Source organism: Streptomyces sp. enrichment culture, assembly GCF_964273145.1.
GTDB lineage: Bacteria > Actinomycetota > Actinomycetes > Streptomycetales > Streptomycetaceae > Streptomyces.
Genome location: NZ_OZ186873.1, coordinates 4,587,315 through 4,644,985 on the forward strand (window position 1 = coordinate 4,587,315; position 57,671 = coordinate 4,644,985).

Genomic DNA, 57,671 nt, shown 5'->3' on the forward strand with positions numbered 1-57,671 from the left:
CCAGTGGTGACGGCCGGTGCCGACGAGCCGCAGCCGGCGGGCCGCGACCCGGGCGACGCGCGCCCACTCCTCCCCGGGGGCGTTCAGCGCCTCCCGACCAGGGCCACCCCGAGGTCCGCCGTGGAGCGGAAGTGGCGGTGGAAGGCGGTCGGCGAGACACCGGCGGCGCGCGTGACCTCGCGCAGGCCCGGACCGCTCAGGCTCTGCTCCTCCAGCAGCACCGGTGCCGCGTCCAGGGAGGCCCGCCGGGTCCTCCGCTTCTGGGCCCGCCGGACGCCGAGGGTGTGACTCATGCCATGCAGCCGACGACCGTTCCCCGGGATGGAGAAGTCGTCACGGGCATTGGTCCGGGTACTCGGTGAGCAAATGTGACTACAGTCGTTCACCGAACTGGGGGTTCCCGGCCGTGCTCTTCCTCGTCGCAGCGTTCCTGCTCCTCGGCGTGGTACTGGGCACCGTGGCCCACGCGCCGCTCCCCTTCTCCGTCGCCGCCGGCGTCGTCATCGCCCTCTGGCTCGGCGTCTTCGCACTGCGCGAGCGGCACGGCCGCCGCCGGGGCACGTCCGCCCGCTGACCGCCCCCGCGCACGAGGCCCCCTCCGACCGTCAGGAGCCGAGCACCGTGAACCCCACCGCACCGGCCCGCCGCCCGACCGGCCTGCGCGACGCCGACGGCATGGCCGTGGCCTCCTTCGTCCTGGGCCTGCTCGGCCTGCTCGTCTTCAACGTCGTCCTCGGGCCCCTCGCCCTCGCCCTGGCCTGCGCGGCCCTGCGGCGCGGCACCGCCCGCCGCGGCCGTGCGCGCCTCGGGCTCGCCCTGGGCGCCGCGGACCTGCTGGTCCTGGCCGTGTTCATGCGAGCGGACCACACGCTGTCGTGGGGCTTCTGAGGCCGCCCCGGGCCCGCGGGCCGCGCCCGCCCCGGCCGGAACGCGTCCCGGCCGCCGCCCCGGCCAACCGCGGCCTGAGCCCCGCCGGGGGCGCCCCGTAGAATCGGCGTCACCATGGCTTACCTCGACCACGCCGCGACCACCCCGATGCTTCCCGAGGCAGTCGAGGCACTCACCGCGCACCTGGGCGTCACCGGCAACGCCTCCTCCCTCCACGCATCCGGCCGCCGCGCCCGCCGTACGGTCGAGGAGGCCCGCGAGACCCTCGCCGAAGCCCTCGGCGCCCGCCCCAGCGAGGTCGTCTTCACCTCCGGCGGCACCGAGGCCGACAACCTCGCCGTCAAGGGCCTGTACTGGGCCCGCCGCGACGCCGACCCGGCCCGCACCCGCGTCCTGGCCGGCCCCGTCGAGCACCACGCCGTCCTGGACGCCGTCCACTGGCTCGGCGAGCACGAGGGCGCCACCGTCGAGTACCTCCCGGTGGACCGCTACGGCCGCGTCCACCCCGAGGCACTGCGCGAGGCCATCGCCCGCAACCCCGACGACGTCGCCCTGGCCACCGTCATGTGGGCGAACAACGAGATCGGCACGGTCATGCCGGTCCGTGAACTGGCCGACGTGGCAGCCGAGTTCGGCGTCCCGCTGCACGCCGACGCCGTCCAGGCCGTCGGTCAGCTCCCGGTCGGCTTCGCCGCCTCCGGGCTCGCCGCGATGACGGTGTCCGGCCACAAGATCGGCGGTCCGTACGGGATCGGCGCGCTGGTCCTGGGCCGCGAGTACAGCCCCGTCCCCGTCCTGCACGGCGGCGGCCAGGAACGCCACGTCCGCTCCGGCACCCTCGACGTACCGGCCATCGCCTCCTTCGCGGTCGCCGGCCGGCTCGCCGTCGAGCAGCGCGAGTGGTTCGCCCGCGAGATCGGCGCCCTGCGCGACGACCTGATCACCGCGGTCCGCACCGCCGTCCCCGACGCGATCCTCGGCGGCGACCCGTCCCCCGAGGGCCGCCTCCCGGCCAACGCCCACTTCACCTTCCCCGGCTGCGAGGGCGACTCGCTGCTCCTCCTCCTCGACGCCCAGGGCATCGAGTGCTCCACCGGCTCCGCCTGCACCGCGGGCGTCGCCCAGCCCAGCCACGTCCTGCTGGCCACCGGCACCGACCCCGACCTGGCCCGCGGCACCCTCCGCTTCTCCCTGGGCCACACCTCCACCGAGGCCGACGTCGAGGCGGTCGCCAAGGCCATCGGACCGGCGGTGGAACGGGCCCGGGCCGCGGGCCTGACGTAAGGGCACCCACCGCGTCCCCACCGCGTCCACGGCCGACGCCCCCGAGGCCCCCGTACCGCTTCGGCGCCGCCGCCTGCGACGCCCTCCCCGGTCCGCGCCCCGCCCCGGCGGGCCCGCCTCACGCGGGCGCCGTACGCGCCCGCCGCACCAGCCGCAGATACCGGTCCCAGTCCCAGTGCGGGCCCGGATCGGTGTGGTCCGTGCCCGGCACCTCCACGTGGCCGATGATGTGCTCGCGGTCCACCGGGATGCCGTACCGCGCGCAGATCCCGGCCGTCAGCCGCGCCGACGCCTCGTACATCGCGGCGGTGAAGTCCTGCGGCCGGTCGACGAACCCCTCGTGCTCGATGCCGATGCTGCGCTCGTTGTAGGCGCGGTTGCCCGCGTGGTAGGCCACGTCCAGCTCGCGGATCATCTGCGTGACGCGGCCGTCCTGACCGACGATGTAGTGCGTGGCCGCCTGGTGCGCCGGGTCCTGGAACGCCCTCACCGCGCTCGCGAAGCTGCCCTGGGTGACATGGACGACCACCATGTCTATGCCGAAGTCCGCGGGCCGGTCCGCGCGCCGCCAGTTCGCCTCCGACGCCGCCACCCAGCGGGCACCGCCGTAGTCGACCTCGCCCTCCGTGCGCGGCTTGTCGACGCCGGGCGCCCGCCACCACAGGCGGCCCAGCTCGTCCCGCGCCAGCACCGCCGCCCCCACGGCCGCCGCCGCCCCGCCGACGATCAGGGCCCGCCGGCCCATGCGCCGGTCCCCGTCCTTCGCTGCCTGTCTCGCGCCCATGTAGCCGTGAACGCCTACCCGGCGGCCCCGGTTCCCGCGCCCCCGTACCCTGGAGGGGTTATGACTGACACCCCGCAGCGCACCCGCCCCCTCCGCGTCCTGGCCGCCATGTCCGGCGGAGTCGACTCAGCCGTCGCCGCCGCCCGCGCGGCCGAGGCGGGCCACGACGTGACCGGCGTCCACCTCGCGCTCTCCGCGAACCCGCAGTCGTTCCGCACGGGCGCGCGCGGCTGCTGCACCATCGAGGACTCGCGCGACGCCCGCCGCGCCGCGGACGTCATCGGCATCCCGTTCTACGTGTGGGACCTCGCCGACCGCTTCCGCGAGGACGTCGTCGAGGACTTCGTCGCCGAGTACGAGGCCGGCCGCACCCCGAACCCGTGCCTGCGCTGCAACGAGAAGATCAAGTTCGCCGCGCTGCTGGACAAGGCCCTCGCCCTCGGCTTCGACGCCGTCTGCACCGGCCACTACGCCAAGGTGATCGTGAACGAGGACGGCACGCGCGAACTGCACCGCGCCTCCGACCTGGCCAAGGACCAGTCCTACGTCCTCGGCGTACTGGACGACCGCCAGCTCGCGCACGCGATGTTCCCCCTCGGCGACACGGTCACCACCAAGGAGGAGATCCGCGCGGAGGCCGAGCGGCGGGGCCTGGCGGTCGCGAAGAAGCCCGACTCCCACGACATCTGCTTCATCGCCGACGGCGACACCCAGGGCTTCCTGGCCAGGCGGCTGGGCAGGGCCGAGGGCGACATCGTCGACGAGGCCGGCAACAAGCTCGGCACCCACGAGGGCGCGTACGGCTTCACCATCGGCCAGCGCAAGGGCCTGCGGATCGGCACCCCCGCCCCCGACGGCAAGCCCCGCTACGTCCTCGACATCTCCCCGGTGACCAACACCGTCACGGTCGGCCCGGCCGCCGCCCTGGACGTCACCGCCCTGACCGCGATCAGGCCGCGCTGGTGCGGCGCGGCCCCCACCGGCCCCGGCACCTACACCGCCCAGCTGCGCGCCCACGGCGACGAGACCGAGGTGAGCGCCGAGGTCGTCGACGGCGAGCTGCGCGTGCGCTTCACCGAGCCGGTCCGCGGCGTGGCCCCCGGCCAGGCGATCGTGCTGTACGACGGCACGCGCGTGGTGGGCTCGGCGACGATCGCCTCCACCGCCCGCGCTACGGCCGGCGCGGCCTGAACCGGCCCCGCCGGTTCCCCGGCCGGCCCTCGGGCTCGCGCGTGTCCGGCGGCCGCCACGCGCGTGCCGCGGCCGGGGGAGGGCGGCCGTCAGCCGGCCAGGAACTCCGCCAGCACCGGCGCCAGCACCCCCGGCTCCACCATGTGGGTCTGCCGCTCCACCGGGCGGTACGTGCCCTCCCCGACGGCCTCCGCGATCGTCCGGGCCGCCTCGCCGAACCACGCCGGGCTCGCGTCGCCCGCCAGGGCCAGCACCGGTGCGGTGACCGAGGCGAGCCGGGACAGGGGCGGGCGCCCGTCGCCCAGCACGGCGTCGTCCTGCGCGAGGCTCGGCGCGAGGATCTCCAGGCTCGCCCACATGGGGGACTGACGGGCGCCCCGGATGACCTCCTCGCCCAGCCCGGTGAAGCGGAGGAACGACTCGACCGCGTCCCCGCGACGGCCCTGCGACAGCGCTTCCTCCAGCGCCCGCGAGTACTCCGCGCGCCTCCTCGCGCCCGCGTCGTCCATGGCGTACGGCACCTCGTAGACCGCGACCCGGCGCACCGGCAGCCCGTCCGCCGCCGCCCGCAGGGCCAGCGCGCCGCCCGACGAGACGCCGTACAGCGACGCCTCGCCGCCCTCCGCCTCGATCAGCGCCGCCAGGTCCTCGACCTCGCGCTCCACCGCGTACGGCGGCGTGTCGCCGCTCCCGCCGCGGCCCCGGCGGTCGTAGACGACCACGCCGAAGCGCCCCGAGAGTTCGGCGGCCAGCGGTGCCAGCGTGGCCCCCGTCGACAGCGCGCCGCTCACGAGGACCACCACGGGGCCCCGCCCGGTGCGCTCGTAGGCGATCGGTGTGCCGTCACGTGAAAGAGTCTGCTTCTCCATGTCTGTGCAGACTGCCCTACGCGGCGTGTTCAGGGGCTCACGACACATCCACGTCGTAGAAGCACAGGTGGTCCTTGATCTCCGCGACGTCCGGCTCCGGGTCCGGTACGCCCACACCGCGTCCGGCGCGCCCGGCAGCGACCAGTACGACGCGGTGCCCTTGTAGGGGCAGCGCGTGCGCGTCCCGGACGGCGTCAGCAGGTCCACGCGCACGTCCCCGGCCGGGATGTAGTAGCGGTCGGGACAGCCCGTCTCCCGCAGGAGCAGCGGCCGGTCGCTCTCGGCCAGCACCTCCTCGCCGTGCACCACGCGCACGTGCCGGTCGCTCCGCTCGATGGTGATGTGGTGCCCTCCGGTCACGATCGACCCTCCTTGGGTAGCCGAGTCCTCCGGTACAGCGCACGCTGAAGCGGAGTTCTTCCCGCCCGGCCGGGGCCGTCCCGCCCGGCGCGCACCCGCAGGAGGAGGTCCCATGGGAGCCGTGCACCCGGCCAGGAACCGCAGCCGCCTCGCCCACCAGGTCCGCTACGCCCTGCGCCACCCCGGACGCGTTCCCGCCCACGCCCGGCGGGCCGTGCGCGACGCCCTGCTGCGGCTGCGCCACCGCGGCGACCACATCGCCTACTACCGGGCCGTGATGGCCTCCGACACGGCCCGCGGCGCCGAGGCGGCCGTGGGGCACAACCCCTCGCGCGAGCAGTGGGCGCGGATCGGGCGGATGCAGTTCGACTACCTGGTGGGGCACGGGCTGGAGCCGCACCACCGGATGCTGGAGATCGGCTGCGGCAACCTGCGCGCCGGGCGCCTGTTCATCGACCACCTCGACACCGGCCACTACTACGGCATCGACATCTCGCCGCACATCCTGCTCGCCGCCCAGGACACCCTCGTACGGGAAGGGCTCCAGGCCAAGCTGCCCTACCTGGTGCTCGCCGACGACCTCACCTTCGCCTTCCTGCCCGAGGGGCACTTCGACGTCGTGCACGCGCACAGCGTCTTCTCCCACTCGCCCCTGCACGTCATCGAGGAGTGCTTCGCGCACGTCGGCCGGATCCTCGCACCCGGCGGCTTCTTCGACTTCACGTTCGACCGAACGGAGGGGGAGGAGCACCAGGTGCTGCACGAGGACTTCTACTACCGGACGCAGACCCTGGTCGACCTGGCCGCGCGGCACGGCCTGGCGGCCCGCCTCATGGACGACTGGGAGCGGCTGCCGCACCGCCAGTCGAAGATCCGGGTGACCGCCCTGCCGGAGCCTGCCCGTACGGTGGGGGGATGAACATCTGCGTCTTCCTCTCCGCCGCCGACCTCGACGAGCGCTACACCCGTCCCGCCAGGGAGTTCGCCGAGCTCATGGGCAAGGGCGGGCACACCCTGGTGTGGGGCGGTTCGGACGTCGGGCTGATGAAGGTGGTCGCCGACGGCGTCGAGGAGGCGGGCGGGCGGCTCCTGGGCGTCTCGGTGGAGTTCCTGTCGGACCGGGCCCGCGAGGGCGTCGAGGAGATGGTGATCGCCCGCGACCTCGCCGAGCGCAAGCGGCTGCTGCTGGAGAAGGCCGACGCCGTGGTGATCATGGTGGGTGGCACCGGCACGCTGGACGAGGCGACCGAGATCCTGGAGCTGAAGAAGCACGGGCACACCGACAAGCCGGTCGTGCTGCTGAACACCGCGGGCTTCTACGACGGGCTCAAGGAGCAGTTCCGCCGCATGGAGGACGAGGGCTTCCTGCCGCGCCCGCTGACCGAGCTGGTGTTCTTCGCCGAGGAGCCGGTGGGCGCGCTGGCCTACCTGGAGGAGGCGCTGGGCATCGGGTGAGCCGGTGATGCGAGCATGGCGGACATGGCTACACATGTGATCACCGGAGCGGGTTCCGGCATCGGCGCGGCCGTGGCCCGCCGCCTGCACGCACGCGGCGACGACCTGGTGCTGCACGCGCGCGACGCGGCCCGCGCCAAGGAGCTCGCCGCCGCGTTCCCCGGTGCGAAGACGCTGGTGGGCGACCTCGCCGACCCCGACAAGCTGTCCTGGGCCCTGTCGCACCAGACGCTGCCGGACCGGGTGGACTCCCTGCTCCACATCGCGGGCGTGGTCGACCTCGGCCCGGTCGGCGAGCTGACCACGAAGACCTGGCGCCGCCAGATCGACGTCAACCTGATCGCCCCCGCCGAGCTGACCCGCCTCTTCCTGCCCCAGCTCCGGGTCGCCCAGGGCCACGTGGTCTTCGTCAACTCCGGCTCCGGGCTCCACGCGCACGCCGAGTGGGCCGCGTACGCCGCCTCCAAGCACGGCCTGAAGGCGCTGGCCGACGCCCTGCGCCAGGAGGAGCACGCCAACGGCGTCCGCGTGACGTCCGTCTACCCGGGCCGCACCGCCAGCCCCATGCAGGCCAAGGTGCACCAGCAGGAGGGCAAGGAGTACGACCCGGCCAGGTGGATCGACCCCGAGTCGGTGGCCACCACCGTGGTGATGGCCCTGGACCTGCCCAGGGACGCGGAGGTCAACGACCTGACCGTGCGCCCGGGGCGGTGACCGGCACCGGCCGCCACGCCCTCGGGCGGACCGCCCGGTGAACCCTCCCCGGAAGGGTTACGTACTCTTCCGGGGTGAGCGAAAACAGCCAGTTCAGGTTCGGTCCCGCCACCGGCGTCGGATCCATGCCGGGCACGGACGCGCGTGAGGCGGTCAAGACCGCCACCGGCACCTTCGAGGACTTCCCGTTCCTGCCCGAGCTGCCCGCCCGCGGGCCCGGCGCCGACATGATCGGCCGCACCGCCGGGATGCTCGTCGAGCTGTACGCGCGCGTGGAGCCCAGCGGCTGGCGGCTCGGCGACCGGCCCGGCCGGGACACCCGGCGGGCCCGCTCCTGGCTCCGCGAGGACCTCGACGCGCTGGAGGAGTACACGCAGGGCTACGAGGGACCGCTGAAGGTGCAGGTCGTCGGTCCCTGGACGCTGGCCGCCGCGCTGGAGCTGCGCAACGGCGAGGCCGCCCTCTCCGACGCCGGTGCCTGCCGCGACCTGGCCGCCTCCCTCGCCGAGGGACTGCGCCTGCACCTGGCGCAGGTGCGCGGCCGGGTCCCGGGGGCCCAGGTCGTGCTCCAGCTCGACGAGCCGTCCCTCACCGCCGTCCTGCACGGCCGGGTGAGGACCGCCAGCGGCTACCGCACCCACCGCGCCGTCGACCGGCAGGTCGTCGAGTCCACCCTCCGCGACGTCGTCGGCGTGCACGACGGCGGCCCGGTCGTGGTCCACTCCTGCGCCCCGGACGTCCCGTTCGCCCTGCTGCGCCGGGCGGGCGCGGCGGGCGTCTCCTTCGACTTCTCCCTCCTGACCGAGCGTGACGACGAGGCGATCGGCGAGGCGGTGGAGGGCGGCATCCGGCTGCTGGCCGGTGTCGTGCCGGGCACGGACGGCCCATTGTCGGACCCTGCGGGTAGCGTCATGGGGGTCAGGACGCTGTGGCGCAGGCTGGGACTGCATCCGGGGCTTCTCGCCCGGGCGGTCACCCTCACGCCGGCGTGCGGACTCGCGGGCGCGTCCCCCGAGTACGCGCGCCGGGCGCTCGCCCACTGCGTCCGGGCGGCGAGATCCCTCGCGGACAACCCAGAGTAACGGGAGGACGACACGGTGGCCGGCGACAAGCAGGCGGAGACGACGAACGTGCCCGCCGAGGCGCGCGAGAAGCACGTGCGGCTCGCTGAGCAGATCGAGGAGCACCGCTTCCGGTACTACGTGAAGGACGCCCCCGTCGTCAGCGACGCGGAGTTCGACCGGCTGCTGCGTTCCCTGGAGGCCCTGGAGGAGGAGTACCCCGAGCTGCGCACGCCCGACTCGCCGACCCAGAAGGTCTCCGGCTCCTACGAGACGGAGTTCACGGCGGTCGAGCACCGGCAGCGGATGCTCTCCCTGGACAACACCTTCAACGACGACGAGCTCGCCGCCTGGGCCGAGCGCATCGCCAGGGAACTGGGCGACCAGACCTACCACTTCCTGTGCGAGCTGAAGGTCGACGGCCTCGCCGTCAACCTCACCTACGAGCGCGGCCGCCTCACCCGCGCGGCGACCCGCGGCGACGGCCGCACCGGCGAGGACATCACGCCCAACGTCCGCACCATCGCCGAGATCCCGGAGCGCCTGAAGGGGGAGGAGGTCCCCGACCTCGTGGAGGTCCGCGGCGAGGTCTACTTCCCGATGGAGAAGTTCGAGGAGCTCAACCGCCGCCTGGTCGAGGCCGGCGACAAGCCCTTCGCCAACCCGCGCAACGCCGCGGCCGGTTCGCTGCGCCAGAAGGACCCGCGCGTCACCGCCACCCGCCCGCTGCACATGGTCGTCCACGGCATCGGCGCCCTGGAGGGCTTCACGGGTCCGGCCCGCCTGTCCCAGGCCTACGACCTGCTGAGGACCTGGGGCCTGCCCACCTCCCGGCACAACAAGGTGGTCGACGGCCTCGGCGGCGTCCGGGAGTTCATCGCGTACTACGGCGAGCACCGGCACTCCGTCGAGCACGAGATCGACGGGGCCGTCATCAAGCTGGACGAGATCCCGCTCCAGGGACGCCTGGGCTCCACCTCGCGCGCGCCGCGCTGGGCGATCGCCTACAAGTACGCACCGGAGGAGGTCAACACCAAGCTCGTCAACATCCGCGTGGGCGTCGGCCGTACGGGCCGGGTCACGCCGTTCGCCCAGGTCGAGCCGGTCACCGTCGCGGGCTCGGAGGTCGAGTTCGCCACGCTGCACAACCAGGACGTGGTCAAGGCCAAGGGCGTCCTCATCGGCGACACGGTGGTACTGCGCAAGGCCGGTGACGTCATCCCGGAGATCCTCGGCCCGGTGGCCGACCTGCGCGACGGCAGCGAGCGGGAGTTCGTGATGCCGAGCGAGTGCCCCGAGTGCGGCACGCCGCTGCGGCCCATGAAGGAGGGCGACGTCGACCTGCGCTGCCCCAACGCCCGCACCTGCCCCGCCCAGCTGCGCGAGCGCCTGTTCTACCTGGCCGGCCGCAAGGCGCTGGACATCGAGCACTTCGGCTACGTGGCCGCCGCGGCCCTCACCAAGCCGCTGGAGCCCGCGGAGCCGCCGCTGAAGGACGAGGGCGATCTGTTCGACCTCACCGTCGAGCAGCTGCTGCCCATCAAGGCCTACGTCCTCGACCAGGACAGCGGCCTGCCCAAGCGGGACCCCAGGACGGGCGAGGAGAAGATCGCCACCGTCTTTGCCAACCAGGAGGGCAAGCCCAGGAAGAACGCGCTGGCGATGCTGGAGAACATCGCCGCCGCCAAGCAGCGCCCGCTGGCCCGGATCCTCACCGGCCTGTCGATCCGTCACGTCGGCCCGGTCGCCGCCGAGGCGCTGGCCCGCGAGTTCCGCTCCATCGACCGTATCCAGCAGGCCGACGAGGAGGAGCTGGCCAACACCGACGGGGTCGGGCCCGTCATCGCCGCCTCCCTCAAGGAGTGGTTCGCCGAGGAGTGGCACCAGGAGATCCTGCGCAAGTGGAAGGCCGCCGGCGTCCGCATGGAGGAGGAGAGTTCGGGGGAGGACGAAGGACCCCGCCCCCTGGAAGGGCTCACCGTCGTCGTCACCGGCACCCTGGAGCGCTTCACCCGGGACGGTGCCAAGGAGGCTCTGCAGGACAGGGGGGCGAAGGTGACCGGTTCGGTGTCGAAGAAGACCTCGTTCGTCGTGGTGGGGGACAACCCCGGCTCGAAATACGACAAGGCCGTGCAGCTGAAGGTTCCGGTCCTGAACGAGGACGGTTTCCGGACCCTGCTCGAACAAGGGCCCGAGGCCGCGGCGGAAGTAGCACTTCCGTCCGGGGAATAGCGGTTGAAGGCCACTCGATCGGTGCATATCAGATGCATACGGGTGGCCGGGGCGCATTCGGGCGACCGTCGACGACCGCTGCCCGTGGAAGCCTTCCGCGGCCTACTGTTGAGGTGTGCGCCCGCCGTGCCCAGCTGCGGTCGGGGCATCCCCGTGCTCCACGGGAGCGGGGGGGAAGGGTTTTCCAACGTGGCGCCGTTGATGGTGGTCGCGGCGGGGGTCGCGTGGCGTGGGCACCGCCGGCTGTGAGAGGGACGGGAATGGAACCGACCGAGAGCGCCGCCCCGGGCTCCCGGCTGCGCCGGTACCGCAGGGCGAGCGCCTGGCGGGTCAACCGGTGGGCCGGGTGGTCCTCGGAGCGCGGCGGCGCCGAGAGGCGCGCCGCCCCGCCGCACGCTCCGGGAGGGGACCGTGGCGCGGGACCGTACACCGCGGGCCGCCGAACCGGCGGGCCGCGCCCGGCGGACGGCCGGCAGCCCGGACCGCACGCCGCGGCCGGCGGCGCCGCCCCGGCTGCCGCCGAACGCGGCCACTCCCTCTCCGGCGCCGACGCCGACGCCGAACGGCACCTGTCCTGGCCCGCGTTGCCCGCGGCCGTCGTCGCGGCGGCCGGATTCGTCCTGGGCGCCGGGTTCTACCGGGCGTTCGGCGGCGGCCACGCCCTCTTCCCGTCCGGCACCACCGGCTGGTCCCTGGCCGTGCTCACCGGGATCATCGTCGGCCACCTCGTCATGCTCGGCCGGGCCCGCTGGTGGGGCGGCACCGGCTCCGGCGCCGCCCTCACCCTCGCCGTCCTGCTGCTGTACGGCTGGATCCCGGCCGGCATGGTCAGCCTCACCGTCGTCGTGCTCGTCGGCGCCGCCCGCCGCGGCCGCTGGCGGCAGGGCGTGCTGCACGGCGCGGTGGACGTCCTCGGCATCGGCGCCGGCGCCCTGCTGCTGGGAGCCTCCGGCTCCGTGCCGTCCGTCGAGGCCCCCTGGGACCCCGCCACCTGGACGCTCTACACCGCGCCCGAGGTGGTGGGCGTCGCCGTCGCCTACCTCACCGTCACCCGCGTCCTGCTGTGGTACCTGAACACACCGCGCGGCGGCCTGCCCACCATCGCCCGCACCGCCCTGCTCAGACAGGGCCTGCTCGCCGCCGCCCTGCTCGGCATCGCTCCGCTGATCTGCGTGGTCGCGTTCGCGCAGCCGCTGCTGCTGCCGCTGTTCTCCATCCCGCTGATCGCCCTGGACTCCACCCTGTGGATCGCCCGCGCCCGCGCCGAGGAGCAACTGCGCGACCCGCTGACCGCACTGCCCAACCGGCAGTGGCTGCTGGAGCGGATCTGGACCGCGCTGGACGACGCCGAACGCATCGACGCCCGCGCCGCCCTGGTCCTGATCGACCTCGACCGTTTCCGGTCGGTCAACGACACCCTGGGGCATCTGGCCGGTGACCGGCTGCTGCTGCAGACCGCCGACCGGCTGCGGCTGGCGCTGCCGCGCGGAGCGGAGGTCGCGCGGCTGGGCGGCGACGAGTTCGCCGTCTTACTGCCCGTCGCCGACTCCACGACGTCCGTGACCCGCCTCGCCCGCGGCCTGATCGCGGCCCTCGGCTCCCCGCTCGACCTGGACGGCCTCACCCTGGTGCTGGAGGCCAGCGCCGGCGTCGCCGTCTTCCCCGACCACGCGCTGGACGCCGAGGGATTGCTGCGCCGCGCGGACGTGGCGATGTACCAGGCGAAGCGGGACCGCACCGGCGTCGAGGTCTACGAGTCCAAGCGGGACTCCAACACCCCGGACCGGCTGGGCCTGCTGGGCGACCTGCGCCGGGCGCTGGACGCCCGCGAGGTCGAGCTGCACTACCAGCCCAAGGTCCGCTTCGACGGCCAGGTCGCCGGCCTGGAGGCCCTGGTGCGATGGGTGCACCCCGAGCGGGGCAAGGTGCCGCCGGACGAGTTCATAGCGATCGCCGAGTCCTCCGGGCTGATGCCGCACCTCACCGAGTACGTGCTGGAGACGGCGCTCGGACAGGTCGCCGCATGGCGCTCCCAGGGCCTGTTCGTGCCGGTCGCGGTCAACGTCTCCCCGCGCGACGTCCACACCCCCGGCTTCGCCGGCTCGGTCGCCGCCCGGCTGGCCCGCCACGGCGTCCCCGCCGGGGCACTGCAACTGGAGATAACCGAGCACGTCCTGCTGGAGGACCCCCAGCGCGCCGCCGACACCCTCGCCGGACTCACCGGCCACGGCGTGAAGATGTCGCTGGACGACTTCGGCACCGGCTACTCCTCCCTCGTCCACCTGCGCCGCCTCCCCGTCAGCGAGCTCAAGATCGACCGCTCGTTCGTGGCCCGGCTGGCCGTCGACACCGAGGACGCCGAGATCGTGCGCTGCACGGTCGACCTGGCCCACTCGCTCGGCCTGCTCGTCGTCGCCGAGGGTGTCGAGGACGACGAGACCTGGGAGCGCCTGCGCGACCTGGGCTGCGACGCCGTCCAGGGCTGGCTGGTGGCCGCCGCGATGCCGCCCGAGGAGACCACCGCCTGGCTGCGCGCCCGCGGCTCCCGCGGCTGGCAGCGCCCCGCCGCCGCCCTCCCGGCCGCCGCGGCGGACGACCCTGGACGGGTCGGGTGACACCCCCCGGCGGCACCGTCGCCTGACACCGCCCGGCGCCACCGCCGCCCGGCACCGCCCGGTGACACCGGTCGGGGCGGGCGCCGCCGGCGGGCCCGGCGGAGGCCGGAGGGGAAACCGTTTCACGGGCACCGGACCCCGCCCCATAGGATTGGTCCCAAACCACTCACACTCACCCCAGAGGAACGCTGCATGCCTGGCATCACGCGCGAGGAGGTCGCCCACCTCGCCCGGCTGGCGCGTCTGGAGCTGAAGCCCGAAGAGCTCGATCACTTCGCGGGACAGCTGGACGACATCATCGGCGCGGTGGCCCGCGTCAGCGAGGTCGCCGACCAAGACGTACCGCCGACCTCGCACCCGCTCCCGCTGACCAATGTCATGCGCCCGGACGAGGTCCGACCGTCGCTCAGCCCCGAGCAGGCGCTCTCCGGCGCCCCGGCCCAGGAGCAGCAGCGTTTCAAGGTGCCGCAGATCCTGGGGGAGGAGTAGCCCGCCATGTCGGACTCCATCATCAAGCTGACCGCGGCCGAGATCGCCGCGAAGATCGCCTCCGGCGAGCTGACGGCCGTCGAGGTCACCGAGGCCCACCTGGCCCGGATCGAGGCCGTCGACGAGAAGGTGCACGCCTTCCTGCACGTCGACCGCGAGGGCGCGCTCGCGCAGGCCCGCGCCGTCGACGCCAAGCGGGAGCGCGGCGAGAAGCTCGGCCCGCTGGCCGGCGTGCCGCTGGCGCTCAAGGACATCTTCACCACCGAGGGCGTGCCCACGACCGTCGGTTCGAAGATCCTCGAAGGCTGGATCCCGCCGTACGACGCCACGGTCACCAAGAAGCTGAAGGCCGCCGACGTCGTCATCCTCGGCAAGACCAACATGGACGAGTTCGCCATGGGGTCGTCGACGGAGAACAGCGCCTACGGCCCGACCGGCAACCCGTGGGACCTCACCAGGATCCCCGGCGGCTCCGGCGGCGGTTCCTCCGCCGCCCTCGCCGCCTTCGAGGCCCCGCTCGCCATCGGCACCGACACCGGCGGCTCCATCCGCCAGCCCGCGGCGGTCACCGGCACGGTCGGCGTGAAGCCGACCTACGGCGGCGTCTCCCGCTACGGCATGGTCGCCTTCTCCTCCTCCCTGGACCAGGGCGGTCCCTGCGCCCGTACGGTCCTGGACGCGGCGCTGCTGCACGAGGTGATCGCCGGCCACGACCCGCTGGACTCCACCTCCATCGACGCCCCGGTCCCGCCGGTCGTCGAGGCCGCCCGCAGCGGCAGCGTGGCGGGCATGCGCGTCGGCGTGGTCAAGCAGTTCCGCGGCGAGGGCTACCAGGCCGGCGTCATGCAGCGCTTCGAGGAGTCCGTCGAGCTGCTCAAGGAGCTGGGCGCCGAGATCGTCGAGCTGGACTGCCCGTCCTTCGACCTCGCCCTGTCGGCGTACTACCTGATCGCCCCCTCGGAGTGCTCCTCCAACCTCGCCCGCTTCGACGGCCTGCGCTACGGGGCGCGCGTCGGCGACGACGGCACGCACTCCGCCGAGGAGGTCACCTCCCTGACCCGCGAGGCCGGTTTCGGCCCCGAGGTCAAGCGCCGCATCATGCTCGGCACGTACGCGCTCAGCTCCGGCTACTACGACGCGTACTACGGCAGCGCCCAGAAGGTCCGCACGCTCATCAAGCAGGACTTCGAGAAGGCGTTCGAGCAGGTCGACGTGATCGTCTCCCCGACGACCCCGACCACCGCCTTCCCGATCGGCGAGCGCGCCGACGACCCGATGGCGATGTACCTCGCCGACCTGTGCACCATCCCGACCAACCTGGCGGGCAACGCGGCCATGTCGCTCCCCTGCGGCCTCGCCCCGGAGGACAACCTCCCGGTCGGCCTGCAGATCATCGCCCCCGCCATGAAGGACGACCGCCTGTACAGGGTGGGTGCCGCCGTCGAGGCCGCCTTCGTGCAAAAGTGGGGCCACCCGCTGCTCGAGGAGGCTCCGTCGCTGTGAGTGCACTGTCCAAGGCCAAGGGCTTCAAGAAGTCCAGGTCCGGTCTCTACGTCTCGATGGCCACCTCGGCCTTCGGCGTGATCGGCGTGGTCAAGCAGATCAAGAAGGCCCGCACCGAGAACGACACCCTGCGGCTGATCGACGCCGTCGTGACCGGCGCCGCGGTCGTCACCAACCTCGCCATCCTCTACCGCGAGCTGAAGAGCTTCGGCGACGACGACGTCCTGCTGGGCTGAGAGGGAATTTCCACCGTGACCACCACGACCGACCTGGTGTCGTACGAGGACGCACTCGCGTCGTACGACCCCGTCATGGGCCTCGAGGTCCATGTCGAACTCGGCACCAAGACCAAGATGTTCTGCGGCTGCTCGACCGCCCTGGGCGCCGAGCCGAACACCCAGACCTGCCCGGTCTGCCTCGGCCTGCCCGGCGCGCTGCCGGTCGTCAACGCGACCGGCGTCGAGTCCGCCATCAAGATCGGCCTCGCGCTCAACTGCGAGATCGCCGAGTGGTGCCGCTTCGCCCGGAAGAACTACTTCTATCCGGACATGCCGAAGAACTTCCAGACCTCCCAGTACGACGAGCCGATCGCCTTCGACGGCTACCTCGACGTGCAGCTGGAGGACGGCGAGACCTTCCGCGTGGAGATCGAGCGCGCCCACATGGAGGAGGACACCGGCAAGTCGACCCACGTCGGCGGCGCCACCGGCCGCATCCACGGCGCGTCGCACTCCCTGCTCGACTACAACCGCGCCGGCATCCCGCTCATCGAGATCGTCACCAAGCCGATCACCGGTGCCGGGGAGCGCGCTCCCGAGGTCGCGCGGGCGTACGTCCGTGAGCTGCGCGAGCTGATCCGTGCGCTCGGCGTGTCCGAGGCCCGCATGGAGATGGGCCAGATGCGCTGCGACGTGAACCTGTCGCTGATGCCGAAGGGCGCCGAGAGGTTCGGCACGCGCTCGGAGACGAAGAACGTGAACTCGCTGCGTTCCGTGGAGCGCGCGGCCCGCTACGAGATCCAGCGGCACGCGGCCGTGCTCTCCTCCGGCGGCACGATCGTCCAGGAGACCCGCCACTTCCACGAGGACACCGGGTCCACGACCTCGGGCCGCGTGAAGGAGGAGGCCGAGGACTACCGGTACTTCCCGGAGCCCGACCTGGTGCCGGTCGCCCCGTCCCGCGAGTGGGTCGAGGAGATCCGCGCCTCCCTGCCCGAGCTGCCGCTGGTGCGCCGCAACCGCCTGCGCGAGGAGTGGGGGATCTCCGGCACCGACATGCAGGCGATCCTCAACGCCGGTGCGCTGGACCTGATCGTCGCCACGATCGACGCCGGGGCCGACGCGGCCTCCGCCCGCAAGTGGTGGATGGGCGAGCTGGCCCGCAGCGCCAACGAGTCCGGCAAGGCCCTGGACGAGCTGTCGATCACGCCGGCGCAGGTCGCCCGCGTCACCGAGCTGGTGGCCCGCGGCGATCTGAACGACAAGCTGGCCCGCCAGGTCATCGAGGGCGTCCTCGCCGGTGAGGGCGGGCCGGACGAGGTCGTGGAGAAGCGCGGCCTGAAGGTCGTCTCCGACGAGGGCGCGCTCACCGCCGCCGTCGACGAGGCCATCGCCGGCAACCCGGCCATCGCGGACAAGATCCGCGGCGGCAAGGTCGCCGCGGCCGGCGCCCTGGTCGGCGCGGTCATGAAGGCGACCCGGGGCCAGGCGGACGCGGCGCGCGTCAAGGAGCTGATCCTTCAGAAGCTGGGCGTCGACGAGGGCTGACCCGGCGCGCTCCACGCCTCCCGAGGGGGCGCACCGGAACCGGTGCGCCCCCTCTTCATGTGAGTAGGCCCACGAACCCGCAAGGGATCGCCTTCCGCTGCGGGAGTGGCGTTCGCGTCACTCATGCGTTCTTTGCGGGCTGTTCACGTCTGCACGCGTGCTTTCGTGTCCTGAACGACTCTCTCCGGTCAAAGATCAACCGCCGGCACATCTGGGAGCACGTTCGTGGCAGCCCTCGTCGGCTGGTGTGTCCGACGCCGCCTCGTCACCCTCCTGCTCCGGCTCCCGGCCCTCGCCGGGGCCACCGCGGCCGCGGCGGCCACCGGCTGGGCGTACTCCGACGACTACGAGGTGCCCGGCACCGAGCCGGGCCGCGCCTCCCGGCTGCTCGCCTCCGGCCTCCCCGGCCTCGGCGCACAGCGACCGTTAAGGGACCTCTCAGACAGCGTCCGTACGGTGCGGGGCATGGGAACGAAGACAGTGGACGGGACCGGGGCCGCGACGCGGGCCGACGAGGACACGGCGGACGGCGCCGAGGAGAGCGCGCGGGCCGCGGCGGAGATCGAGGAGACGGGTACCGGGGAAGCCGGCACCGGGGAACCGAAGGGTGCGGGGGAGGCGGGGGACGACGCCGACGCGGCCGGGAAGCCCGAGGCGGCGGGGCCCTCCGGCGTCGGCCAGGGCGCCGGTGCCGTCGTCTCCGCCGGGCTCGGCGTCGTCTCGCTGACCGGCGGCTGGGTCGGCACCGTGGCCTCCGCGCGCGAGTCGCTGATCGGCCAGTTGGAGACCTCCTCCTCGTCCGACGTCGCCACGATGATCGAGAAGGGCTACGGCGACGCCTGGCACGCCACCGCGCTGTGGGGCGGCCTGTTCGCCCTGGCCGCGCTGATCGTCGGCGTCGTGGTGCTCGTCCGGCCCGCCTTCGGGGCGCCGGGCCGGCCGCAGGCCCCGTGGACCAAGTCGGTCGCCTGGGCGGGTGTCGCCCTCGGCGTCATCGGCCTGCTGCTGGCCGTCCTGAAGTACACCGACGTCCTGCTCGGTCTGCCGTCCACGGGCTGACACACGTCACCGCAGGTCCACAGGGGTCCCGGGACGTCCGCACGTGACACGGCGGACGTCCCGGGACCCCTTCCGCGCCCGCAAAGCCCCTCCGGGACCCCGCGCACCCCCTGATGCCCCCGCGTACGCCCTTGGGGCCCGCCCCAAGACGCGGTCGCCCTCCTCGCCCGGCGTCGCGGACCGCGGCGGGGCTGCGGCGGTGACGCACTCCCTCGGTCCGCTCCCGGCCGGAGCACGCCTCCCCGGGGCGGCGGACCGGGACGTACGCCGAACGGATCGACGGCCGGGTGAGGCACCGTGTCCGACGCGCCGCGGGGACTGTCCGCCCCCGGCCGCAAGCACACCCTGGGCGAACGGAACCGGCTGGAGCCCACCCGGGAGGACGCGGGCGGCGGCGGTCCCGGCCGCGGACCGATGGACCCGGAGCCGGGGAAGGCCGTCGTACGGCCGCCGCACCGGGACGGGGCGCGGCCCGCCGGGGAGCGGGGGCCCCGGCTACGTCACCCTCAGCTCCAGGATCCGGTCGTCCCCCTCCTCCGGGTCGCCCCGGCCGTCCGTGTTGCTGGTCACCAGCCACAGCCGGTCGCCGCCCGCCGCGGCCACCGTGCGCAGCCGGCCGTACTCGCCCTCCAGGAAGGACTGCGGGTCGGCCGCGGCCCCGGTGCCCTCCAGCGGGACGCGCCACAGGCGTTCGCCGCGCAGGCCCGCCATCCACAGGGAACCGCCGGCGTGGGCGACGCCGCTGGGGGAGGCCTCGTCCGTGCTCCACTGCGCCAGCGGGTCACGGAAGGAGTCGTCGCCGGACCGGCCCTCCGCCTCGGGCCAGCCGTAGTTGCCGCCCGGCTCGATCGCGTTCAGCTCGTCCCATGTGTCCTGGCCGAACTCCGAGGCGAACAGGCGCTGTTCGGCGTCCCAGGCCAGGCCCTGCACATTGCGGTGGCCCAGGGAGTACACCGGGGAGTCCGGGAAGGGGTTGCCCGGCGCCGGCTCGCCTTCCGGGGTCAGGCGCAGGATCTTGCCGCCGAGGGAGTCCTCGTCCTGGGACAGGCCCGTGTCGCCGCTCTCGCCCGTACCCACGTACAGCATCCGGTCCGGGCCGAAGGCGATCCGGCCGCCATTGTGGACCACCCCTTTGGGGATGCCCTTGAACACCGTGTCGGGCGCGCCCAGCTGCTCGCCGGACCGCTTCCGCTCGTCGTACCGCATGCGGACGATCCGGTTGTCCGAGGCGGACGTGAAGTACGCGTAGACCATGTGGTCCGAGGCGTAGCCGGGGGAGAGCGCGATGCCGAGCAGACCGCCCTCCCCGGCCGGTGACACCCCCGGCACCTCTCCCAGCTCCGTCTTCTCGCCGGACCGGGCGTCGACCCGCGTGATCGTGCCCGTGTCCCGTGAGGAGACGAGCAGGTCGCCGTCGGGCAGCGGGGCCAGGCCCCAGGGACTCCTCAGGCCCGTGGCGAGCGTGCGGACCACCTTCACGGACCCCTCGGCCGCGGGGGCCGCCCCGGTGTCCGGCCGCGAGGGCGGGGCCTGCGCGGTCGTACGGCCCGGCGAGGCGCCCGCGTCCGGCGCGCCCTCGCCGCCGGAGGAGCAGCCGGCCGTCAGCACCAGCGCGGCGGCGGCCAGCACGGCCGACACGGCTCGACGTTGCACGATCGTGGTCCTTTCGACGCGGCGGGTTCTCCCTGTCATACACCGTTCGCGCCCCACAGGTTCCCGGTCCCCGGACCCGGAATCGCGGGTGCCGGGCCCCCGGGACCGGGCGGCGGCGCGAAGGCTGTGGCGGGCCGGTCGGGCGGGGCGGGTCAGACGGGCCGATCAGGCCGCTCGGACAGGGGCCCGGCGGCCGGCTTGTCTCAGTCCCACGACCCCTGCGCGGCGGGAAGCCCGGCGATCTCCGCCAGGTCCCGCGCCGTCAGCCGCAGCCCCGCCGCCCCCGCGTTCTCCGCCGCCCAGCGCTCCCGCTTGGCGCCCGGCACCGGCACCACGTGCCGCCCCTGGGCCAGCACCCAGGCCAGGGCCACCTGCGCGGGCGTGACCTGCTCGCCGTGCCGGGCCGCGACCCGGCGCAGACCGGCGACGATGGGCTGGTTGGCGGCCATCATCTCGGCCGTGAACCGGGGGTGCCGAGCCCGCACGTCGTCCGGTTCGAAGCCCTCGCCGGGCGTCAGCGTGCCGGTCAGGAAGCCGTTGCCGAGCGGCATCGCGGCGAGGAAGCCGATGCCGCGCGCCTCGCACCACGGCAGCAGGGCCCGCAGCGCCTCCGGCGACCACACCGACAGCTCGGCCTCCACGGCGCTCACCGGGAAGACCTGCTGCACCCGCTCCAGCTGCCGGATCGTCCCGTCGTGCAGCCCCGCCCCCTGCCGCCGCGCCGACCGCGCCCCCACCGCGCACAGGCCCAGCGCCCGCACCTTCCCGGCGCGGACCAGCTCCGCCATGGCGCCCCAGGTCTCCTCGACGGGGACCTCCGGATCGGCGCGGTGCAGCTGGTAGAGGTCGATGACGTCGGTCTGCAGGCGGCGCAGCGAGGCGTCGCAGGCCCGTCTGACGTAGCCGGGGCGACCGTTGGCCACGATGTGCTGGTCCCCGACCAGCAGCCCCACCTTGGTGGAGACGAACGCCTCCGCCCGCCGCTCCTTCAGGACCCGCCCCAGCAGCAGCTCATTGGTGAACGGACCGTACATGTCGGCCGTGTCCAGCAGGGACGACCCCACGTCGAGCGCCCGGTGCACCGTCCTGAGCGACTCGTCGCCCCGCTGCCGCGACGCGCTGTACGCCCAGCTCATCGGCATGCACCCGAGCCCGACGGCCCCCACCGCGAGTGCCGCCGCGCCGATCGTCCTGCGCTCCACCTGGTCGTGACCCTCCCTCGTCAAGGCCACCCAACCTAACCTCTGCGCCGCCACGCCCCTGACATAGCCTCCAGGCCATGACTGCTGACGTGTGGCTGCCCATCCCGCCCGACGAGATCGAGGGGCTCCCCGAGGGCCCCGCCTACCGCTTCTGGGACGGCGCCGAGGACTTCCCCGCGGACCCCGCCGACTGCGTGTTCTACGTCGTGCCCTACATGAGGCCCAGCCCGCTGTGCGTCCGGCCCCTGCCGCGGATGAGCTCCGTCCGGGTCGTCCAGACGCTCTCCGCCGGCATCGACCACGTGGAACCGGGGCTGAAGGACCTGCCCGACGGCATACGCCTGTGCAACGCGCGCGGCGTGCACGAGGCCAGCACCGCGGAACTGGCGCTCACGCTGATCCTGGCGTCGCTGCGCGGCGTCCCCGACTTCGTCCGGGCGCAGGAGCGAGGGGAGTGGCTGGGTGGGTTCCGGCCCGCGCTGGCCGACAGGACCGTCCTCATCGTGGGGTACGGCTCGATCGGCGCGGCCATCGAGGACCGGCTCGCGCCCTTCGAGGTGGCGCGGGTGGCGCGCGTCGCGCGCTCCGCGCGCACCACGGCGCGCGGGCCGGTGCATCCGCTCACCGAGCTGCCCGCCCTGCTCCCGGAGGCGGACGTCGTCGTGCTGTCCACGCCGCTCACCGAGACCACCCGCGGCCTGGCGGACGCGGACTTCCTGGCCCGGATGAAGGACGGCGCGCTGCTCGTCAACGTCGCCCGCGGCCCCGTCGTCGACACCGAGGCGCTCCTGACCGAGCTGGAGAGCCGCCGCATCACCGCCGCCCTCGACGTCACCGACCCCGAGCCGCTACCCCCGGGGCACCCCCTGTGGCAGACGCCGGGCGTGCTGATCAGCCCGCACGTCGGCGGGCCGACGTCCGCCTTCCTGCCGCGCGCGAAACGGCTGCTGACGGACCAATTGCGCCGCTTCGTGAACCAGGAGCCGCTGCGCAACGTGATCCTCACGACGGGCGCGTCCGGCGCGTGACCCGCGTGCCCGGTGCGTGAGCCGCGTGTCCGGTACGGCGACCCCGTGACCGGACGCCGGGCGCACCCGGCGCGGTGAACAAGCGGCGCGTGCGCCGGGCGCATCGACGGGATCCACCCGCCCCGAGTGCCCGGCGCGCCCTTCGCACCAGGGGCGTGGCCGGTTTTCGTACCGTCCGCAATCCTCCGGGTGCGGGGGTTTTCGCATACTCCTTGCTCGTCACGGAGAGTAGAGAACCTATGTCCCTGCGTGACGGCACTGGTGTATCGTCCCGACAGGGGTTGCGCCGCGCACCGTTCGGCGCCGGGGATGGACGTTTCAGACTGCGAGGGGGGCGACGGGCGATGCACGGCCTATGGACGAACGATCCGACGCGGCGGGGCCGCCGGCGGCGACCTCCGCGCACGGCCGCGCGCGGACGCGGCCACCACAGCCACAGCCATCACCAGCGCAGGCCGAGCGGCCGCAGGCGGCACGTCCAAGGGGCGCTGCCGGACCCGCGGGATCCGGCAGCGGCGCGGACCGGGAGGCCCCGGTGAGCTCGCCACCTTCCGCTCCCGCACCCGCCCTCGACGGCGTGCTGCGACCGCAGCAGACGCCGGGCGCCCCGCCGGCCCGGGCCGGCGGCACGTACCTGGGACGGCAGCTCGCCGTCGCCCTGCTCTGCGCGGCGTACGCGATCGGTTCGGCGTTCGGCTGGGGATCCGACCGACTCGCCGTGATCATGGGGGACTTCGGGCTGGCCGCCGTCGCGGGCGCCGCGGCCGTCTCCTGCTTCGTCCACACGCGCAGAAACCGGGTCCGCTTCCGGGCGGCCTGGCTGATGTTCGCCCTCTCCTCGGCGATGACCTGCCTGGGCAACCTGACCTGGGGCTGGTACGAAGTCGTCCTCGCGCGGCCCGTGCCCCACCCGAGCTACGCGGACCTGTTCTTCCTGTGCTTCGCGCCGCCGGCGATCGTGGGGCTGCTGGTGCTCGCCAAGCGGCCGGTGACGAAGGCCGGCTGGATCTGCCTGGCCCTCGACGCCTGGCTGATCGGCGGCTCCCTGCTGACGCTGGCCTGGAGCCTGGCGCTGGAGCAGGCCGCGCGGGCCGACGGATCCAGCGTGGCGCACAGCGCGCTGGCGCTGGCGTACCCCCTGCTCGACATCGCCCTGATCAGCATGGTGCTCGCGCTGCACTTCCGCCGCGCGCCGGTGTACCGCTCCAGGGTCAACACCGCGATCGGCGCCCTCGCCCTGACCGTGATGTGCGACGCCCTGTTCACGTCACCGCTGCTGCACGGCAGCTACCGCTCCGGCCAGTTGCTGGACGCCGGCTGGTTCGCCGGCTCCCTGCTGCTCGCCTACGCCCCCTGGGCCCCGCCGGGCCGCGGACGGCCACCGCACGAGGAAGCGCCCGACGGGCACGCGGGCGGGGTGCGCGGGCACCTGCCCGGACAGCGCGCCGCGGGACACCCGCCCGCGCCCGCGCCGGGCGGCGACCACAGCCGCTATCCGGCCGCCCGGCCCATCGCCGGGTCGCTGGCCGCGCTCACGCCGTACCTCGCCGCCGCGGTCTGCACGCTGGGGATCCTCTACAACGTCCTCAACGGCCGCAGCGTCGACCGCGTGGTGCTGCTGATCGGCGGCACGGTCGTCCTCGCCCTCGTCGCGCGCCAGGGCATCATGCTGCTCGACAACATCACCCTCACCCAGGAGCTGGCACAGAAGGAGAACCACTTCCGCTCCCTGGTGCAGGGCTCCAGCGACGTCATCATGATCGCCGCGCCCAACGGCATCCTCCGGTACGTCTCCCCGGCCGCCGCCGGCGTCTACGGCCGCCCCGCGGAGGAACTGGTCGGCACGGAACTGGCCGGGCTCATCCACCCGGACGACCTGGGCTGCGTGGTGCACGAGGTGCGCCGGTTCCTCGCCGCCGACCCGGTCGAGGAACCCACCACCCGCATCGAGTGCCGCTTCCGCTCCGGCGACGGCGGCTGGCTCAACGTCGAGTCGACCGTCAACCGCCACCACGGCGGTCTGATCTTCAACAGCCGGGACGTGACCGAGAGAGTGCGCCTGCAGGCGCAGCTCCAGCACAACGCCGAGCACGACCCGCTCACCGACCTGCCCAACCGCGCCCTGTTCACCAAACGCGTCCAGCAGGCCCTCTCCGGCCGCCGCGCCTCGGACCGGGGCGCCGCCCTGCGCGGCACGGCCGTGCTCTTCATCGACCTGGACGGCTTCAAGGCCGTCAACGACACCATCGGGCACCAGGCCGGGGACGAACTGCTCGTCCAGGCCGCCCGCAGACTCCAGGAGGCGGTCCGCCAGGGCGACACCGCCTCCCGGCTGGGCGGCGACGAGTTCGCGGCCCTCATCGCCGGGGACGGCACCCGCGACCGGGCCGCCCGCGAACGGCACATCCTGGAGCTCGCCGACCGCCTCAGGATGACGCTGTCGCAGCCCTACCTCATCGACGGCAACGATGTCCGCGTCAACGCCTCCATCGGGGTGGCCTTCGCCGAGCCCGGCCTCGGTGCGGGCGAACTGCTGCGCAACGCCGACCTGGCGATGTACCGCGCCAAGGCGGGCGGCAAGGGCCGCGTCGAGCTGTACCAGCCGCAGATGCAGCAGGACGTCGTGCGCAAGGCGGAACTGGCCACGCGGCTGCGGGCCGCCCTGCACGACGGCGAGTTCGCCCTGCTGCACCAGCCGGTGGTCTCCCTCCAGGACGGCCGGATCGCGTCGGTCTGCGCCCAGCCGCGCTGGCGCTCCTCGCAGGGGGTGCTCTTCACCCCCGCCGAGTTCCTGCGCGTGGCCGAGGACGGCGACAGGACCGCCGAACTGGACCGCTGGGTCCTGCGGGAGGCCATCGAGCAGGCCGCCGAGCGCGCGGCGGCCGGGCTGTCGGTGCCCGTGGCCGTCCGCCTCGGGGCCCGCCGCCTGCTGGACCGCTCGATGCCGCTCGGCTCCGTCGAGGCCCTGCTCACCCGGCACGGACTGCCGCCCGGCTCCCTGCTGATCGAGCTGTGCGACCTCGACCCCCGGGTCGGCCTGGAGGAGCTGGAGCGCCGCCTGAACGCCCTCAAGCGGGTCGGCGTACGGATCGCGCTGGACGGCTTCGGCAGCGGCTACGCGGCGATCACCGCGCTCCGGCGGCTTCCCCTCGACGTCCTCAAGCTGGACCGGAGCCTGGTCGAGGGCGTCGTGGAGTCGGCCCGGCTGCACAAGATCACAAGTGGTCTGCTCCGCATCGCCGCCGACCTGGGACTGACGTCCGTGGCCGAGGGGGTGGACCTGCCCGAGCAGGCCGTCGCCCTGCGCGCGATGGGCTGCACCCACGGGCAGGGCATCGCCTTCTCCGGCCCGCTGGACGAACACCGGCTGCGCCGGGCGCTGGGCACCGGCCTCTACCCGCTGCCGCACGGTCCGGCCGGGCCCGCCCTCGCGGGCAGCGGCGCGGGGGTGTACGCCGGCGGGGTGACCAAGGGGATGACGGGCACGGCCGGAAAGAGCCGGTCCGGCGCCGTGGCCGGTGGGGTGGCCGGCGGTGTCACCGGCCACGTGCCGGCCGTCTTCACCGGTGGCACGCCCCTCCGCTCACATAATGAGACTCCCGTCCCACCCACTTGACAGTGGGTGCGCGCCGGGGGGAGGGTCAATGCCATGCGCACCCGAATTCTCGTACTTGGACAGCGCGTCGGCTGAAGCTGGTGACATCCGGGCCGACCCGGAGCTCCAGCGACCCACACCCGGCGCGCTCCCCTCGCTTGCCTTACGGCACGAGGGGTTTTTTGTTGCACCAGCACCTGCCGAACCGCGGTCACCCACCGCGCGAACCTCGCAAAAACCCTCAGCATCGAGAAGAGAATGCCGATGACCGAGCAGGCCACCGGGGCCCCTCATCCGCAGCCGCGGCCCCGATCCGGAGGACAGTCCGCCCCCATCGAGCACGTCACGGGCGCGCAGTCCCTCATCCGCTCCCTCGAGGAGGTCGGGGCCGACACGGTATTCGGGATTCCCGGCGGTGCGATCCTTCCCGCCTACGACCCGCTGATGGACTCCGGCCGGGTGCGCCACGTCCTGGTCCGCCACGAGCAGGGCGCCGGCCACGCGGCCGAGGGCTACGCCCTGGCCACCGGAAAGGTCGGCGTCTGCATGGCGACCTCCGGTCCCGGCGCCACCAACCTCGTCACGCCGATCGCCAACGCCCACATGGACTCCGTGCCGCTGGTCGCGATCACCGGCCAGGTCGCCTCGTCCTCGATCGGCACGGACGCCTTCCAGGAGGCGGACATCGTCGGCATCACCATGCCGATCACCAAGCACAACTGGCTGGTCACCAAGGCCGAGGACATCCCCCGGGTGATCGCCCAGGCGTTCCACGTCGCCTCCACCGGCCGCCCCGGCCCGGTCCTGGTCGACATCGCCAAGGACGCCCTCCAGGCGAAGACCACCTTCTCCTGGCCGCCCGTCATGGACCTGCCCGGCTACCGTCCGGTGACCAAGCCGCACGCCAAGCAGATCCGCGAGGCCGCCAGGCTCATCACCTCCGCCAAGCGGCCCGTCCTCTACGTCGGCGGCGGCGTCCTCAAGGCCCGGGCCACCGCCGAGCTGAAGGTGCTGGCCGAACTCACCGGAGCGCCCGTCACCACCACCCTGATGGCGCTCGGCGCGTTCCCCGACAGCCACCCGCTGCACGTGGGGATGCCGGGCATGCACGGCGCGGTCACCGCCGTCACCGCGCTGCAGAAGGCCGACCTGATCGTCGCGCTCGGCGCCCGCTTCGACGACCGCGTCACCGGCAGGCTGGACAGCTTCGCCCCGCACGCCAAGATCGTCCACGCCGACATCGACCCGGCCGAGATCGGCAAGAACCGCGCCGCGGACGTGCCGATCGTCGGCGACGCCCGCGAGGTCATCGCCGACCTGATCCAGGCCGTGCAGAAGGAGCACGGCGAGGGCCGCCGGGGCGACTACTCCGCCTGGTGGAAGGACCTCAGCCGCTGGCGCGAGACCTATCCGCTCGGCTACGACCAGCCCGAGGACGGCTCGCTGTCCCCGCAGGCGGTCATCGAGCGGATCGGGCAGCTCGCCCCCGAGGGCACGATCTTCACGGCGGGCGTCGGCCAGCACCAGATGTGGGCCGCCCACTTCATCCAGTACGACCGGCCCGCCACCTGGCTGAACTCCGGCGGCGCGGGGACGATGGGCTACGCCGTCCCGGCCGCCATGGGAGCCAAGGCCGGCGTGCCGGACAGGACCGTGTGGGCGATCGACGGCGACGGCTGCTTCCAGATGACCAATCAGGAGCTCACCACCTGCGCCCTGAACAACATCCCGATCAAGGTGGCCGTCATCAACAACGGCGCCCTCGGGATGGTCCGCCAGTGGCAGACCCTGTTCTACAACCAGCGCTACTCCAACACCGTCCTGCACTCCGGCCCCGACGACGTCAACCCCGAGGCCCGGGGCACCCGCGTCCCCGACTTCGTGAAGCTGGCGGAGGCCATGGGCTGCCACGCCATCCGCTGCGAGGACCCCGCCGACCTCGACAAGGTCATCGAGGAGGCGAACTCCGTCAACGACCGTCCGGTCGTCGTCGACTTCATCGTCCACGGGGACGCGATGGTCTGGCCGATGGTCGCCGCCGGCACCTCCAACGACGAGATCATGGCCGCCCGGGACGTCCGTCCCGACTTCGGCGACGGCGAAGACGACTGAGCGAGGAAGAGCGAGAAGGAAGACCACACATGTCCAAGCACACGCTCTCCGTCCTGGTGGAGAACACCCCCGGCATCCTCGCCCGGATCGCCGCCCTCTTCTCCCGCCGCGGCTTCAACATCGACTCGCTCGCCGTCGGCGTCACCGAGCACCCCGACATCTCCCGCATCACCATCGTGGTGAACGTCGAGGACCTGCCGCTGGAGCAGGTGACCAAGCAGCTCAACAAGCTGGTCAACGTGCTCAAGATCGTCGAGCTGGAGCCGTCCCAGGCCGTGCAGCGCGAACTCGTCCTGGTGAAGGTGCGCGCCGACAACGAGACGCGCTCCCAGATCGTCGAGATCGTCCAGCTGTTCCGCGCCAAGACCGTCGACGTCTCCCCGGAGGCCGTCACCATCGAGGCCACCGGAGGCAGCGACAAGCTGTCCGCCATGCTCAAGATGCTGGAACCGTACGGCATCAAGGAACTGGTCCAGTCCGGCACCATCGCGATCGGCCGCGGCGCCCGCTCGATCACGGACCGCTCGCTGCGCGCCCTGGACCGCACCGCCTGACGCACCCCGCGGGCGGCCCGCCGGCCGCCCGTGTCCCAAGACCCCCGAACCTCCCTCCCCCCCACCGGCATACGGTGGGACGCAACACCCGCACCCAAGGAGAGAACCCAAAGTGGCCGAGCTGTTCTACGACGCCGACGCCGACCTGTCCATCATCCAGGGCCGCAAGGTCGCGGTCATCGGGTACGGCAGCCAGGGCCACGCCCACGCCCTGTCCCTGCGCGACTCCGGCGTCGACGTGCGCGTCGGTCTGCACGAGGGCTCCAAGTCCAAGGCCAAGGCCGAGGAGCAGGGCCTGCGCGTGGTGACCCCGTCCGAGGCCGCCGCCGAGGCCGACGTCATCATGATCCTCGTCCCGGACCCGATCCAGGCCCAGGTCTACGAGGAGCACATCAAGGACAACCTGAAGGACGGCGACGCCCTGTTCTTCGGCCACGGCTTCAACATCCGCTTCGGCTTCATCAAGCCCCCGGCCGGCGTGGACGTCTGCATGGTCGCCCCGAAGGGCCCGGGCCACCTGGTCCGCCGCCAGTACGAGGAGGGCCGCGGCGTCCCCTGCATCGCCGCCGTCGAGCAGGACGCCACGGGAAGCGCCTTCGCGCTGGCCCTGTCGTACGCCAAGGGCATCGGCGGCACCCGCGCCGGCGTCATCAAGACCACCTTCACCGAGGAGACCGAGACCGACCTGTTCGGTGAGCAGGCCGTCCTGTGCGGCGGCACCGCCGCGCTGGTCAAGGCGGGCTTCGAGACGCTGACCGAGGCCGGCTACCAGCCGGAGATCGCCTACTTCGAGTGCCTGCACGAGCTGAAGCTGATCGTGGACCTCATGTACGAGGGCGGCCTGGAGAAGATGCGCTGGTCGATCTCCGAGACCGCCGAGTGGGGCGACTACGTCACCGGCCCCCGGATCATCACCGACGCCACCAAGGCCGAGATGAAGAAGGTCCTCGCCGAGATCCAGGACGGCTCGTTCGCCAAGAACTGGATGGACGAGTACCACGGTGGTCTGAAGAAGTACGACGAGTACAAGCGGCAGGACTCCGAGCACCTGCTGGAGACCACCGGCAAGGAGCTGCGCAAGCTCATGAGCTGGGTGAACGAAGAGGCGTGAGCCTTGCGCCGAAGGGGCCGGAGCGGATCGCCCCGGTCCCTTCGGCGAGCCCGGACGGCGTCGGGCGCCCGGCGTTGTCCAACCCGTCCAGCCACGGACGGATGATCCTTCCGAAGCGGCGTAAGCCGACGCCCCCGGCGCCACTAGACTGCTGCACAACAAACGCGTCAGGCCCACAGCGTCGTGCGTCTTCCACGCGGCTAGCAAACCTCCACCGCCTGCGGCCGTCGGGACGGCCGTCCGCATTGGACTTGTGAGGACTCACGTGAGCTCGAAACCCGTCGTACTCATCGCTGAAGAGCTGTCGCCCGCGACCGTGGACGCGCTTGGCCCGGACTTCGAGATCCGCCACTGCAACGGGGCGGACCGGGCGGAACTGCTCCCCGCCATCGCCGACGTGGACGCGATCCTGATCCGCTCGGCCACCAAGGTCGACGCCGAGGCGATCGCCGCCGCGAACAGGCTCAAGGTCGTCGCGCGCGCCGGTGTCGGCCTGGACAACGTCGACGTCTCCGCCGCCACCAAGGCCGGCGTGATGGTCGTCAACGCCCCCACCTCCAACATCGTGACCGCCGCCGAGCTGGCCTGCGGCCTCCTCCTCGCCACGGCCCGCAACATCCCGCAGGCCAATGCCGCGCTGAAGAACGGCGAGTGGAAGCGCAGCAAGTACACGGGCGTCGAGCTGGCCGAGAAGACCCTCGGCGTCGTGGGCCTGGGCCGGATCGGTGCCCTCGTCGCGCAGCGCATGTCGGCCTTCGGCATGAAGGTCGTCGCCTACGACCCCTACGTGCAGCCCGCGCGGGCCGCGCAGATGGGCGTGAAGGTGCTGTCGCTGGACGAGCTGCTGGAGGTCTCCGACTTCATCACCGTCCACCTGCCCAAGACCCCCGAGACGCTCGGCCTGATCGGCGACGAGGCGCTGCGCAAGGTCAAGCCGACCGTCCGCATCGTCAACGCCGCGCGCGGCGGCATCGTCGACGAGCAGGCGCTGTACGCGGCGCTGAAGGAGGGCCGCGTCGCGGGCGCCGGCCTGGACGTGTACGCCAAGGAGCCGTGCACCGACTCGCCGCTGTTCGAGTTCGACCAGGTGGTCTGCACCCCGCACCTCGGCGCCTCCACCGACGAGGCGCAGGAGAAGGCCGGCATCGCCGTCGCCAAGTCGGTGCGCCTCGCGCTCGCCGGCGAGCTGGTCCCGGACGCGGTGAACGTGCAGGGCGGTGTCATCGCCGAGGACGTCAAGCCGGGCCTGCCGCTCGCCGAGCGCCTCGGCCGGATCTTCACCGCGCTCGCCGGCGAGGTCGCGGTCCGCCTCGACGTCGAGGTGTACGGCGAGATCACCCAGCACGACGTGAAGGTGCTGGAGCTGTCCGCGCTCAAGGGCGTCTTCGAGGACGTCGTCGACGAGACGGTGTCCTACGTCAACGCGCCGCTGTTCGCGCAGGAGCGCGGCGTCGAGGTGCGGCTGACCACCAGCTCGGAGTCGGCCGAGCACCGCAACGTCGTCACCGTGCGCGGCACCCTCGCCGACGGCGAGGAGGTGTCGGTCTCCGGCACGCTGGCCGGCCCCAAGCACGTCCAGAAGCTCGTCGCCGTCGGCGACTACGACGTGGACCTCGCGCTCGCCGACCACATGGTGGTGCTGCGCTACGAGGACCGTCCCGGCGTCGTCGGCACCGTCGGCCGCATCCTCGGCGAGGCGGGCATCAACATCGCCGGCATGCAGGTCGCCCGCGCGGCGGTCGGCGGGGAGGCGCTGGCGGTGCTGACCGTCGACGACACGGTGCCCGCCGGGGTGCTGGGCGAGGTCGCCGCGGAGATCGGCGCGACGTCCGCCCGCTCGGTGAACCTGGTCTGAGGCGGCCGTCCCCGGGGGCCGCGGCCCCCGGGCCCTGGCTCCCGGCCCCTGACGGGCCCCGTCCTCAAGCGCCGGACGGGCCGACCGGCTCGGCCCGTCCGGCGTTTTCCGTGTCCGTTCCGGCGCGCGCCCGCACCCGGCGCAGGGTCACCGACGCCAGGACCGCCGCCCCGGCGAGCACCGCGGTGCCCGCGATCGCCGCGCCCTGCATCCCCTGCGTGAACGCCTCCCGCGCCGCCGTCGCCAGGGCGTCCCCGGCGTGCCCCGGCAGCCCCTCGGCGACGGCCAGCGCCCCGCCCAGCGTCTCGTGGGCCTCGGCGGGCGCGGAGTCCGGCACCTCGCGGCGGTAGACGGCGGTGCCGACGGAGCCGAGGACCGCCATGCCCAGCGCGCCGCCGAACTCCGCGCCGGTCTCCATGAGGGAGGACGCGGAACCCGCCCGCTCGACCGGGGCGGCGCCCAGGGCCAGGTCCATGATCTGGGACATCACCGTGGTGACCCCGGAGGCCAGTACCCCGGAGGCCACCAGCACCAGCGCGAGTGAGTCCGCACCGGCGAACGCCAGCAGTCCGAAGCCGCCCGCGGCGCAGACGAAGCCGGCCGTCACCACGCGGGCGCGGTGGACGCCCCGCTGCACCAGGTGGGTCGCCAGGGGTGCCGCGAAGCCGATCGGCACCGAGGGGGCCAGCGCCCACAGGGCCGCCTCCATCGCGCTCTTGCCCAGTACCGACTGCAGGTACTGCGTGGTGAAGAACGCCGACCCCATCATCGCGAACATCGTGATCAGGTTGAGGGCGACGGCCGGGCCGAAGCCGCCGCCGCGGAACAGCGCCGGTGTGATCATCGGTGACGCGGCCGTCCGCTGCCGGTGCACGAACAGGGCGGCGAAGAGCAGCCCCGCGGCGACCGGCACGGCGTACCGCACGTGCCAGCCGTCGGACGCGATCTCCTTGAGGCCGTAGACGACCGGGAGGACCGCGGCCATCGACAGCGGGATGCCGATCCAGTCGAAGCGGCCCGGGTCGGGGTCCTTGGACTCGGGCAGCAGCACGGGGCCCAGGACCAGCAGCAGGGCCATCGCCGGCAGGTTCACCAGGAAGACCGAGCCCCACCAGAAGAGCTCCACCAGCACGCCGCTCAGCACCGAGCCGAGGGCCACGCCCGCCGTCATCACGCCGGACCAGACCGCGATGGCCTGCGCGCGTTGGCGGGAGTCGGTGAACAGCGAGCGGACCAGGGCCAGCGTCGAGGGCATCAGGGTGGCGCCGCCGATGCCGAGCAGCGCGCGGGCCGCGATGAGCAGTTCGGCGCTGTGGGCGTACGCCGCCGCCAGGGAGGCGAGGCCGAAGGCGGCCGCGCCGATCAGCAGGAGCCTGCGGCGGCCGATGCGGTCGCCCACCGCTCCCATGGTGATCAGCAGGCCGGCCACGGCGAAGGCGTAGATGTCGAAGATCCACAGCTGCTGGGCGCCGGTGGGTTCGAGGTCCGCGCTGATCGCCGGAACGGCGAAGTAGAGGACGGAGACGTCCATCGAGACCAGGAGCAGCGGGAGCATCAGCACGGCGAGCGCCGTCCATTCGCGGCGCCCGGCGCGGTGCGGGTTCGTCGTCATGACGGTGACTGTACGCATGTCTTATACGTCTGTCTATGACGATTGTTTAATACGGGTGTATGGGGTGCCGGGTAGGGTGGGGGCATGGGACACCGCGAGGATCTGCTCGAGGGCGCCAAGCGCTGCCTGCTCGCCAAGGGGTTCGCCCGCACGACGGCCCGGGACATCGTCAGGGAGTCGGGGACCAACCTGGCGTCGATCGGCTACCACTACGGGTCGAAGGACGCGCTGCTCGCCCAGGCCTACGTGGCGCTGGTGGAGGAGCTCTCCCTCGCCTTCGACGGTGAGGTGCGCGGAGCGCCGGGCTCCCTGGAGCGGTTCGCCTCGATCTGGTCGAACATCATCGCCACCATGCGGGAGCCGGGCTCGCTGTGGCGGCTCAGCATGGAGATCGTGAGCATGGGCGACCAGCTGCCCGAGGTGCGCGACCACCTCGCGCGGGCCCAGCGGGAGGGATCGCGCGGGTTCGTCACGCTGTTCACGGGGGTGCCCGAGGAGGAGACGCCGGACGAGGTCGTCGACACGCTCGGCGCCTTCTACACGACCCTGATGATGGGCGTCATGGCCCAGTGGACCTTCGACCCGAAGACCGCGCCCGAGGCCGACCGGCTCACCGAAGGGCTGCGCCGGGTGGTCGAGGCCGCCACTCGGACGTGACGCGCCCCTCGCGCAGTTCGACCACCCGGTCGGCGAAGTGCCGTACGACCGCGCGGTCGTGGCAGATGAACAGGTAGCCCAGGCCCAGTTCGTCCTGGAGGTCCGCGAGGAGGTTCAGGACGCCCGCCCGGACGGAGGGGTCGAGGGCGGACACCGGCTCGTCCAGGACCAGCAGGCGGGGGTCGGAGGCGAGCGCGCGGGCGATGCCGGCGCGCTGGCACTGGCCGCCGGACAGCTCGTGCGGACGGCGGTCGCCGCACGAGGGGTCGAGGCCGACCCGGTCGAGCAGTTCGGCCACCCGGGCGGGCCCCTCGGCGGCGGTCCAGCGGCCCTGGACCTTCAGCGGTTCCGCCACGGCGTCGCGGATGCGGTGGCGGGGGCTGAGCGAGCCGTAGGGGTCCTGGAGGACCGGCTGCATGCGGGGGCGCAGCGGGCGCAGCTCGCGCTCGGACAGGCCGGTCAGCTCCCGTCCCTCGAAGCGGACCTCACCGCCGTCCGGGCGGCGCAGCAGGAGCACCGCGAGGGCCGTGGAGGACTTCCCGCAGCCGGAGGGGCCGTCGAGGGCGAGGGTCTCGCCGGCCTCCAGCGCGAAGGAGACGTGGTCGACGGCCGTCACCGGGCCGTAGCGGACCACCAGGTCGCGGACGTCCAGCAGGGGCTCGGTCACACGAACTCCCGGATCGGGTCGGGGACGTCGGCCGCCCGGTGGCAGGCGACCAGCCGTCCGTCCAGCAGCTGCGGCTCCGGGTCACGCGTCCGGCAGGGGTCGGCGGCCAGCGGGCAGCGCGGGGCGAAGGCGCAGCCGGCGCCGGGGGAGCCCGGCGCGGGCGGGGAGCCGGGGAGCGCCGGGAGGCGGCGGCGGGGCGGGCCGTCCGGCCGGGGGAGCGAGGCCAGCAGGCCGGCGGTGTAGGGGGCGCGGGGGCGGGTCAGCACCTCGTCGGCGGGGCCGAGCTCGGCCGCCCGGCCGGCGTACATGACCAGGACGCGGCCGGCGTGCCGCCGTACGGCGTCCAGGTCGTGCGTGACGAGGACCAGCGCGGCGCCGACCGCCTCCCGCTGCTCGGCGAGGACCCGCAGCACCTGCTCGCGGCGCTCCTCGTCCAGCGCGGTGGTCGGCTCGTCGGCGACGACCACGTCCGGCTCGTTGACGGTCGCCATGGCGATCACCGCGCGCTGCCGCATGCCGCCGGAGTACTCGTGCGGGTACGCCCGCGCCCGGCGGGCGGCGTCCGGGATGCCGACCCGCTCCAGCGCCGCCACCGCCCGCGCCGCGGCCTCGCGCCGGGACACCCGCCGTACCGACCGCACGGCGGCGGCGAGCTGGTCGCCGACCGGGTGGACGGGGGAGAGCGCGGACAGGGCGTCCTGCGGGACGAGGCTGATCCGCCGCCCGCGCTCGGCGGCGAGGTCGGCGGAGCCCCGCAGCAGGACGGTGCCGCTCGTCGTCGCGCCGCGCGGCACCATGCCGAGCAGCGCCCGGGCCGTGAGGGACTTGCCCGCGCCCGACTCCCCGACGACGCCGAACACCTCACGCGGGCGGACGTCGAAGGTCACCCCGCGCACGGCCTCGACACCGCCGAAGGCGATGCGCAGTCCGCGCACGGTCAGCAGGGGGTCGCCGGAGCGCGGTGCCGTCGGGGAGAGGTCAGGCTTCACGCGGGGTCTCCTTCCGGGCCGGACGCGGTACCGGGTGGCGTCCGGGTTCCGTTCCCGCGGCGCGCGGGGCGCGGGCCGGGCGCTTGCGGGGGGTGCGGCCCCGGGTGAGGGCCGATGCCGACACCGCGAGGCCCGCCAGCAGGGCCAGGGCGACGGCGGGGGCGAGGGCGGCCCAGGGGGCGCGTTCCACATAGGCGCGGGACTCGTCGAGCAGCAGGCCCCACTCGGGTGCGGGCGGCTGCGCGCCCAGGCCCAGGAAGCCCAGGGAGGCCAGGGCGAGCGCGATGCCGGGCAGCCGCAGCAGGGCGTGCCTGGCGACCGGGGCGGCCACGGACGGCAGGACGTGCCGGGTGAGGATCCACCACGGTGACGCGCCGATGGCCCGTTGCGCGGTCAGGAACGCCGACGCCCGCACCTCCTGCACCAGCGCCGCCGCGTGCGCGGCCAGCGGCGGCCAGGAGATCAGCGCGACGGCGAGGGCGGCCCCGCCGGTGCCGGGCCCGGCCGCCGCGGCGACCAGGATGCCGACGATCACCGGCGGCAGGGCGTTGGCGATGTCCGCCGCGCCCGCCGCGACGCCCGGCAGGAACCCGAGCGCCAGCCCGGCCGCCAGGCTCAGCAGGCAGACGGCCGCCGCCGTGCCGACCGTCGAGGCGGCCCCGTGCCCGAGCCGCGCCAGCACGTCCCGGCCCAGCCCGTCGGTGCCCAGCGGGTACGCCCAGGAGGGCGCCGCCAGCCGGGCGGTGGTGTCGACGGCGTAGGGGTCGCGCAGCAGGCCCCAGCCGACCGCGGCCAGCAGCGCGGCGGCGAGGACCACCGGCACCGCCGGGCGCGCGCGCACCGGCCGGGCCGGGGGCAGCGCCAGCCCGGCCTCGCGCAGGGCCGGCCCCAGCAGCCGGCGCCGTACCAGCGCGGCCAGCGCGCCGGTGACCAGGCCGAGGACGAGCAGGGCCAGGACGGCTCCCTGGAGCAGGGGCAGGTCCTGCGACTTGGCCGCGCCCAGCGCCGTACGCCCGATGCCGGGCACCGCGAACACCGTCTCCACCGCGACCGCGCCGCCCGTCAGCCCGACGGCGACCATCCCGAACTGCGGGACCAGCGGCGGCAGCACGCGGCGCAGCGCGGCGGCCGAGATCCGGCCCCGGCTCACTCCCGCGCTCCGCCACAGCTCCACCCACCGCTCGTCCAGCACGGCGGGCAGCGCGTCCGCGACCAGCCGCCCGAGCAGCCCGCCCGCCGGGACGCCCAGCGCGAGGGCGGGCAGCACCAGGTACCGTGGCCCCTGCCAGCCGGACGTCGGCAGCCACCCCAGCCACACCCCGCACACCAGCAGCGCGACCGTGGCGAGCAGGAACTCCGGTACGGCGGCCAGCATGGCGGCGCCCGCCCCGGCCGAGCCCCGGCCCCGCACCAGCACCGGTGCCACCAGCGCCACGGCCAGTACCACCGCCACGCCGAGCGCGGCGGCCATCAGGCCCAGTGACACCTGGAGCCCGGAGAGCACGGACGGCAGGACCTCCGTCCCCGACACCCAGGAGGTGCCGAGGTCGCCGCGGAGCAGCCCGGCGGCCCAGTCGCCGAGCAGGGGGAGCGGACCGGCGTCCAGGCCGAGGTCCCGGCGGACGGCGTCCAGGGCCTCCGCGGTCGGCTCCTGCTCGGCGGACCGGGCGCGCAGCACCGTCAGCGCCGGGTCCCGGCCGGAGAGCCAGGGCAGCAGGCCGACGGCCGCCACCACCGCGACGAGGGACAGGGCGCGGGTCGTCCCCGCTGCGGTCGGCCTCACTTCAGGTGCGTGTCGATGGTGACCAGCTCCCGCTCGCGCGGGTCGTGGGCGACGCCGACGACATCGGCGGCGTCGCCCTGGATCACCCGCTCGTGGAGCATCGGCACGGCCGCGTCGGTGGCGAGCACGGCGGCCTCGGCCCCGATGACCGCCGCGCGGCGGGCGTCACCGGTCGGCGTCCCGCCCGCCTTCGTCAGCGCCCGGTCCACGGCCGGGTCGGCGAGCTGGGAGATGTTGAAGGAACCGTCGGAGGCGAAGTCGCTGTAGAGGTACGCCGCCGGGTCGCCGGAGTCGAGGACGGTGGCCCGGGAGAGGATGAAGGCGTCGAACTCGCCCGCCAGCGCGTCCGATTCGATGTTCGCGTACTCACGGACCTCCAGCTTCACCGTGAACCCCGCCTTCTGCAGCTGCTGTTGCAGCGCGGCGGCGACCTCGGGCAGCTCCGCGCGGTCGGTGAAGGTGCCGATGGTGACGGTCGCGCCGTCCGGGTCGCCGGCCTCGGCCCGCCGCACCGGCCCGCGCAGCCCGGCCGCCCACGGCAGCGCGGGCCCGAGCAGCCCCTCGGCCACGTCGGCGCGCCCCTCGTACACGCCCTTCACGATCGACTCGGCGTCGATCGCCTCCCGGGCGGCGGCCCGCAGCGCGGGGTCCTCGAAGGGGCCCTTGCGGGTGTTGAGGTAGAGCGTGTTGGTGCGCGGCATCGGGACCTCGGTGATCAGCTCCTCCTCCAGCAGCGCGGCCTGCGAGACGGGCACCGCCTCGACGATGTCGGCCTCGCCGCTGCGCAGGGCGGCGGCACGGGCGGTGCCGTCCGGCACGAACCGCACGTCGATGCCGGGGGCCTTGGCCCGGCCGCCCCAGTAGTCGTCGTAGCGGTCCAGGGTGGCGGAGGAGGTGCCGTCGACCTTCGTCAGCTCGAAGGGGCCGGTGCCGGCGCCCACCGGGTCGACCGTCTTCCCCTCGTACGCCTTCGCGGCCAGGATCGACAGCTGCGGGGAGCTGAGCCGCTGCGGGACGAGCGGGTCCTCCTCGGCGGTGGTGACGACGACCGAGTCGGGGCCCGCCGCCTTCACGGTCAGCCGTACGCCGTCCAGGATGCGGGGCTTGGGGGAGGCGGTGGCCGCCTCGGTGAGGGAGCGGACGACGGCCTCGGGGGTCAGCTCGGTGCCGTCGTGGAAGGTGACGCCGTCCCGGAGGGTGAAGGTCCAGCTGCGGCCGGACTGCTTCCAGCCGGTGGCGAGCGCCGGCTCGGCGTCGCCGTCGGCGTCCAGCTTGACCAGCGTCTCCGCCGTGGACCAGCGCGACAGCTTGAACGCGTCGTCGGACAGCGGCGACAGGCCCGAGCGCGGGGGCTGCATCATCGCGACGCGGATGCGCTCGCCCCCGTCGGCCCCGGCGGCCCCGGTCGACGAGAAGCAACCGGTCAGCAGGGCGGAGGCGGCGAGGGCCGCGGACAGGGGCAGGAGGCGGGCGGGGACGCGCACGGGACACTCCGGGTAAAGGGCCGGTCAAAGGTTGAGTGTGCGACGAACCGTAGCACGATGACAATCGTTTTCAGGTCAGGGGTGCCGCGACGGCCCCCGCCCCCGGGAGCCGCTTACAGCCGCGCCCCCTTCAGCGCCATGTGCAGCAGCAGCCGGTCCTCCCCGTCGTCCAGGTCCAGGCCCGTGAGCCGTTCGACGCGGGAGAGGCGGTAGTACAGGGTCTGGCGGTGGATGCCCAGCTCGGCGGCGGTGCGGCCGGCCTGTCCGGCGCGGTCGAGGTAGACCTCGGCGGTGCGGGCCAGCTCGCGGTGGGCGGGGGAGAGCAGGGCCCGTACGGCGGGATCGCGGGCGGCCCCGGGCGGCAGGGCGGTCAGCAGGCGGAACGGGCCGATCGACGCCCACTCGGCGACCGGCCCGAGCCGCGGCTCGGCCAGCGCCGCGCGCGCCGCCGCCGACGCCTCCCGCCAGGCCGCGCCCAGCTCCGCGAGCCCGGTGCGCGCGGCGGCGATCCCGGCGGCGGGGCCGGTCGCTCCGCCCCCGCCGCGCGCCCGCTCCAGCAGCCGCCCCGCCGCCGACACCGCCGGGGCCGGCACGTCCGCCGAACGGAGCCGGACCAGCAGCGCCAGGGCCGAGCGGGCCCGCCCCGCCGCCTCGCGGCCGTGCGAGGCACCCCCGTCCCACGGCACCGTGCACAGCGCCGTCGCCCCCGGCACCGTACGCACCGACGGGGCGTCGTCCGGGCCCACCGGGGGCCAGGGCGCCACGCACACCACCGTGTGCGGGTCCCCGGCGCGGGTCCCGAGGGCGGTGCGCAGCTCGGCGACGGCCATCTCCCGCTGCCAGTCGCGCTCGGCGGTGAGCACCGCCCGCAGCTCCCGGCTCAGGTCGGCGCCGCGGGTGGCCTCGTCCGCCAGCAGGGCGCCGATCCGGCCGGCCACCTCCATCGCCGCCGCCAGCTGCGGCGCGGTCGGGCCGGGGTCGGTGTCCAGCAGCCAGACGTAGCCGAGGACGACGCCCCGGTGGCGCACGGGCAGGCAGACACGGCCCCGCAGGACCCCCGCCTCCGGCGCCGGCGGGATGCGGACCGGGCCCGTCGCGCGGGTGATGCCGAACCCCTCGAACCAGGCCCGCACGGCCGCGGTCGACCGCCGGGTGAGGATCGAGCGGGCGCGTACCGGGTCCAGCGCCGACGGATCGAGGTCGCCCTCGCTGTCGTAGGCGCCGAAGGCGATCAGCTCGAAGTCGCGGTTCTCCAGGGTCGCGGGGGCGCCCAGCAGCTCCGAGATCTCGTCGACCAGCTCCTGGTACTCACCCCTGAAATCCGACGTCATCCGGGCATTCTGCCGTATGGAAACAGGACCTTCATACATCTGTCTGAGAACCGCGGCACGGATGCGTGACAGCTGTAGATGGCCCACGATCGGAGGGATCCTTAGGTTTCACGGTGGTTCTCCGTGCCGTTCCCGAAACGACGGGTGACGGCCCTTGGCGCATGTGTAAGTGGAGGTGCCCCGTGCTGGGTCCCGTGATTCTCGCCGCGTCGCGCAGCGACCGGATGCGACGTCTGGTCTCGGCGGCCCCGGTGACCAAGCCGGTCGTCGACCGCTTCATCCCCGGCGAGACGGTCGACGAGGTCCTGCCGATCGTCCGTGACCTCACCGGCAAGGGCCTGGAGCTGACCATGGACGTGGTCGGCGAGGACATCACGACCCCCGAGCAGGCGGAGGCCGCCCGGGACGCCTACCTGGAGCTGATCGACCGCCTGGCGCCGCTGGAGCTCGGCACCCGCGCCGAGATGTCGGTGAAGCTGTCCATGTTCGGGCAGGCGCTGGACGGCGGTCACGAGCTGGCCCTGGAGAACGTCCGCCCGGTGGTCGAGGCCGCCGCCGGGATCGGCACCACGGTCACCCTCGACGCCGAGGACCACACGACCCTGGACTCGATGTTCGCCATCCACGACGAGCTGCGGAAGGACTTCCCGCAGACCGGCTGCGTCATCCAGTCCTACCTCTTCCGCACCGAGGCCGACGCGCGCCGCCTCGCCGCGAACGGCTCTCGCGTACGGTTGGTGAAGGGCGCCTACAAGGAGCCCGCCGAGGTCGCTCACCAGCACAAGCACGAGATCGACAAGGCGTACGTACGGATCCTGAAGACGCTGATGGAGGGCGACGGCTACCCGATGATCGGGTCGCACGACCCCCGTCTGATCTCCATCGGCCAGGAGCTGGCCCACCGCGCCGGGCGCAAGCCCGACGAGTACGAGTTCCAGATGCTGTACGGCATCCGCAGCGAGGAGCACCTGCGGCTGGCCGCCGAGGGCCACCGCATGCGCGTCTACACGGCCTACGGCACCGACTGGTACGGCTACTTCATGCGGCGGCTGGCGGAGAAGCCGGCGAACCTGCGCTTCTTCGCCCGCTCGATGGTCACCAAGGGCTGAGCCCGTCACCGCCCGCAACACCGCTCAAGATCAAGGAGTTCGGAACCCATGGACGCTGTGACCCAGGTCCCCACCCCCGTCAACGAGCCGGTGCACGGCTACGCCCCCGGCTCGCCCGAGCGCGCCCGCCTGGAGGCCAAGCTCAAGGAGCTGGCCGAGAACCCGATCGACCTGCCCTGCACCATCGGCGGCGAGCGGCGCATGGGCGGCGGCGAGGAGTTCCAGGTCGTCCAGCCGCACAACCACAAGGCCGTCCTGGGCACCTACCGCAACGCCACCCGGCAGGACGCGCAGGACGCGATCGACGCCGCCCTGGCCGCCGCCCCGGCCTGGCGCGCGATGTCCTTCGACGACCGCGCGGCGATCATCCTGCGCGCCGCCGAGCTGCTGACCGGCCCGTGGCGCGAGACCCTGGCCGCCTCCACCATGCTCGGCCAGTCCAAGACCGCTCAGCAGGCCGAGATCGACACCCCCTGCGAGCTGGCCGACTTCTGGCGCTTCAACGTCCACTACGCCCGCCAGATCCTGGCCGAGCAGCCCCCGGCCAACTCCCCCGGCGTGTGGAACCGCCTCGACCACCGCCCGCTGGAGGGCTTCGTCTACGCGATCACGCCGTTCAACTTCACGGCGATCGCCGCCAACCTGCCGACCGCGCCCGCGCTCATGGGCAACGTGGTGGTGTGGAAGCCGTCCCCGACGCAGACCCACGCCGCCGTGCTGACCATGCGGCTGCTGGAGGAGGCGGGCCTGCCCAAGGGCGTCATCAACCTCGTCACCGGCGACGGGCTGGAGGTCTCCGAGGTCGCCCTGAACCACCGCGACCTCGCCGGCATCCACTTCACCGGCTCGACCAAGACCTTCCAGTACCTGTGGAAGACGGTCGGCAACAACATCGAGAAGTACCGCGCCTACCCGCGCCTGGTCGGCGAGACCGGCGGCAAGGACTTCGTCGTCGCCCACCCCAGCGCCGACCGCGCCGTCCTCAAGACCGCCCTGACCCGCGGCGCCTTCGAGTACCAGGGCCAGAAGTGCTCCGCCACCTCCCGCGCCTACATCCCGGCCTCCATCTGGAACGACGGTTTCAAGGAGGAGTTCGCCGCCGAGGTCGACGGCATCGCCATGGGTGACGTCACCGACCTGTCGAACTTCATCGGCGCCGTCATCGACGAGCGCGCCTTCGCCAAGAACAAGGCCGCCATCGACCGCGCCAAGAACGACCCCGCCTGCACGATCGTCGCCGGCGGCTCCTGCGACGACTCGGTGGGCTGGTTCGTCCGCCCGACCGTCATCGAGTGCACCGACCCGGAGAACGAGGTCTTCCGCACCGAGTACTTCGGCCCGATCCTCGCCGTGTACGTCTACGAGGACGACCGTTACGACGAGATGCTGACCCAGATGGAGTCGGTCTCCGACTACGCCCTCACCGGCTCGGTCATCGCGCGCGACCGCGCGGCGGCGGCGTACACGATGGAGAAGCTGCGCTACGCGGCCGGCAACTTCTACATCAACGACAAGTCGACCGGCGCCGTCGTCGGCCAGCAGCCCTTCGGCGGCGGCCGTGCCTCCGGCACCAACGACAAGGCCGGCGCCCCGCAGAACCTGATGCGCTGGACCCTGACCCGCGCCATCAAGGAGACGCTGGTCCCGCCGACCGACTACACCTACCCGCACATGGGCTGACGCCCCACGCCCCACGGACGGGCCGGGTCCACGCGCGGACCCGGCCCGTCCGTGTGCCGCGAAAGCACGGGCGAGGGCACCGGGCGCCTCGCGATACCGGCGTCATGGCCCGCACCGCGCACACCGCCGGCCTCACGTCCGCCGGACTCACCGCCGTCCGCGCCCTGCCGCACGACGCCTTCGGCGGCGGTCTCACCGACGAGGACCGGGACCACACCCCGGGCGGCGTGCACGCCCTGGTCCACGACGGGCGGGGGCCCGCCGCGCACGGCGCCGTCGTGACGCGGCGCGTGCGCCACCGGGGGCGGTGGCGGCGCGTCGGACACGTCGAGGGTGTCGCGGTACGGGCCGGCGCGCGGCGGCGGGGTCTGGGCGGGCGGGTCATGGCGGCCCTGGAGGGGATCGTCGCCCGCGCCCACGACTTCGGCTCGCTCTCCGCCGGGGATGGGGGCGCCGCGCTCCGCACCGCCCGCGGCCGGCACCCGTGGGGCGGCCCGATCGCCGCCCTCGGCCCCGACGGCGTCGTCCCGCTGCCCGACGAGGAGGGCAGCACCCGCGTCCGGCCCGCGCCGGGCGGCCCCGAGGACCGGCTGGTCTCCGACCGGCGGGACGGAGACGTGCTCTGACGCTCTGACCTGGGCCGTCTCAGATAGTAGGAAGTCCGAGTAATTGTGCAGACAGATGCTCCGCCCTCCCTTAGTTTTGTAGGAGCCGAACGTCTCGCTCGACCCAGCGAATAGCGGTCGTGAGCCGGGCCCCGCGCAGGCGACCCCTGCGGCCCACCGCTCCCCGCCCCTTCCGGCGTCTCGAATCGAAACCCGTCTTCCGTGCCACCCCGTGTGCCGAAGGAGTCGATCCCCATGCCCGAGACGACCGTCCGCCGCCGAGTCCGCCGCGTCTCCCACGCGAGCGAGTCCGACCGCAAGAACGCCGCCGCCGCCCTCCAGCGCGCCCTCGACCGCCGGGACAACGGCGGGGAGACCGGCCACTGAGCCGCCCCCGTCGCCGCCGACGCGCCGGTGTCCGCATGGCGGACGCCGCGTGTCATCCCCTGGGACGAGGAGTAGGGTGCCGCGCATGTCGGCAAGCTCTCGCACCCTCAATCTCGCAGTGATCCCCGGTGACGGCATCGGCCAGGAGGTCGTGGCCGAAGGCCTGAAGGTCCTCTCCGCCGTCCTCCCGCAGGATGTGAAGCTGGAGACCAAGGAGTACGACTTCGGCGCCAAGCGCTACCACGCCACCGGCGAGACCCTCACCGACGCCGACCTCGACGCCCTGAAGCGGCACGACGCCATCCTGCTCGGCGCCATCGGCGACCCGTCGGTGCCCTCCGGCGTCCTGGAGCGCGGCTTCCTGCTCAAGCTCCGCTTCGCCTTCGACCACCACGTCAACCTGCGGCCCAGCAAGCTCCTGCCCGGCGTCGCCACCCCGCTCGCCGGCCAGCCGGAGATCGACTTCGTCGTCGTCCGCGAGGGCACCGAGGGCCCGTACACCGGCAACGGCGGCACCATCCGCAAGGGCACGCCCCACGAGGTCGCCACCGAGGTGTCCGTCAACACGGCCTACGGCGTCGAGCGCGTCGTCCGCGACGCCTTCGCCCGCGCCCAGGCCCGCCCGCGCAAGAAGCTCACGCTGGTCCACAAGAACAACGTGCTGACCTTCGCGGGCCACCTGTGGACGAACGTCTTCGACAAGGTGGCCGAGGAGTACCCCGAGGTCACCACCGAGTACATCCACGTCGACGCGGCGACGATCTTCCTCGTCACCCAGCCCGAGCGCTTCGACGTCATCGTCACCGACAACCTCTTCGGCGACATCATCACCGACCTCGCCGCGGCCGTCTCCGGCGGCATCGGCGTCGCCGCGAGCGGGAACATCAACCCCTCCGGCGAGTTCCCGTCCATGTTCGAGCCGGTCCACGGCTCCGCCCCGGACATCGCCGGCCAGGACAAGGCCGACCCCACCGCCACGGTCCTGTCCGTCGCCCTGCTGCTGCGCCACCTCGGCCACGAGGCCGAGGCGGTCCGCATCGAGGACGCCGTCGCCGCCGACCTCGGCGAGCGCGGCGGACTCCCCGCCCGCAGCACCTCCCAGATCGGCGACGCGCTCGCCGCACGAGTAGCCGGCTGACCCGGCTGCCCGATCCCACCCCCCGAAGCCGCCGGGTCCCTCGCGAAGAAGGCACCCGGCGGCTTTCCCCCCGTCCCCGCCGGGTGCGACCATCGACCCCTGGGCCGCCATCACCCCCTTCCCTCCGCGGACGGCCCGCGCGCGATAATCGAACGCGGAGCCGCGACATGAGGGAATGCTCGGACGTCCTACCACTGGCCACCGGCCGTACGGGCGTGAGCGCGGCCCGTCACGACAACCGGTGAAGGACATCCATCCATGACGACGCCCACGATCGAGCTCAAGCCCTCCGCCCACCCGCTCCCCGCCGCGGAGCGCGAGGCGATCCTCGCCAGCCCCGGATTCGGCCGCCACTTCACCGACCACATGGTGACGATCAAGTGGTCCGAGGGCCGCGGCTGGCACGACGCGCAGCTCGTTCCGTACGGGCCGATCTCCCTCGATCCCTCCTCCCACGTCCTGCACTACGGACAGGAGATCTTCGAGGGGCTGAAGGCCTACCGCCAGCCCGACGGCTCGGTCGCACTCTTCCGCCCGGAGGCCAACGCCCGCCGCTTCCGCAGCTCCGCCCGCCGCATGGCCATGGCCGAGATGCCCGAGGAGCTGTTCATCGCGGCCCTGGACGCGCTGCTGACCCAGGACGCCGACTGGGTCCCGCCGCACGGCGGCGAGGAGTCCCTCTACCTGCGCCCCTTCATGTTCGCCTCGGAGACCGGGCTCGGTGTGCACCCGGCCACCGAGTACCTGTTCCTGCTGATCGCCTCGCCCTCCGGCGCCTACTTCGCCGGCGGCGTCAAGCCGGTCACCATCTGGGTCTCCGAGGACTACGTCCGCGCCGTGCCCGGCGGCACCGGCGACGCCAAGACCGGCGGCAACTACGCGGCCTCCCTGCTGCCCCAGGCCGAGGCCGCGGCGCACGGCTGCGACCAGGTCGTCTACCTCGACGCGGCCACCCGCACCAAGGTCGAGGAGAGCGGGAGCATGAACATCGCCTTCGTCTACGGCGACCGGATCGTCACCCCCGAGCTGACCGGCTCCATCCTGGAGGGCATCACCCGCGACTCCCTCCTCCAGGTCGCCCGCGACCTCGGTTACACCGCGGAGGAAGGCGTCGTCACCCTCCAGCAGTGGCGCGAGGACGCCGCCTCCGGTGCTCTGACCGAGGTCTTCGCCTGCGGCACCGCCGCCGTGGTCACCCCCATCGGCCACGTCAAGACCAAGAGCGACGCCTGGACCCACGGCGACGGCACGCCCGGGCCGGTCACGATGCGCCTGCGCGAGGCGCTGCTGGGCATCCAGCGCGGCATCACCGAGGACAAGCACGGCTGGATGCACAAGCTGGGCTGACCCCCACAGGTCCTGATCGACGGGGCCGCCGCGGACACGACGTCCGCGGCGGCCCCGTCGCGTTCCGCGCGGACGAGGCGCCCTCCGCTGCCGGCACGCCGCCCAATTTTTAGAGTGATGTTCAATCGAATATGCGACAGCTTGCCCACAAAGACCTTGCGGTAAGGGAACCACACGTTAGAGTGTCGCTCTAACGTGTGAGAGGCAAGGAGGTGCCCGGTCATGAGGCTGACCCCCACGGAACGCGACCGGCTGCTGCTGTTCGGCGCCGCCGAACTGGCCCGCGCCCGCCGGGCCCGCGGCCTGAGGCTGAACGTGCCGGAGGCGACGGCACTCGTCGCGGACACCGTCTGCGAGGCCGCCCGTGACGGCGCCCGCCTCGCGGAGGCCGTCGAACGCGCCCGGTCGGTGCTCGGCCCGGACGACGTCCTGCCCGGTGTGGCGGACATCGTCACCGAGGTGCACGTCGAGGCGGTCTTCGACGACGGATCCCGGCTCGCGGTCGTCTCCGACCCCATCGGCCGGGGGTCCCCCCGTGAAGCAGGGGGAGGGCCGGGCGCGCTGCTGCCGGGGCCCGCGCACGCCGACCCCGAGCCGGCCGTGCGGCTGACGGTCACCAACACGGCGGCCGTGCCGGTGTCGGTCACCTCGCACTTCCACTTCTTCGAGGCCAACCCGCGCCTGGACTTCGCGCGGGAGCGGGCCTACGGCATGCGGCTCGCCGTGCCGGCCGGTTCGTCCGTGCGCTTCGGGCCGGGCGAGAGCCGCGAGGTCGGGCTGGTGCCGATCGGCGGCGGACGGGTCGCGATCGGCTTCGCCGGCCTGGTCGACGGGCCGCTGGACGCGCCAGGGGCGAAGGAGGAGGCCCTGCGGCGGGCCGCCGCCTGCGGATACCTGGGGGTCGCCCACGACCCGCAGGCCGCGCCGGCCCCGCGGACCGCGCCGGAAGGAGGCGGGCGATGAGCCGCTCGAAGGGACGGGAGATCGGCGAGTCGGTCCACGTCGACCCGCACGCCTACGCGGCCGCCCACGGTCCCCGGGCCGGCGACCGGATCCGGCTCGGCGATTCGGGGCTGGTGATCCGCGTCGAGTCCGACGCGCAGAGGTACGGCGACGAGTTCCTCGCCGGTTTCGGCAAGACGGCCCGCGACGGACTGCACCTGAAGGCCGCCGCCGTCCGCGCGACCTGTGACGTCGTCATCAGCAACGTCGTCGTGATCGACGCGGCGCAGGGGATCAGGAAGGTCTCCGTCGGCATCCGCGAGGGGCGGATCTGCGGCATCGGCCGGGCGGGCAACCCGGACACCCTCGACGGCGTCGACGTCGTCGTCGGCACGGGCACCTCCATCGTGTCCGGCGAGGGCCTCATCGCCACCGCCGGGGCCGTCGACACCCACGTCCACCTGCTGTCGCCGCGCATCATGGAGGCCTCGCTGGCCTCCGGCGTGACCACCGTCATCGGCCAGGAGTTCGGTCCGGTGTGGGGCGTCGGCGTCAACTCGCCGTGGGCGCTGAGGCACGCCTTCAACGCGTTCGACGCCTGGCCCGTCAACATCGGCTTCCTCGGCCGGGGCTCCTCCTCCGACCCGGCACCCCTGATCGAGGCCCTCGCCGAGGGCGGGGCCTGCGGCTTCAAGGTGCACGAGGACATGGGCGCCCACACCCGGGCCCTGGACACCGCGCTGCGCGTCGCCGAGGAGCACGACGTCCAGGTCGCCCTGCACAGCGACGGCCTGAACGAGTGCCTCTCCGTGGAGGACACCCTGCGCGTCCTGGAGGGCCGCACCATCCACGCCTTCCACATCGAGGGCTGCGGCGGCGGACACGTCCCCAACGTGCTGAAGATGGCGGGCGTCCCCAACGTCATCGGCTCCTCGACCAACCCCACCCTGCCCTTCGGCCGGGACGCCGTCGCCGAGCACTACGGCATGATCGTCTCCGTCCACGACCTGAAGACCGACCTGCCGGGCGACGCCGCCATGGCCCGCGACCGCATCCGCGCCGGGACGATGGGCGCCGAGGACGTACTGCACGACCTGGGAGTCATCGGCATCACCTCCTCCGACGCGCAGGGCATGGGCCGGGCCGGCGAGACCGTCCGCCGCACCTTCGCCATGGCCGGGAAGATGAAGGCCGAACTGGGGCCGATGGAGGGCGACGGCGAGGGCGACGACAACGCCCGCGTCCTGCGCTACATCGCCAAGCTGACCATCAACCCCGCCATCGCCCACGGCCTGTCCCACGAGGTCGGCTCGATCGAGGTGGGCAAGCTCGCCGACATCGTGCTGTGGCGCCCGGAGTACTTCGGCGCCAAGCCGCAACTCGTCCTCAAGGCCGGCTTCCCGGCGTACGGCGTGGTCGGCGACCCCAACGCGGCCACCGACACCTGCGAACCCCTCGTGCTCGGCCCGCAGTTCGGCGCGCACGGCGCGACGCCCGCCGACATCTCCGTCGCCTTCGTCGCCCGGGCCGCCCTCGACCGGGGCGGCGACGGGATGCCGACCCGCCGCCGCCGGGTCGCCGTGCGCGGCACCCGCGGCATCGGCCCGGCCGACCTGCGCCTGAACCGCCGTACCGGAGCGGTCGAGGTCGACCAGCGCACCGGCCTGGTCACCCTCGACGGCGCCCCGGTCCGCTCCGACCCGGCCGACTCGGTCCCCCTCAACCGCCTGTACTTCCTCTGAGCGCACGGTTTCGTCCGTCTTCCCCCAAGGAACCCCATGACCACCCCCGCCGCCGACGGTTTCCGCATGCCCCCCGAGTGGGCCCCGCACGAGCGCACCTGGATGGCCTGGCCCGGCCCCAACCCCACCTTCGACGACCCCGAGGACCTCGCCGCCGCCCGCGCCGCCTGGGCGTCGGTCGCCCGCGCGGTCCGCCGCTTCGAGCCGGTCACCGTGGTGTGCGGCCCCGGCCGGTCGGAGGAGGCCCGCTCCCTGCTCGGCCCGGACGTCGACACCGTCGAGCGGGACCTCGACGACGCCTGGATGCGCGACATCGGCCCCACCTTCGTCACTGACGGGCGGGAACTGGCCGCCGTGGACTGGACGTTCAACGGCTGGGGCGCCCAGGAGTGGGCCCGCTGGGACCACGACTCCCGGATCGGCGCGTACGTCGCCGGCCTCGCGGGCGCCCGCACCTACGCCTCGAAGCTGGTCAACGAGGGCGGCGGCATCCACGTCGACGGCGAGGGCACCGTCCTGCTCACCGAGACCGTCCAGCTCGGCCCCGAGCGCAACCCCGGCTGGACCAGGGAGCAGGTCGAGGCGGAGATCCACGCCCACCTCGGCACCGAGAAGGCGATCTGGCTGCCGCGCGGCCTCACCGCCGACTACCCGCCCCACGGCCACGGCACCCTCGGCCACGTCGACATCGTCGCCGCCTTCGCCGGCCCCGGCGTCGTCGTCGCCCACCACCAGCCGGACCCGGCCCACCCCGACCACGAGGTGACCGAGGAGGTCATCGGCATCCTGAGGTCCGCCACCGACGCCCGCGGGCGCCGCCTGGAGGTCGTCGAGGTCGCTGCGCCGACCGTCCTGGAGGCCGACGGCCACTGGGCCGACTACTCCTACATCAACCACTACCTCTGCAACGGGGGCGTCGTGCTGTGCGCCTTCGACGACCCGCGCGACGAACTCGCGGCCGGGATCTTCCGCCGCCTCCACCCCCGACGGACCGTCACCCTGGTCGACGCGCGTACGATCTTCGCCGGCGGTGGAGGCATCCACTGCATCACCCAGCAGCAGCCGAAGGTCTAGGAGCCGCAGATGGCCGGTGCGGCACGGCCGCGCAGGAACGCGCCACCGCGCGAGCAGGTCCTGGCCGCCGCCATGGAGATGATCGCCGAACGCGGTCTGGAGAAGCTCACCATGGCGGCGCTGGGCCGCGAGGTCGGCATGAGCAGCGGCCACCTGCTCTACTACTTCGGCTCCAAGGACGAACTGCTGCTGCGGACCCTGGAGTGGAGCGAGGGCCGCCTCGGCGCCGAACGCGGCCGGCTGCTCACCCGCGGCGGGACCGCCCGGGAGCGCCTGGACGCCTACGTCGACCTGTACGTCCCCGACGGCCATCGCGACCCGCACTGGACGCTGTGGCTGGAGGTCTGGAACCGCTCGCAGAACGCCGCCGCGGACGCCCGCGACCGGCAGGCCGCCATCGAGGGCGCCTGGCACCGCGACCTGGTCGCCCTGCTCGCCGAGGGCGTCTCCCGCGGCGAGTTCCGCCCCGTCGACCCCGACCGCTTCGCGACCCGCCTGCGCGCCCTCCTCGACGGCTTCGCCATCCACGTCGCGATCGGGCTGCGGGGCGCGGACCGGGCGCACGTCCTCGGCCACGTACGGGAGTTCCTGGACGAGAGCCTCCTCGCGGACACCTGAACGCCCGCCCGGGTTGTACGTCATGCGTCGGATTGACCCGGTCCTCGCCGGTGCGCTTGGCTGGGGCAGCCCTCGGCGCGGGGCCGGGGGAGAAGCGTCCGACCAGGGGGAAGTGTGCGTACAACCATGCGGGGGATGTCCGTCGCCGTGCTCGCGGCGGTGACGGCGGCGGTGTCGGTGGCCCCGGCCACGGCCGTGCCGGAGCCGCGGACCGAGCGGATCACGGTGTCGGCGGCCGGCGAGCAGTTGGCGGCGTCCTCGGGCGGGCCGTCGCTCAGCGCCGACGGGCGTTACGCGGCGTTCGCCACGGCCGACGCCGGTGTCGTACCGGGTGACACCAATGGGGAGTCCGACGTGTTCGTCCGGGACCTGCGCCGGGGCACCGTCGAACGGGTCAACGTGGCGACCGACGGCACGCAGGCCGACGCCGGCAGCCACAGCGCCCGGATCAGCGACGACGGCCGGTACGTGGCCTTCATCTCCGGCGCCCGGACGCTGGCCGAGTGGTCCGAACCGTCGGCCACCCGGCCGTCCGACGTCTACGTCCACGACCGTCGCACCGGCCGCACGGAGCGGGTCAGCGCCGCCCCCGACGGCGGGACCGCCCTTGTCCGGGACGGCTTCGACCTCTCCGGCGACGGGCGCTACGTCGCCTTCAGCGCCGCGCGGATGGAGAGCGGGGGCTCCGGCCACACCCGCGCCTATGTCACCGACCGGCGCACCGGCGAGACCCGGCTGATCAGCGACCGCGTTCCGGCCGACTGGTACGTCCCGAACGTGCGGCTGAGCGCGGACGGTACTCACCTCGCCTACACCCAGCGCCATCCGCGCGGCGGGCCCGGCGAGCTGTGGCTGGCCGATCTGCGCACCGGCGAGCAGAAGCAGCTCAACGTGACACCGGAGGGTGAGAAGACCGACGGCGTGCCGGCGGGCGTATCGCTCTCGGCGAACGGCCGGTATGCGGTGTTCAGCTCCTTCGACGACGCACTCGTCCCGGGGACACCGGCGTACACCTGGGAGCTGTACCTCCGCGACACCCGCACCGGCACCACCCGGCGGATCACTCACGAGGGCACGGGCGGGCTGAGCGGGGGCCAGCTCTCCGCCGACGGCCGCACCCTCGCCTACCAGCGGGAGACGGCCCTGCCGGACGGCGGCACCGCCGACAACGTATACGTCCGGGACCTGGCCACCGGACGGACCACGCTCGCCACCCCGGGAGTGACCGGCGAACCGCTCACCGAGGGCTACACCGCGCCCACCGGCTTCGCCCGCGGCGGCCGGCTGCTGGGTCTCGCCTCGTCCTCGGCGCAGCTGGTTCCGGGGGACACCAACGGAGAGTCGGACGGCTTCGTCCGCCGTGTGCGGTGAGTGAACAGAAGCTCGCATACTGAGACACCCGTGAACGCGGGGGCGGTCTGTGCCAGACTGCCCCCGTGCTCTCGTTCGCCACGATTATTGGCAGCAGGCGCGCCGGTCCGCAGTGACCGCCACGTACGACCCGGTACGGGCGGACACCGTCGTCCTCGACCCGCGCGCAGACCTCTCGCACCCGCGAGAGGTTTTTCGTTTTCCCGGCCCACCCCGAGCCGGGAAGGGAGCGCGAGGGATCATGAGGACGGTGGAGCCGGTCATTCCGGTAGACCGAGATCCCATACAGGAGCCCTGAAGATCATGACCGCAACCAGCGAGCTCGACGATTCGTTCCACGTCTTCGACACCACGCTCCGCGACGGCGCGCAGCGGGAGGGCATCAACCTCACCGTCGCGGACAAGCTGGCCATCGCGCGGCACCTGGACGACTACGGCGTGGGCTTCATCGAGGGCGGCTGGCCCGGCGCCAACCCGCGGGACACGGAGTTCTTCGCCCGCGCCCGGCAGGAGGTCGAGTTCCGGCACGCCCAGTTGGTCGCCTTCGGCTCCACCCGCCGCGCCGGCACCACCGCGGCCGAGGACCCGCAGGTCAAGGCGCTGCTGGACTCCGGCGCCCCGGTGATCACGCTGGTTGCCAAGTCCCACGACCGGCACGTCGAGCTGGCGCTGCGCACCACCCTGGACGAGAACCTGGAGATGGTCCGCGACACCGTCTCCCACCTGCGCGCCCAGGGCCGCCGCGTCTTCGTCGACTGCGAGCACTTCTTCGACGGCTACCGCGCCGATCCGGAGTACGCCAAGGCGGTCGTCCGCACGGCCGCGGAGGCCGGGGCGGACGTCGTCGTCCTCTGCGACACCAACGGCGGCATGCTCCCGGCGCAGATCCACGCCGTGGTCGCCACGGTCCTCGCCGACACCGGCGCCCGCCTCGGCATCCACGCCCAGGACGACACCGGTTGCGCGGTCGCCAACACCCTCGCCGCGGTCGACGCCGGCGCCACCCACGTCCAGTGCACGGCCAACGGCTACGGCGAGCGCGTCGGCAACGCCAACCTCTTCCCGGTCGTGGCGGCGCTGGAGCTGAAGTACGGCAAGAAGGTCCTCCCCGAGGGCAGGCTGCGCGAGACCACCCGCATCTCGCACGCCATCGCCGAGGTCGTGAACCTCACCCCCTCCACCCACCAGCCCTACGTCGGTGTCTCCGCCTTCGCCCACAAGGCCGGCCTGCACGCCTCCGCCATCAAGGTCGACCCCGACCTCTACCAGCACATCGACCCCGGACGGGTCGGCAACACCATGCGGATGCTGGTCTCCGACATGGCCGGCCGCGCTTCGATCGAGCTGAAGGGCAAGGAGCTCGGCATCGACCTCGGCGGCGACCGGGAGCTGGTCGGCCGGGTCGTCGAGCGGGTCAAGGAGCGCGAGCTCAAGGGCTACACCTACGAGGCCGCCGACGCGAGCTTCGAACTCCTGCTGCGCTCGGAGGCCGAGGGCGGGCCGCTGAAGTACTTCGAGGTCGAGTCCTGGCGCGCGATCGTCGAGGACCGCCCCGACGGCACCCACGCCAACGAGGCCACCGTCAAGCTGTGGGCCAAGGGCGAGCGCATCGTCGCCACCGCCGAGGGCAACGGCCCGGTGCACGCCCTCGACCAGGCCCTGCGCGTGGCCCTGGAGAAGATCTACCCGCAGCTGGCCCGGCTGGAGCTGGTCGACTACAAGGTCCGCATCCTGGAGGGCAGGCACGGTACCCAGTCCACGACCCGGGTCCTCATCTCCACCTCCGACGGACGGGGGGAGTGGGCCACGGTGGGCGTCGGGGACAACGTCATCGCCGCCTCCTGGCAGGCCCTGGAGGACGCCTACACCTACGGGCTGCTGCGGGCCGGGGTGACGCCGGCGCGGTAGATCCCCTCCCGTAGCGGGCGCCGCCCCCCGGACCGGAGCGCGGCGCCCGCGAGCGCTCCCACCCGATCCGGGGCGGACTCCTGTGCGATGGGTGACCTATTTGGGTTAATTTCGGGTAGTTTCTAGGTATGAAGGCCGCGACAGTCACCCGAGGTCCCGCCGGACTGCTGATCGCGCTGGCGATCGCCGTCCTGACCGCCGCGGCCGCCTTGGCCGCCCCGTCCGCGCAGGCCGCCCCGTCCGCCCCGTCCGCGCAGGCCGCCCCGCGCGCCCCCGCGGCCACCGACGTCTCCGCCATCGCCGAGGCCCTGCGCGAACGGCCCGTGTACGTCGATCCGGCCGCCTCCGCACTGCTGTCCGAGGGCGAGGCCCAGGTCCTGGCCGACCGGATCGAGGACGCGGACAAGCCGCTCTTCGTGGTGGTGCTCCCGGCCGACTACCCCACCGAGAACCTCTTCACCGACCTGCGCACGGCGACCGGTGTCACCGGCCTGTACGCGGTCCGGCTCGGCGACCGGTTCGACGCCCGCGCCGACTCCGCGGTGCTGCCGCGCGCGGCCGTGGGCAACCTCGTCGGCAGCGTGCAGGGCGAGGACGCGCGCACCCAGCTCGACAACTTCACCGACCGCGCCCTGGCCAACATGGGCGGCGGGGCGCCGAGCGGCTGGAACGAGGGCGCCGGCGGCGGGGTGTCCACCACCGCGCTGATCACCGCGGGCGCCGTGCTCGTCGCCGGCGGCGCGGGCGCGTACACGCTGGTGCGGCGCAACCGGCGCCGTCACGAGGAGGAGCAGCGGGCCGCCCTGGAGAGGCTGCGGGTCGTGGTGGACGAGGACATCACCGCCTTCGGCGAGGAACTGGACCGCCTGGACTTCCACCCGGCCGAGGCGGGCGCCGACGACGCCATGCGCGCCGACTACACCCGCGCCCTGGACGCCTACGAGGAGGCCAAGACCGCCATGGCCGACGCCCGCGGACCCGAGGACGTCCGCGCCGTCACCCAGGCCCTGGAGGACGGCCGCTTCTCGCTCGCGCAGCTCGCCGCCCGCAGGGAGGGCCGTCCGCTGCCCGAGCGGCGCCCGCCCTGCTTCTTCGACCCGCGCCACGGCCCGTCGGTCGCCGACGTCACCTGGACCCCGCCGGGCGGCGCGACCCGCGAGGTCCCGGTCTGCGCCGCCGACCGGACCCGCCTGGACGAGGGCCGGGACCCGATGGTCCGCGAGGTGGACACCGAGTACGGCCGCCGCCCGTACTGGGACGCCGGTCCCGCCTACGGCCCCTGGGCGGGCGGTTACTTCGGCGGCGGCCTCCTGCCCGGCCTGCTGGTGGGCACCATGCTCGGCGGCATGATGGCCACCCCCACGTACGCCGCCGACTACGGCTCCGGCTACGGAGACTTCGGCGGCGGCTACGAAGGCGGTGACGTCTCCGGCGCGGACTTCGACTCCGGTGACTTCGGCGGCGGGGGCGGTTTCGGCGGAGGCGACTTCGGCGGCGGCGGTGGCGGAGGGGACTTCGGCGGCGGGCTCTGACGCCCCTGCGGGCGCCTCCGCTGCGCCGGGCGCCCGGGCGCCCTCGGTCCTCCCGCCCCGCCCGCGGCGGCCCGGCGGAAGGGCGGGCCCACGACCGCCGACCGGGACGGCGGGTACGCCGCACCCGGCCGGACCGCCGCCGAGCGCGGCCGGGAGGGACGTCCGCCCACCCGGCGGGCCCACCCTTCCGGGCCGGGCGCGCGGGTCCGCGCCGAGCGCGTGCCGCCGCCCGCCGGACCGCCCCGGCCGGCCGGTTCCGCGAAGGGGCGGCGCCGGCGAGGTTCCCCCGGCGCCGCCCGGGTGGTAAACGGCAGGAGCATGACCCCACCCGCCGCCCCGCCCCCCTCCGGCCCCCCGCCGTCGCCCCGTTCCGCCCCGGCCGCCGCACACCGGCCCCCCACCCGCCGCGCCGTCCTGCTCGCGGCGGCCCTCGCCACCGCGCTCGCCCCGGCTCCCCCCGCCCGCGCCGCCCCGGCGGACCCCGACCCCTACGCCGCCCTCCGCCGCCGCTGGCTCGGCATCGCCCTCGGGGCCGGCTACGACCCGGCCGCCGAACCGTACGCCTCCCGCCTCGCCGAGACCGGCGCCCTCGCCCGCGCCTTCCGGGCCGCCATGGCCCCCACCCCCACCTCCCTGTGGCCCGGCCGGCCCTTCGACCCGCCGTCCGGCATCACCTTCGGCTACGGCCGCCTGTGGACCATGACCCAGGCGTACGTCCAGCAGGGCACCGGCTCCACCGGCGACCCCGCCCTCCTCGCGGACGTCCTGCGCGGCCTGGACCACCTCTCCGCCACCGTCTACCACCCCTCCACCACCCCCTACGGCAACTGGTGGGAGTGGCAGATCGGCAGCCCCCGCCTCCTGACGGACATCACCGCCGCCCTGTACGACCACCTCGGCGAGGACCGGATCGCCGCCGCCTGCGCCGCCGTCGACCACTTCGTCCCCGACGCCGCGCTGGGCGCCTACACGGGCACGTCCACCGGCGCCAACCGCGTCGACCTGTGCCGCTCGGTCGCCCTGCGCGGCATCCTCGGCCGGAACCCCGCCAAGATCGCCCTGGCCCGGGACGCGCTCTCACCGGTCTTCCCGTACGTCACGCGGGGCGACGGCCTGTACGCCGACGGCTCGTTCGTCCAGCACACCTGGGTGGCGTACTCGGGCACCTACGGGCAGGTCCTGCTCGACGGCCTCGGACGGCTCTTCACCCTCCTCGCAGGCTCCGAGTGGGAGGTCACGGACCCCGCCCGGCAGAACGTCCTCGACAGCGTCGAACACGCCTTCGCGCCGTTCCTCCACGACGGGCTGATGATGGACGCCGTCAACGGGCGCGCCATCAGCCGCGGGTACCTGGAGAGCGACGACCGGCGGGTCATGCGCGGCGACCACTTCCACGGGCAGGGCGTCATCGCGGCGATCGCGCTGCTGGCGGGCGGGGCGAGCCCGGCGGAGCGGGACCGCTGGCACGCGCGCGTGAAGGGGTGGATCGAACGGGACACGGTCAGCCCCGTCCTGACGGCGCGGCAGTTCGACGTGGCCGACCTGGCCCGGCTGCACGCCGTCGCCGCCGCGCCCGTCCCGGCCGCGCCCGAGCCCGTAGGGCACCGCCTCTTCGCGGCCATGGACCGCGCCGTGCACCGCCGCCCCGGCTTCACCGTCGGCATCGCCATGGCCAGCGACCGCATCGCGCACTACGAGTGCGGCAACGGCGAGAACCCGCGCGGCTGGCACACCGGCGCCGGGACGACGTACTGGTGGGCGGGGTCCGGCGGAGGATCGGACCAGTACACGGACTGGTTCTGGCCCACCGTCGACTGGTACCGCCTGCCCGGCACCACCGTCTCCACCAAGCGGCTGCCCGACCGGGCGGGCGGTGAATGGGGCGCGCCCAAGCCCGACGTGCGCTGGGTCGGCGGCACCACCGACGGCGAGTACGCGGCGATCGGCCAGCACCTGAAGGGCCTCGGCTCGACCCTCGAGGCCCGCAAGTCCTGGTTCTGCCTCGCCGACGAGGTGGTCTGCCTGGGCGCCGGGATCACCTGCGCCGACGGTGTGCCCGTCGAGACGGTCGTCGACAACCGCAACCTGGGGGAGGCCGGCGCCACCGCCTTCACCCGGGGCCCGGGCTGGGCGCACCTGGAGCACCACGGCGGCTGGATCGTCCTCGACGGCGAACTGAGGACCCTGCGCGAGGACCGCACCGGCGCCTGGTCCGACATCAACAGCGCCGGCACCACCGAACGCCGCACCCGCCGCTGGCAGACCCTCTGGCTGGACCACGGCACCGATCCGGACGGCGCCGGCTACGCCTACGT

The 57,671-nt window shown here is 73.7% G+C and carries 46 protein-coding genes and 3 pseudogenes (1 of these 49 only partly in view); 37 read left to right on the forward strand and 12 right to left on the reverse strand.

Annotation, left to right across the window (positions count from 1 at the left end; all coding sequences use genetic code 11):
* Window positions 1-95: 95 nt before the first annotated feature.
* A pseudogene (locus tag ACSU6Z_RS20810) lies at window positions 96-293 on the reverse strand (TetR family transcriptional regulator); the annotation flags it as partial.
* A 113-nt stretch (window positions 294-406) separates the two neighbouring features.
* On the opposite strand from ACSU6Z_RS20810, the gene ACSU6Z_RS20815 reads away from it, so the two are divergent.
* From ACSU6Z_RS20815 to ACSU6Z_RS20825, 3 genes are all read left to right on the forward strand, one after another.
* Entirely contained in the window at window positions 407-574 is a 168-nt protein-coding gene (locus tag ACSU6Z_RS20815) for a hypothetical protein (protein WP_437047710.1), read from the forward strand.
* 47 nt (window positions 575-621) lie between these two features.
* Entirely contained in the window at window positions 622-888 is a 267-nt protein-coding gene (locus ACSU6Z_RS20820; protein WP_437047712.1) for a DUF4190 domain-containing protein, read from the forward strand.
* 114 nt (window positions 889-1,002) lie between these two features.
* Entirely contained in the window at window positions 1,003-2,172 is a 1,170-nt protein-coding gene (locus ACSU6Z_RS20825; protein ID WP_437047714.1) for a cysteine desulfurase family protein, read from the forward strand.
* Between the two features lie 118 nt (window positions 2,173-2,290).
* Here the strand turns inward: ACSU6Z_RS20825 and ACSU6Z_RS20830 are convergent, their stop codons facing one another.
* Window positions 2,291-2,956, reverse strand: coding sequence for an N-acetylmuramoyl-L-alanine amidase (locus ACSU6Z_RS20830; protein WP_437047715.1), 666 nt, complete (start codon window positions 2,954-2,956; stop codon window positions 2,291-2,293).
* Window positions 2,957-3,016: 60 nt separating this feature from the next.
* On the opposite strand from ACSU6Z_RS20830, the gene mnmA reads away from it, so the two are divergent.
* Window positions 3,017-4,147 carry a tRNA 2-thiouridine(34) synthase MnmA gene (gene mnmA / locus ACSU6Z_RS20835; protein WP_437047716.1) on the forward strand — a complete coding sequence of 377 codons (1,131 nt, stop codon included), beginning with the start codon at window positions 3,017-3,019 and terminating at the stop codon, window positions 4,145-4,147.
* An 89-nt stretch (window positions 4,148-4,236) separates the two neighbouring features.
* Here mnmA and ACSU6Z_RS20840 read toward each other — a convergent pair whose 3' ends face one another.
* On the reverse strand, window positions 4,237-5,016 hold the full coding sequence (locus ACSU6Z_RS20840; RefSeq protein WP_437047718.1) for an alpha/beta fold hydrolase: 780 nt from the start codon (window positions 5,014-5,016) through the stop codon (window positions 4,237-4,239).
* 37 nt (window positions 5,017-5,053) lie between these two features.
* Window positions 5,054-5,376 (reverse strand): annotated as a pseudogene (locus ACSU6Z_RS20845) (DUF427 domain-containing protein).
* 112 nt (window positions 5,377-5,488) lie between these two features.
* On the opposite strand from ACSU6Z_RS20845, the gene ACSU6Z_RS20850 reads away from it, so the two are divergent.
* The 12 genes and pseudogenes from ACSU6Z_RS20850 to ACSU6Z_RS20905 form a co-directional block, all read left to right on the forward strand.
* Entirely contained in the window at window positions 5,489-6,295 is an 807-nt protein-coding gene (locus tag ACSU6Z_RS20850; RefSeq protein ID WP_437047719.1) for a class I SAM-dependent methyltransferase, read from the forward strand.
* Window positions 6,292-6,831 carry a TIGR00730 family Rossman fold protein gene (locus ACSU6Z_RS20855; protein ID WP_437047721.1) on the forward strand — a complete coding sequence of 180 codons (540 nt, stop codon included), beginning with the start codon at window positions 6,292-6,294 and terminating at the stop codon, window positions 6,829-6,831. Before ACSU6Z_RS20850 ends, ACSU6Z_RS20855 begins: the two co-directional genes overlap by 4 nt.
* 24 nt (window positions 6,832-6,855) lie before the next feature.
* Window positions 6,856-7,545: an SDR family oxidoreductase gene (locus tag ACSU6Z_RS20860; protein ID WP_437047723.1), complete on the forward strand. Its 690-nt coding sequence runs from the start codon at window positions 6,856-6,858 to the stop codon at window positions 7,543-7,545.
* Between the two features lie 74 nt (window positions 7,546-7,619).
* The gene (locus ACSU6Z_RS20865; protein WP_437047725.1) at window positions 7,620-8,627 is read left to right on the forward strand and encodes a methionine synthase; all 1,008 of its coding nucleotides are present in this window, start codon (window positions 7,620-7,622) and stop codon (window positions 8,625-8,627) included.
* Between the two features lie 15 nt (window positions 8,628-8,642).
* Window positions 8,643-10,838 (forward strand): NAD-dependent DNA ligase LigA, encoded by a 2,196-nt coding sequence (gene ligA, locus ACSU6Z_RS20870; protein ID WP_437047726.1) that lies wholly within the window; start codon window positions 8,643-8,645, stop codon window positions 10,836-10,838.
* A gap of 260 nt (window positions 10,839-11,098) precedes the next feature.
* A complete protein-coding gene (locus ACSU6Z_RS20875) occupies window positions 11,099-13,453 on the forward strand; it encodes a putative bifunctional diguanylate cyclase/phosphodiesterase (protein WP_437047728.1) in 2,355 nt (784 codons plus the stop codon).
* Between the two features lie 192 nt (window positions 13,454-13,645).
* Window positions 13,646-13,942, forward strand: a complete 297-nt coding sequence (gatC, locus tag ACSU6Z_RS20880; RefSeq protein ID WP_029381524.1) for an Asp-tRNA(Asn)/Glu-tRNA(Gln) amidotransferase subunit GatC — start codon at window positions 13,646-13,648, stop codon at window positions 13,940-13,942.
* Between the two features lie 6 nt (window positions 13,943-13,948).
* On the forward strand, window positions 13,949-15,445 hold the full coding sequence (gene gatA, locus ACSU6Z_RS20885; protein ID WP_437047730.1) for an Asp-tRNA(Asn)/Glu-tRNA(Gln) amidotransferase subunit GatA: 1,497 nt from the start codon (window positions 13,949-13,951) through the stop codon (window positions 15,443-15,445).
* Window positions 15,442-15,681, forward strand: a complete 240-nt coding sequence (locus ACSU6Z_RS20890; RefSeq protein ID WP_399037604.1) for a hypothetical protein — start codon at window positions 15,442-15,444, stop codon at window positions 15,679-15,681. The genes gatA and ACSU6Z_RS20890 overlap by 4 nt, the downstream gene beginning before the upstream one ends.
* Before the next feature lie 15 nt (window positions 15,682-15,696).
* The gene (gene gatB, locus ACSU6Z_RS20895; protein WP_437047732.1) at window positions 15,697-17,211 is read left to right on the forward strand and encodes an Asp-tRNA(Asn)/Glu-tRNA(Gln) amidotransferase subunit GatB; all 1,515 of its coding nucleotides are present in this window, start codon (window positions 15,697-15,699) and stop codon (window positions 17,209-17,211) included.
* A 465-nt stretch (window positions 17,212-17,676) separates the two neighbouring features.
* A complete protein-coding gene (locus ACSU6Z_RS20900) occupies window positions 17,677-18,270 on the forward strand; it encodes a hypothetical protein (protein ID WP_437050411.1) in 594 nt (197 codons plus the stop codon).
* A gap of 297 nt (window positions 18,271-18,567) precedes the next feature.
* Window positions 18,568-18,702, forward strand: a pseudogene (locus tag ACSU6Z_RS20905) (DUF6191 domain-containing protein); the annotation flags it as partial.
* A 63-nt stretch (window positions 18,703-18,765) separates the two neighbouring features.
* Here the strand turns inward: ACSU6Z_RS20905 and ACSU6Z_RS20910 are convergent.
* Both ACSU6Z_RS20910 and ACSU6Z_RS20915 read right to left on the reverse strand, forming a co-directional pair.
* Window positions 18,766-19,962, reverse strand: coding sequence for a PQQ-dependent sugar dehydrogenase (locus ACSU6Z_RS20910; RefSeq protein WP_437047733.1), 1,197 nt, complete (start codon window positions 19,960-19,962; stop codon window positions 18,766-18,768).
* A 164-nt stretch (window positions 19,963-20,126) separates the two neighbouring features.
* The gene (locus ACSU6Z_RS20915; protein WP_437050413.1) at window positions 20,127-21,125 is read right to left on the reverse strand and encodes an aldo/keto reductase; all 999 of its coding nucleotides are present in this window, start codon (window positions 21,123-21,125) and stop codon (window positions 20,127-20,129) included.
* 77 nt (window positions 21,126-21,202) lie between these two features.
* Here ACSU6Z_RS20915 and ACSU6Z_RS20920 point away from each other — a divergent pair, with 77 nt between their 5' ends.
* From ACSU6Z_RS20920 to serA, 6 genes are all read left to right on the forward strand, one after another.
* Window positions 21,203-22,153 carry a 2-hydroxyacid dehydrogenase gene (locus ACSU6Z_RS20920; RefSeq protein ID WP_437047734.1) on the forward strand — a complete coding sequence of 317 codons (951 nt, stop codon included), beginning with the start codon at window positions 21,203-21,205 and terminating at the stop codon, window positions 22,151-22,153.
* Window positions 22,154-22,688: 535 nt separating this feature from the next.
* Window positions 22,689-25,769 carry a putative bifunctional diguanylate cyclase/phosphodiesterase gene (locus ACSU6Z_RS20925; protein ID WP_437047736.1) on the forward strand — a complete coding sequence of 1,027 codons (3,081 nt, stop codon included), beginning with the start codon at window positions 22,689-22,691 and terminating at the stop codon, window positions 25,767-25,769.
* Between the two features lie 243 nt (window positions 25,770-26,012).
* Window positions 26,013-27,860 (forward strand): acetolactate synthase large subunit, encoded by a 1,848-nt coding sequence (locus ACSU6Z_RS20930; protein WP_437047737.1) that lies wholly within the window; start codon window positions 26,013-26,015, stop codon window positions 27,858-27,860.
* 29 nt (window positions 27,861-27,889) lie between these two features.
* Window positions 27,890-28,414 carry an acetolactate synthase small subunit gene (gene ilvN, locus ACSU6Z_RS20935; protein WP_358780937.1) on the forward strand — a complete coding sequence of 175 codons (525 nt, stop codon included), beginning with the start codon at window positions 27,890-27,892 and terminating at the stop codon, window positions 28,412-28,414.
* Window positions 28,415-28,526: 112 nt separating this feature from the next.
* Window positions 28,527-29,525 carry a ketol-acid reductoisomerase gene (gene ilvC, locus ACSU6Z_RS20940; RefSeq protein WP_437047738.1) on the forward strand — a complete coding sequence of 333 codons (999 nt, stop codon included), beginning with the start codon at window positions 28,527-28,529 and terminating at the stop codon, window positions 29,523-29,525.
* Window positions 29,526-29,790: 265 nt separating this feature from the next.
* Window positions 29,791-31,380, forward strand: coding sequence for a phosphoglycerate dehydrogenase (gene serA / locus ACSU6Z_RS20945; RefSeq protein ID WP_437047740.1), 1,590 nt, complete (start codon window positions 29,791-29,793; stop codon window positions 31,378-31,380).
* Window positions 31,381-31,444: 64 nt separating this feature from the next.
* On the opposite strand, the gene ACSU6Z_RS20950 is transcribed toward serA, so the two are convergent.
* On the reverse strand, window positions 31,445-33,010 hold the full coding sequence (locus tag ACSU6Z_RS20950) for an MFS transporter (RefSeq protein WP_437047741.1): 1,566 nt from the start codon (window positions 33,008-33,010) through the stop codon (window positions 31,445-31,447).
* Window positions 33,011-33,076: 66 nt separating this feature from the next.
* On the opposite strand from ACSU6Z_RS20950, the gene ACSU6Z_RS20955 reads away from it, so the two are divergent.
* Entirely contained in the window at window positions 33,077-33,649 is a 573-nt protein-coding gene (locus ACSU6Z_RS20955; RefSeq protein ID WP_437047743.1) for a TetR/AcrR family transcriptional regulator, read from the forward strand.
* Here ACSU6Z_RS20955 and ACSU6Z_RS20960 read toward each other — a convergent pair.
* The 5 genes from ACSU6Z_RS20960 to ACSU6Z_RS20980 form a co-directional block, all read right to left on the reverse strand.
* Complete coding sequence (locus tag ACSU6Z_RS20960) at window positions 33,603-34,316, reverse strand: ATP-binding cassette domain-containing protein (protein WP_437047745.1); 714 nt, start codon at window positions 34,314-34,316, stop codon at window positions 33,603-33,605. The two genes, ACSU6Z_RS20955 and ACSU6Z_RS20960, sit on opposite strands and share 47 nt — an antisense overlap.
* A complete protein-coding gene (locus tag ACSU6Z_RS20965) occupies window positions 34,313-35,305 on the reverse strand; it encodes an ABC transporter ATP-binding protein (RefSeq protein ID WP_437047747.1) in 993 nt (330 codons plus the stop codon). Before ACSU6Z_RS20965 ends, ACSU6Z_RS20960 begins: the two co-directional genes overlap by 4 nt.
* Complete coding sequence (locus tag ACSU6Z_RS20970) at window positions 35,295-37,088, reverse strand: ABC transporter permease subunit (RefSeq protein ID WP_437047749.1); 1,794 nt, start codon at window positions 37,086-37,088, stop codon at window positions 35,295-35,297. Before ACSU6Z_RS20970 ends, ACSU6Z_RS20965 begins: the two co-directional genes overlap by 11 nt.
* Complete coding sequence (locus tag ACSU6Z_RS20975; RefSeq protein WP_437047751.1) at window positions 37,085-38,572, reverse strand: ABC transporter substrate-binding protein; 1,488 nt, start codon at window positions 38,570-38,572, stop codon at window positions 37,085-37,087. Before ACSU6Z_RS20975 ends, ACSU6Z_RS20970 begins: the two co-directional genes overlap by 4 nt.
* A 113-nt stretch (window positions 38,573-38,685) precedes the next feature.
* Complete coding sequence (locus ACSU6Z_RS20980; RefSeq protein ID WP_437047753.1) at window positions 38,686-39,903, reverse strand: PucR family transcriptional regulator; 1,218 nt, start codon at window positions 39,901-39,903, stop codon at window positions 38,686-38,688.
* Window positions 39,904-40,085: 182 nt separating this feature from the next.
* On the opposite strand from ACSU6Z_RS20980, the gene ACSU6Z_RS20985 reads away from it, so the two are divergent.
* The 14 genes from ACSU6Z_RS20985 to ACSU6Z_RS21050 all read left to right on the forward strand — a co-directional run.
* The gene (locus tag ACSU6Z_RS20985) at window positions 40,086-41,012 is read left to right on the forward strand and encodes a proline dehydrogenase family protein (RefSeq protein ID WP_437047755.1); all 927 of its coding nucleotides are present in this window, start codon (window positions 40,086-40,088) and stop codon (window positions 41,010-41,012) included.
* Between the two features lie 48 nt (window positions 41,013-41,060).
* A complete protein-coding gene (gene pruA, locus ACSU6Z_RS20990; protein ID WP_437047757.1) occupies window positions 41,061-42,692 on the forward strand; it encodes an L-glutamate gamma-semialdehyde dehydrogenase in 1,632 nt (543 codons plus the stop codon).
* Window positions 42,693-42,796: 104 nt separating this feature from the next.
* Complete coding sequence (locus ACSU6Z_RS20995; RefSeq protein ID WP_437047759.1) at window positions 42,797-43,318, forward strand: GNAT family N-acetyltransferase; 522 nt, start codon at window positions 42,797-42,799, stop codon at window positions 43,316-43,318.
* Window positions 43,319-43,552: 234 nt separating this feature from the next.
* Entirely contained in the window at window positions 43,553-43,684 is a 132-nt protein-coding gene (locus tag ACSU6Z_RS21000) for a hypothetical protein (protein WP_437047760.1), read from the forward strand.
* An 85-nt stretch (window positions 43,685-43,769) separates the two neighbouring features.
* The gene (locus tag ACSU6Z_RS21005) at window positions 43,770-44,822 is read left to right on the forward strand and encodes a 3-isopropylmalate dehydrogenase (RefSeq protein ID WP_437047762.1); all 1,053 of its coding nucleotides are present in this window, start codon (window positions 43,770-43,772) and stop codon (window positions 44,820-44,822) included.
* A gap of 258 nt (window positions 44,823-45,080) precedes the next feature.
* Complete coding sequence (locus ACSU6Z_RS21010; protein ID WP_437047763.1) at window positions 45,081-46,169, forward strand: branched-chain amino acid aminotransferase; 1,089 nt, start codon at window positions 45,081-45,083, stop codon at window positions 46,167-46,169.
* A gap of 222 nt (window positions 46,170-46,391) precedes the next feature.
* A complete protein-coding gene (ureA, locus tag ACSU6Z_RS21015; protein WP_437047765.1) occupies window positions 46,392-47,132 on the forward strand; it encodes an urease subunit gamma in 741 nt (246 codons plus the stop codon).
* Window positions 47,129-48,853 (forward strand): urease subunit alpha, encoded by a 1,725-nt coding sequence (locus ACSU6Z_RS21020; RefSeq protein ID WP_437047766.1) that lies wholly within the window; start codon window positions 47,129-47,131, stop codon window positions 48,851-48,853. The genes ureA and ACSU6Z_RS21020 overlap by 4 nt, the downstream gene beginning before the upstream one ends.
* Before the next feature lie 36 nt (window positions 48,854-48,889).
* Window positions 48,890-49,927 carry an agmatine deiminase family protein gene (locus ACSU6Z_RS21025; protein ID WP_437047768.1) on the forward strand — a complete coding sequence of 346 codons (1,038 nt, stop codon included), beginning with the start codon at window positions 48,890-48,892 and terminating at the stop codon, window positions 49,925-49,927.
* 9 nt (window positions 49,928-49,936) lie between these two features.
* Window positions 49,937-50,545, forward strand: coding sequence for a TetR/AcrR family transcriptional regulator (locus ACSU6Z_RS21030; protein WP_437047770.1), 609 nt, complete (start codon window positions 49,937-49,939; stop codon window positions 50,543-50,545).
* A gap of 135 nt (window positions 50,546-50,680) precedes the next feature.
* Window positions 50,681-51,916, forward strand: a complete 1,236-nt coding sequence (locus ACSU6Z_RS21035) for a TolB family protein (RefSeq protein WP_437047773.1) — start codon at window positions 50,681-50,683, stop codon at window positions 51,914-51,916.
* A gap of 303 nt (window positions 51,917-52,219) precedes the next feature.
* Window positions 52,220-53,824 carry a citramalate synthase gene (gene cimA, locus ACSU6Z_RS21040; RefSeq protein WP_437047774.1) on the forward strand — a complete coding sequence of 535 codons (1,605 nt, stop codon included), beginning with the start codon at window positions 52,220-52,222 and terminating at the stop codon, window positions 53,822-53,824.
* Between the two features lie 128 nt (window positions 53,825-53,952).
* On the forward strand, window positions 53,953-55,356 hold the full coding sequence (locus tag ACSU6Z_RS21045) for a hypothetical protein (RefSeq protein ID WP_437047776.1): 1,404 nt from the start codon (window positions 53,953-53,955) through the stop codon (window positions 55,354-55,356).
* Between the two features lie 318 nt (window positions 55,357-55,674).
* Window positions 55,675-57,671 carry the 5' portion of a polysaccharide lyase 8 family protein gene (locus ACSU6Z_RS21050; protein ID WP_437047778.1) on the forward strand. It continues 397 nt past the right edge of the window, so the window shows 1,997 of its 2,394 coding nt (coding positions 1-1,997); the start codon lies at window positions 55,675-55,677; its stop codon lies off the right edge, out of view.

Coding starts and splice junctions, on each gene's coding strand:
- ACSU6Z_RS21020 (WP_437047766.1), top strand. CDS start 47,129: ATGAGCCGCTCGAAGGGACGGGAGATCGGCGAGTCGGTCCACGTCGAC.
- ACSU6Z_RS20955 (WP_437047743.1), top strand. CDS start 33,077: ATGGGACACCGCGAGGATCTGCTCGAGGGCGCCAAGCGCTGCCTGCTC.
- ACSU6Z_RS20920 (WP_437047734.1), top strand. CDS start 21,203: ATGACTGCTGACGTGTGGCTGCCCATCCCGCCCGACGAGATCGAGGGG.
- gatC (WP_029381524.1), top strand. CDS start 13,646: ATGCCTGGCATCACGCGCGAGGAGGTCGCCCACCTCGCCCGGCTGGCG.
- ACSU6Z_RS21000 (WP_437047760.1), top strand. CDS start 43,553: ATGCCCGAGACGACCGTCCGCCGCCGAGTCCGCCGCGTCTCCCACGCG.
- ACSU6Z_RS20930 (WP_437047737.1), top strand. CDS start 26,013: ATGACCGAGCAGGCCACCGGGGCCCCTCATCCGCAGCCGCGGCCCCGA.
- ACSU6Z_RS20830 (WP_437047715.1), bottom strand. CDS start 2,956: ATGGGCGCGAGACAGGCAGCGAAGGACGGGGACCGGCGCATGGGCCGG.
- ACSU6Z_RS21045 (WP_437047776.1), top strand. CDS start 53,953: ATGAAGGCCGCGACAGTCACCCGAGGTCCCGCCGGACTGCTGATCGCG.
- ACSU6Z_RS20825 (WP_437047714.1), top strand. CDS start 1,003: ATGGCTTACCTCGACCACGCCGCGACCACCCCGATGCTTCCCGAGGCA.
- ACSU6Z_RS20980 (WP_437047753.1), bottom strand. CDS start 39,903: ATGACGTCGGATTTCAGGGGTGAGTACCAGGAGCTGGTCGACGAGATC.
- ACSU6Z_RS20995 (WP_437047759.1), top strand. CDS start 42,797: ATGGCCCGCACCGCGCACACCGCCGGCCTCACGTCCGCCGGACTCACC.
- ACSU6Z_RS20910 (WP_437047733.1), bottom strand. CDS start 19,962: ATGACAGGGAGAACCCGCCGCGTCGAAAGGACCACGATCGTGCAACGT.
- ACSU6Z_RS21010 (WP_437047763.1), top strand. CDS start 45,081: ATGACGACGCCCACGATCGAGCTCAAGCCCTCCGCCCACCCGCTCCCC.
- mnmA (WP_437047716.1), top strand. CDS start 3,017: ATGACTGACACCCCGCAGCGCACCCGCCCCCTCCGCGTCCTGGCCGCC.
- ACSU6Z_RS21025 (WP_437047768.1), top strand. CDS start 48,890: ATGACCACCCCCGCCGCCGACGGTTTCCGCATGCCCCCCGAGTGGGCC.
- ilvN (WP_358780937.1), top strand. CDS start 27,890: ATGTCCAAGCACACGCTCTCCGTCCTGGTGGAGAACACCCCCGGCATC.
- ACSU6Z_RS20860 (WP_437047723.1), top strand. CDS start 6,856: ATGGCTACACATGTGATCACCGGAGCGGGTTCCGGCATCGGCGCGGCC.
- ACSU6Z_RS20850 (WP_437047719.1), top strand. CDS start 5,489: ATGGGAGCCGTGCACCCGGCCAGGAACCGCAGCCGCCTCGCCCACCAG.
- ureA (WP_437047765.1), top strand. CDS start 46,392: ATGAGGCTGACCCCCACGGAACGCGACCGGCTGCTGCTGTTCGGCGCC.
- cimA (WP_437047774.1), top strand. CDS start 52,220: ATGACCGCAACCAGCGAGCTCGACGATTCGTTCCACGTCTTCGACACC.
- ACSU6Z_RS20900 (WP_437050411.1), top strand. CDS start 17,677: ATGGGAACGAAGACAGTGGACGGGACCGGGGCCGCGACGCGGGCCGAC.
- ACSU6Z_RS20855 (WP_437047721.1), top strand. CDS start 6,292: ATGAACATCTGCGTCTTCCTCTCCGCCGCCGACCTCGACGAGCGCTAC.
- ACSU6Z_RS21005 (WP_437047762.1), top strand. CDS start 43,770: ATGTCGGCAAGCTCTCGCACCCTCAATCTCGCAGTGATCCCCGGTGAC.
- pruA (WP_437047757.1), top strand. CDS start 41,061: ATGGACGCTGTGACCCAGGTCCCCACCCCCGTCAACGAGCCGGTGCAC.
- ACSU6Z_RS20840 (WP_437047718.1), bottom strand. CDS start 5,016: ATGGAGAAGCAGACTCTTTCACGTGACGGCACACCGATCGCCTACGAG.
- ACSU6Z_RS21030 (WP_437047770.1), top strand. CDS start 49,937: ATGGCCGGTGCGGCACGGCCGCGCAGGAACGCGCCACCGCGCGAGCAG.
- gatA (WP_437047730.1), top strand. CDS start 13,949: ATGTCGGACTCCATCATCAAGCTGACCGCGGCCGAGATCGCCGCGAAG.
- ACSU6Z_RS21035 (WP_437047773.1), top strand. CDS start 50,681: ATGTCCGTCGCCGTGCTCGCGGCGGTGACGGCGGCGGTGTCGGTGGCC.
- ACSU6Z_RS20950 (WP_437047741.1), bottom strand. CDS start 33,010: ATGCGTACAGTCACCGTCATGACGACGAACCCGCACCGCGCCGGGCGC.
- ACSU6Z_RS20875 (WP_437047728.1), top strand. CDS start 11,099: ATGGAACCGACCGAGAGCGCCGCCCCGGGCTCCCGGCTGCGCCGGTAC.